This window comes from Blautia sp. An249 (assembly GCF_002159835.1).
Lineage (GTDB): Bacteria > Bacillota > Clostridia > Lachnospirales > Lachnospiraceae > Blautia_A > Blautia_A avistercoris.
The window spans coordinates 1-57671 of the sequence record NZ_NFJL01000020.1 but is presented as its reverse complement, the minus strand read 5'-3'; the positions used below and the strand labels follow the sequence as shown (position 1 = coordinate 57671).

General features: G+C 44.6%; 46 protein-coding genes and 1 pseudogene (1 of these 47 running past the window's edge). 41 read left to right on the top strand and 6 right to left on the bottom strand.

Going from position 1 to position 57671, the window contains the following annotated elements:
- The 3 genes and pseudogenes from B5F53_RS15835 to B5F53_RS15825 form a co-directional block, all read left to right on the top strand.
- A protein-coding gene (locus tag B5F53_RS15835) for a recombinase family protein (RefSeq protein ID WP_087225320.1) crosses the window boundary here: on the top strand, positions 1-783 show its end. 828 nt of this gene lie to the left of the window's left edge; 783 of the gene's 1611 nt are visible here — the last part of the coding sequence; its start codon lies off the left edge, out of view; it ends in the stop codon at positions 781-783.
- A gap of 126 nt (positions 784-909) precedes the next feature.
- Positions 910-1644 (top strand): annotated as a pseudogene (locus tag B5F53_RS20880) (N-acetylmuramoyl-L-alanine amidase); the annotation flags it as partial.
- A gap of 50 nt (positions 1645-1694) precedes the next feature.
- On the top strand, positions 1695-2291 hold the full coding sequence (locus B5F53_RS15825; protein ID WP_087225317.1) for a YdcF family protein: 597 nt from the start codon (positions 1695-1697) through the stop codon (positions 2289-2291).
- Between the two features lie 92 nt (positions 2292-2383).
- On the opposite strand, the gene B5F53_RS15820 is transcribed toward B5F53_RS15825, so the two are convergent.
- The gene (locus B5F53_RS15820; RefSeq protein WP_087225314.1) at positions 2384-3667 is read right to left on the bottom strand and encodes an HlyC/CorC family transporter; all 1284 of its coding nucleotides are present in this window, start codon (positions 3665-3667) and stop codon (positions 2384-2386) included.
- Between the two features lie 268 nt (positions 3668-3935).
- On the opposite strand from B5F53_RS15820, the gene B5F53_RS15815 reads away from it, so the two are divergent.
- From B5F53_RS15815 to aspS, 13 genes are all read left to right on the top strand, one after another.
- Positions 3936-5741, top strand: a complete 1806-nt coding sequence (locus B5F53_RS15815) for a hypothetical protein (protein ID WP_087225311.1) — start codon at positions 3936-3938, stop codon at positions 5739-5741.
- Positions 5742-5791: 50 nt separating this feature from the next.
- Positions 5792-6142, top strand: a complete 351-nt coding sequence (locus B5F53_RS15810; RefSeq protein WP_087225308.1) for a TIGR04086 family membrane protein — start codon at positions 5792-5794, stop codon at positions 6140-6142.
- A gap of 71 nt (positions 6143-6213) precedes the next feature.
- Positions 6214-6354 carry a six-cysteine ranthipeptide SCIFF gene (gene scfA, locus B5F53_RS15805; RefSeq protein WP_087225305.1) on the top strand — a complete coding sequence of 47 codons (141 nt, stop codon included), beginning with the start codon at positions 6214-6216 and terminating at the stop codon, positions 6352-6354.
- A 126-nt stretch (positions 6355-6480) separates the two neighbouring features.
- On the top strand, positions 6481-7836 hold the full coding sequence (gene scfB / locus B5F53_RS15800) for a thioether cross-link-forming SCIFF peptide maturase (protein WP_087225362.1): 1356 nt from the start codon (positions 6481-6483) through the stop codon (positions 7834-7836).
- 21 nt (positions 7837-7857) lie between these two features.
- Positions 7858-10155: a protein translocase subunit SecD gene (gene secD, locus B5F53_RS15795; protein ID WP_087225302.1), complete on the top strand. Its 2298-nt coding sequence runs from the start codon at positions 7858-7860 to the stop codon at positions 10153-10155.
- An 82-nt stretch (positions 10156-10237) separates the two neighbouring features.
- Positions 10238-11956, top strand: a complete 1719-nt coding sequence (gene recJ / locus B5F53_RS15790) for a single-stranded-DNA-specific exonuclease RecJ (protein WP_087225299.1) — start codon at positions 10238-10240, stop codon at positions 11954-11956.
- Positions 11957-12067: 111 nt separating this feature from the next.
- Entirely contained in the window at positions 12068-12592 is a 525-nt protein-coding gene (locus B5F53_RS15785) for an adenine phosphoribosyltransferase (protein WP_087225359.1), read from the top strand.
- A 29-nt stretch (positions 12593-12621) separates the two neighbouring features.
- Positions 12622-14931 carry a RelA/SpoT family protein gene (locus tag B5F53_RS15780; protein WP_242970349.1) on the top strand — a complete coding sequence of 770 codons (2310 nt, stop codon included), beginning with the start codon at positions 12622-12624 and terminating at the stop codon, positions 14929-14931.
- A 13-nt stretch (positions 14932-14944) separates the two neighbouring features.
- On the top strand, positions 14945-15577 hold the full coding sequence (locus B5F53_RS15775) for an MBL fold metallo-hydrolase (protein ID WP_087225293.1): 633 nt from the start codon (positions 14945-14947) through the stop codon (positions 15575-15577).
- A complete protein-coding gene (hemZ, locus tag B5F53_RS15770; RefSeq protein WP_242970348.1) occupies positions 15570-17069 on the top strand; it encodes a coproporphyrinogen dehydrogenase HemZ in 1500 nt (499 codons plus the stop codon). Before B5F53_RS15775 ends, hemZ begins: the two co-directional genes overlap by 8 nt.
- Positions 17060-17608: an HD-GYP domain-containing protein gene (locus tag B5F53_RS15765; RefSeq protein ID WP_087225290.1), complete on the top strand. Its 549-nt coding sequence runs from the start codon at positions 17060-17062 to the stop codon at positions 17606-17608. The genes hemZ and B5F53_RS15765 overlap by 10 nt, the downstream gene beginning before the upstream one ends.
- An 11-nt stretch (positions 17609-17619) precedes the next feature.
- Complete coding sequence (hisS, locus tag B5F53_RS15760) at positions 17620-18879, top strand: histidine--tRNA ligase (RefSeq protein WP_087225287.1); 1260 nt, start codon at positions 17620-17622, stop codon at positions 18877-18879.
- 25 nt (positions 18880-18904) lie between these two features.
- Positions 18905-20698, top strand: coding sequence for an aspartate--tRNA ligase (aspS, locus tag B5F53_RS15755; RefSeq protein WP_087225353.1), 1794 nt, complete (start codon positions 18905-18907; stop codon positions 20696-20698).
- 58 nt (positions 20699-20756) lie between these two features.
- On the opposite strand, the gene B5F53_RS15750 is transcribed toward aspS, so the two are convergent.
- Positions 20757-21881: a DUF5105 domain-containing protein gene (locus tag B5F53_RS15750; protein ID WP_087225284.1), complete on the bottom strand. Its 1125-nt coding sequence runs from the start codon at positions 21879-21881 to the stop codon at positions 20757-20759.
- Between the two features lie 231 nt (positions 21882-22112).
- Here B5F53_RS15750 and B5F53_RS15745 point away from each other — a divergent pair, with 231 nt between their 5' ends.
- The 4 genes from B5F53_RS15745 to B5F53_RS15730 are packed head-to-tail and all read left to right on the top strand — an operon-like array spanning position 22113 to position 27473.
- Positions 22113-23660, top strand: coding sequence for an efflux RND transporter periplasmic adaptor subunit (locus tag B5F53_RS15745; RefSeq protein ID WP_087225281.1), 1548 nt, complete (start codon positions 22113-22115; stop codon positions 23658-23660).
- Positions 23657-24340: an ABC transporter ATP-binding protein gene (locus tag B5F53_RS15740; protein WP_087225278.1), complete on the top strand. Its 684-nt coding sequence runs from the start codon at positions 23657-23659 to the stop codon at positions 24338-24340. Before B5F53_RS15745 ends, B5F53_RS15740 begins: the two co-directional genes overlap by 4 nt.
- Positions 24337-26208 carry a biotin/lipoyl-binding protein gene (locus tag B5F53_RS15735; RefSeq protein WP_087225275.1) on the top strand — a complete coding sequence of 624 codons (1872 nt, stop codon included), beginning with the start codon at positions 24337-24339 and terminating at the stop codon, positions 26206-26208. The genes B5F53_RS15740 and B5F53_RS15735 overlap by 4 nt, the downstream gene beginning before the upstream one ends.
- 11 nt (positions 26209-26219) lie before the next feature.
- Positions 26220-27473 carry an ABC transporter permease gene (locus B5F53_RS15730; protein WP_087225272.1) on the top strand — a complete coding sequence of 418 codons (1254 nt, stop codon included), beginning with the start codon at positions 26220-26222 and terminating at the stop codon, positions 27471-27473.
- A 60-nt stretch (positions 27474-27533) separates the two neighbouring features.
- Here the strand turns inward: B5F53_RS15730 and B5F53_RS15725 are convergent, their stop codons facing one another.
- On the bottom strand, positions 27534-28826 hold the full coding sequence (locus B5F53_RS15725) for a sensor histidine kinase (protein ID WP_087225269.1): 1293 nt from the start codon (positions 28824-28826) through the stop codon (positions 27534-27536).
- Positions 28827-28977: 151 nt separating this feature from the next.
- On the opposite strand from B5F53_RS15725, the gene B5F53_RS15720 reads away from it, so the two are divergent.
- Positions 28978-31275: an ABC transporter substrate-binding protein gene (locus B5F53_RS15720; protein WP_087225266.1), complete on the top strand. Its 2298-nt coding sequence runs from the start codon at positions 28978-28980 to the stop codon at positions 31273-31275.
- Between the two features lie 52 nt (positions 31276-31327).
- On the opposite strand, the gene B5F53_RS15715 is transcribed toward B5F53_RS15720, so the two are convergent.
- A complete protein-coding gene (locus B5F53_RS15715; RefSeq protein WP_087225262.1) occupies positions 31328-32008 on the bottom strand; it encodes a response regulator transcription factor in 681 nt (226 codons plus the stop codon).
- A gap of 144 nt (positions 32009-32152) precedes the next feature.
- On the opposite strand from B5F53_RS15715, the gene B5F53_RS15710 reads away from it, so the two are divergent.
- From B5F53_RS15710 to ptsP, 6 genes are all read left to right on the top strand, one after another.
- Positions 32153-32998 (top strand): carbohydrate ABC transporter permease, encoded by an 846-nt coding sequence (locus tag B5F53_RS15710; RefSeq protein ID WP_087225259.1) that lies wholly within the window; start codon positions 32153-32155, stop codon positions 32996-32998.
- Positions 32999-33004: 6 nt separating this feature from the next.
- The gene (locus B5F53_RS15705; protein WP_087225257.1) at positions 33005-33859 is read left to right on the top strand and encodes a carbohydrate ABC transporter permease; all 855 of its coding nucleotides are present in this window, start codon (positions 33005-33007) and stop codon (positions 33857-33859) included.
- 14 nt (positions 33860-33873) lie between these two features.
- Positions 33874-35232 (top strand): efflux RND transporter periplasmic adaptor subunit, encoded by a 1359-nt coding sequence (locus B5F53_RS15700; protein ID WP_140398259.1) that lies wholly within the window; start codon positions 33874-33876, stop codon positions 35230-35232.
- Positions 35225-36241, top strand: coding sequence for a hypothetical protein (locus tag B5F53_RS15695; protein ID WP_087225251.1), 1017 nt, complete (start codon positions 35225-35227; stop codon positions 36239-36241). Before B5F53_RS15700 ends, B5F53_RS15695 begins: the two co-directional genes overlap by 8 nt.
- Before the next feature lie 72 nt (positions 36242-36313).
- Entirely contained in the window at positions 36314-36571 is a 258-nt protein-coding gene (locus tag B5F53_RS15690) for an HPr family phosphocarrier protein (RefSeq protein ID WP_087225248.1), read from the top strand.
- Between the two features lie 14 nt (positions 36572-36585).
- Complete coding sequence (gene ptsP / locus B5F53_RS15685) at positions 36586-38202, top strand: phosphoenolpyruvate--protein phosphotransferase (protein WP_087225245.1); 1617 nt, start codon at positions 36586-36588, stop codon at positions 38200-38202.
- A 53-nt stretch (positions 38203-38255) separates the two neighbouring features.
- On the opposite strand, the gene B5F53_RS15680 is transcribed toward ptsP, so the two are convergent.
- The gene (locus B5F53_RS15680; protein WP_087225242.1) at positions 38256-38891 is read right to left on the bottom strand and encodes a lactate utilization protein; all 636 of its coding nucleotides are present in this window, start codon (positions 38889-38891) and stop codon (positions 38256-38258) included.
- Between the two features lie 147 nt (positions 38892-39038).
- Between B5F53_RS15680 and B5F53_RS15675 the strand changes: the two genes are divergently transcribed.
- A complete protein-coding gene (locus B5F53_RS15675) occupies positions 39039-39908 on the top strand; it encodes a DegV family protein (RefSeq protein WP_087225239.1) in 870 nt (289 codons plus the stop codon).
- Positions 39909-39971: 63 nt separating this feature from the next.
- On the top strand, positions 39972-41738 hold the full coding sequence (gene argS / locus B5F53_RS15670; protein ID WP_087225236.1) for an arginine--tRNA ligase: 1767 nt from the start codon (positions 39972-39974) through the stop codon (positions 41736-41738).
- A gap of 74 nt (positions 41739-41812) precedes the next feature.
- On the opposite strand, the gene B5F53_RS15665 is transcribed toward argS, so the two are convergent.
- The gene (locus B5F53_RS15665) at positions 41813-43216 is read right to left on the bottom strand and encodes an O-antigen ligase family protein (RefSeq protein WP_162610632.1); all 1404 of its coding nucleotides are present in this window, start codon (positions 43214-43216) and stop codon (positions 41813-41815) included.
- 537 nt (positions 43217-43753) lie between these two features.
- Here B5F53_RS15665 and B5F53_RS15660 point away from each other — a divergent pair.
- From B5F53_RS15660 to B5F53_RS15605, 12 genes are all read left to right on the top strand, one after another.
- Positions 43754-44992 (top strand): serine/threonine protein kinase, encoded by a 1239-nt coding sequence (locus B5F53_RS15660; RefSeq protein WP_087225228.1) that lies wholly within the window; start codon positions 43754-43756, stop codon positions 44990-44992.
- On the top strand, positions 44968-45675 hold the full coding sequence (locus tag B5F53_RS15655; RefSeq protein WP_087225225.1) for a hypothetical protein: 708 nt from the start codon (positions 44968-44970) through the stop codon (positions 45673-45675). The genes B5F53_RS15660 and B5F53_RS15655 overlap by 25 nt, the downstream gene beginning before the upstream one ends.
- A 47-nt stretch (positions 45676-45722) precedes the next feature.
- Positions 45723-46370, top strand: coding sequence for an HAD hydrolase-like protein (locus B5F53_RS15650; protein WP_087225222.1), 648 nt, complete (start codon positions 45723-45725; stop codon positions 46368-46370).
- A gap of 32 nt (positions 46371-46402) precedes the next feature.
- Positions 46403-47188: a CPBP family intramembrane glutamic endopeptidase gene (locus tag B5F53_RS15645; RefSeq protein ID WP_162610631.1), complete on the top strand. Its 786-nt coding sequence runs from the start codon at positions 46403-46405 to the stop codon at positions 47186-47188.
- A gap of 109 nt (positions 47189-47297) precedes the next feature.
- Positions 47298-47561: a metal-sensing transcriptional repressor gene (locus B5F53_RS15640; protein ID WP_087225217.1), complete on the top strand. Its 264-nt coding sequence runs from the start codon at positions 47298-47300 to the stop codon at positions 47559-47561.
- Between the two features lie 17 nt (positions 47562-47578).
- Positions 47579-50152 (top strand): heavy metal translocating P-type ATPase, encoded by a 2574-nt coding sequence (locus tag B5F53_RS15635; protein WP_087225215.1) that lies wholly within the window; start codon positions 47579-47581, stop codon positions 50150-50152.
- 163 nt (positions 50153-50315) lie between these two features.
- Positions 50316-50687: a GntR family transcriptional regulator gene (locus B5F53_RS15630; RefSeq protein ID WP_087225212.1), complete on the top strand. Its 372-nt coding sequence runs from the start codon at positions 50316-50318 to the stop codon at positions 50685-50687.
- Positions 50684-51586 (top strand): ABC transporter ATP-binding protein, encoded by a 903-nt coding sequence (locus B5F53_RS15625; protein ID WP_087225210.1) that lies wholly within the window; start codon positions 50684-50686, stop codon positions 51584-51586. Before B5F53_RS15630 ends, B5F53_RS15625 begins: the two co-directional genes overlap by 4 nt.
- Complete coding sequence (locus B5F53_RS15620; protein WP_087225207.1) at positions 51561-53645, top strand: DUF6449 domain-containing protein; 2085 nt, start codon at positions 51561-51563, stop codon at positions 53643-53645. The genes B5F53_RS15625 and B5F53_RS15620 overlap by 26 nt, the downstream gene beginning before the upstream one ends.
- 162 nt (positions 53646-53807) lie before the next feature.
- Positions 53808-54563 carry a 30S ribosomal protein S2 gene (gene rpsB / locus B5F53_RS15615; protein ID WP_087225204.1) on the top strand — a complete coding sequence of 252 codons (756 nt, stop codon included), beginning with the start codon at positions 53808-53810 and terminating at the stop codon, positions 54561-54563.
- A gap of 24 nt (positions 54564-54587) precedes the next feature.
- Positions 54588-55520 carry a translation elongation factor Ts gene (gene tsf, locus B5F53_RS15610; protein WP_087225201.1) on the top strand — a complete coding sequence of 311 codons (933 nt, stop codon included), beginning with the start codon at positions 54588-54590 and terminating at the stop codon, positions 55518-55520.
- Between the two features lie 210 nt (positions 55521-55730).
- A complete protein-coding gene (locus tag B5F53_RS15605) occupies positions 55731-57539 on the top strand; it encodes a Na/Pi cotransporter family protein (RefSeq protein ID WP_087225198.1) in 1809 nt (602 codons plus the stop codon).
- Positions 57540-57671 lie beyond the last annotated feature (132 nt).

Sequence of the window (57671 nt, the reverse complement as noted above, 5' to 3'; positions counted from 1 at the left end):
ATGCCGAAAGAGGATTGGATAATCGTAGAAAATACCCATGAACCAATCATAGATAAAGAAACATGGGAAAAAACGCAATCCCTCTTGTCAAAAAGAACAAGAAAGCTGGATTTGGAAACGAATAAAAATATCTTTGCCGGTTATGTAAAATGCGGTGATTGTGGCAAAGCAATGGCAAAAAATATGTGGCGTCGTGCAGATGGAAGTAAAACATATAGTTTTTATTGCGGAACATATAAAAGAAATGGCAAACAGTATTGTATGCCGCATACGTTACCGCTGGCTGTTTTGGAGGACATTGTATTAAATGATTTAAAAGCAATCGTCCACAGTGTAGATGATTTGAAAGAACTGGTACAGTCACAGAGTTTCACAAGTCCAAAGGTGAAAAAGATTACCGATACAGAACTTGGCAAAATCAAAGCAGAGCTGGAACGTGTAAAAAAGCTCAAAAAATCCATATATGAAGATTATAAAGATGGACTGATTTCCAAAGAAGAATTTCTTTCTTACCGAGAGGATTATCTAAAAAAAGAAGAACTTTACTCTAAACAGATTGAAACACTGGAACAGAAGAAAGAAAATGTGACAGAAGATGTTTTTGAAATACCGTGGTTGAAAAGGCTGTTGGAATTAAAAGACATTGAATCACTGGATAGAGATATTGTGGCAGAAATGATAAGTGAAATAACAGTCTACGAAAACTGCAAGATCAAAATCACCTATAATTTCGGCAATGAATCAGAGCTTTTATTTTCCAGTGTTTCCAGTGTAGAATCTTAGGAAAGGTTATCGAATCTCACATATTTCTATATCCCCTAATCAGTCTGAAAGGGATCGTAATTTAATGCTACGCGTGAACGCGTTCCGCGCGATAAGGCAAAAAATTTGCGCAATTAACACCCGGCACATGGCGGAGAAGATCCAGGTGCTGTTTTTCAGGGCCGTCAGGAAAAGGATGATAATCTGAAACTGACGCTGGCGGTTGGGGAAAAGCTCCAGGACAACGGCGTAGATGTGCTTTACACCAGAACAGAAGATGTGTATCAGACACCCTTTGAAAAAGCACAGATTGCCAATGAGGCAAAGCCGGATTACTTTATCTCCTTTCACAGAAATTCCAGCCCGGATGCAAACCAGTATGCAGGTGCGGAAGTACTGGTATATGATAAAAGCGGAATAAAGTACGAGATGGCTCAGAATATACTGGGAGCGCTGGGGGAGGCAGGTTTTGATGAACTGGGCGTGAAAGAGCGACCGGGCCTGGTCGTACTTCGGAGAACCAAGATGCCCGCAATTTTAGTGGAAGCCGGTTTTTTGAATACAGAAGGAGATAATGAGATTTTTGATAACAATTTTAATATGATAGTGGATGGCATTGCCAATGCAATATTAGGCACATTAGATATGGAGACGGTAGAGGAGGAGCCCATGTATTACCGGGTACAGGTGGGCGCTTTCCGTTCCAGAGAAAATGCGGATAAACTTTTGTATGAGCTGTTGGATCAGGATTATCCGGCCTTTTTGCTTCACGATAACGGACTTTATAGAGTACAGGTAGGAGCTTTTATGCAATTGGGAAATGCCATTGCCATGGAGCAGAAATTAAGAAACGCGGGTTATACCACACTGATTACCACTTAAAAAAAAGGGCCGCATCAGGAAACTGCGGCCCTCAATAGAAGGAGTAAGCCATGGAATACGAGAAATTTTTACAGCAGATTTCAGAATTTATTTTTGTAGAAGATCCCATTGAAAAAGCGGATATAATTTTTGTTCCCGGCAACCGTTATCCTCAGATGGCGGAGGAAGCGGCCAGATTGTATCAGCGGGGAGCTGCTCCGTACATATTGCCGAGCGGATGTCACAGTATTACCGAAGAAGCTTTCCGGGGACCGATAGATAAACGGGAACAGTATGACGGCGATTATCAGACAGAATGGGAGTTTCTGAAAGATGTGCTGGTGAAAAATCAGGTTCCCGAAGAAGCTATCTTAAGAGAAGACAAAGCTTCCTATACGATGGAAAACGCCTGTTTCTCCAGAAAGGTGACTGACGATAACAGACTGGTTATAAATAAAGCCATTCTATGCTGTAAAAGTTATCATACGAGAAGGGCGCTGATGTATTATCAGAAAGCGTATCCGGAGACAGAAATCATAGTGCGGCCTGTTTTTCCGGATGGAATAACTTCAGAAAACTGGATGGAAACAGAAGCGGGAGTCGGACAGGTAGCCGGGGAAATCAGGCGGTTAGTTCAGCAGTTTTCTATTTGGATGAAAGAGAAATGATTGGGAGGAGAACAAAAAGGACGGGCAAACCAGTTGAGGTTTTACTCGTCCTTTTATTATTTAAGGTAATAGAAATCGCTCCGCGAAGGATGTTATTCTTCTGTTTCCGTTTCTTCTGAAGGTTTCGGAAGATAGATATGAACCTTTGCTATCCGGTTTTTCTCCAACTGATCCACCACCAGGCGGATTCCGTTTTCCAGAGTTACAGACTGTCCCTGAATGGGAAGACTGTCTAACTGATCGATGATATATCCGCCGATAGAGTCGTAATCTTCCGATTCCAGATGGATATTTAGGGCTTCGTTTACATCGTCCAGTTTGGTGGAACCAAGGGAAATATATTCTTCATTTGGAATTACTTCATGAAGTTCTTCTTCTTCCTCTTCGTCGTACTCATCCCGGATTTCTCCGACAATCTCTTCCAGAAGATCTTCCAGGGTAATCAGTCCGGCCGTGGAGCCGTATTCATCCAGGACGATGGCCAGATTCACAGAGGCTTTCCGCATATCTACCATTAAAGTGGCAGTGTCTTTATGCTCATATGTGAAATAGGGCTCCCTCAGGATATTGCGGATAGAGAAGCTGGTGTCTTTCGGAAGCAAAAGCAGATCCTTCATATTAATAATACCAACTACGTTGTCGGTATCCCCCTCATAAACGGGAAAACGGGTGTGCATTTCTTCCTTAAAAACAGCCATTAACTGGTCGTAGGTACTGTCGATGTCGATAAAGCACATGTCAATCCGGGGAATCATAACATCTTTGGCTTCAGAATTCCCAAAATCAAATACATTGTAAATCATCTGTTTTTCTTCGTTTTCAATAACACCGTCTTCCTGGCTGACATTTACGATGGTACGCAGCTCATGTTCGGTCATAGCAGCAGGCTTGGCGTTGGAATCAATTCGCAGAAGCCGGAAAACGAGCTGAGAAAGTTTATTAATCACGAAAGCGACAGGAGTCAGAACAATCATGAGCGCATAAATGCTTCTGGCATAGGACAAAGCAATCTTTTCTGCCTGAACGGTCGCCATGGTCTTCGGGGTGATTTCACCGAAGATGAGAACCAGAATGGTAGCGATACCTGTAGCAATTCCAACATACATATTTCCAAACAGACGAATCGTCAGCGTAGTGGCCAGAGACGAGATGGTCATATTGACAATGTTATTACCAATTAATATGGTACTTAACATCCTTCCGGAATTGGAAGTTACCTTATCCAATATTACAGCGCGTTTGTCCCCCATTTCAATGAGCGCCTGAATGCGAATCTTACTTGTGGTGGTAAGAGCGGTTTCAGCCGATGAAAAATAGGCGGAACCAAGAATTAATAAAATTAATACAAACGTCTGAATCGCGACGCTAGAATCCAAAAAAATTCACTCCTTTAAAATTTTGTTCCTTTTCGTGTTATCAGAAAAAAATATACATGATTTTATGAAAAAAAGCAAGGGAAATAGGAGAAGAATACAAGAATGAAAAAAAATGGAATAGGGGGTGTCGAAAAAAAGAAATTTGTGCTATAATACATTATCGTAATATTAGTCAGATAATTAAACAAAAATTTTTTGAGTTGTTCTCAGAAACAAGAGACGAATAAAAGACAACAATTGATTTATTTTATATAGAGGTGCAGTCTAAATGATAAGAAAAAAGAAAAAATCATGTAAAAGAGCGGCGAAACTTTTAGCAGTTGTTTTAACCTTCTGCGTGATTGGTGGGATGGCGCCCAGGACGATACATGCAGATCAGACGGGTGTTATTACCAGAGAGACTCTGATTCCGTCAGGAGTGACCGTTAATTCTCCAACCGCTCTTTCTAATATACAGCTTCCCCAGAGCAGCTACGGAACTCTTTCCTGGGCGAGCCCCACGTATGTTCCGAGTAAATATCAGGAAGCCTGCAGCGTAGTATTTACAGCAGGCGCAAGTGCGGATTTCTCACAGGTAAGCGGTTGGGACAGCTCATCGGGTACGGTAACGGGGACCGTATTGGTGACAGTAAAAAGTCTGGCAGGAACCGTTCCCAGTCAGACACCGGTTCCTTCTGTAAGCGTAACGCCGGTACCAGTGTCTCCTGATCCTACGGCGGCGCCTACACAGCCTCCTCAGGAATCAGATAATCCCACAGACAGTGGAGACGAAAGCCAGAAAAATGAGCAGAACGATAGTACAGATGTAGATAAAGACAACGATTATAATAAGGAAGAAACTACAGACTCAGAAGAAAGTTCGGATTCTTCGAAAGATGAAAGCCAGTCAGAAGACGAGGATTCCGGTAAAACGGAGCAGGAGGACAGCGAAGAGAAGACAGAAGATTCGGATAAAGAAGAGTCAAAAGGAGAATCCCAGGATAAAGAGGACAGTTCTGATAATTACAAAGAGGATTCTTCCACTTCCGACAAGTCTGAAACAGGGGACAAACAGGAAGAGGACGCAGATAAAGATTCAGACAGCGAGGATAAAAATAACGAGGATAAAGACAGCCAGGATAAGGACAGTACTGAAAAAGAAGAAATAAAAGATACGGAAGAAGAAAAGAAAGAATCTTCCAAAGATGAGGATAAAACTTCTGACAAGAAAGAAGACTCTGAGAAAGAGCCGGAGGGAATCAATGAAATTCCTGCGGAGGCCTTTGAAAAAGACACCCGTTCCCAGGAGGCAGATCCGGAGGCAGAACTGCAGGATCAGGCGTCAGCTGCAGCAGAAAACCATACGTGCAACGGAATTACCGTTTCTGGTGATTTCCTGCCCTGGTATGTACAGTTTCGTGTTTCCAGCGGCTCCGGTTATAACTTTACCAATGCATCTAATGCATCTGTTTTCCAGTCTTATGAATTCCAGCTGTGGGATTTGTTAAATGACACAGAATACGAAATTCCGGAAGGACATTCTGTATGTATTACAGTTCCGGTAAAAGAAGGTTATAATTACACCATTGAACATATACTGGACGATGGAAGTATTGAGACGATTATTCCTACTGTTTACGGGAATACGATGATTTTTAATACCAGTTCCTTCAGTCCCTTTGGAATTGCAGGAAGCACATCTCTGGTAGGCGGTGAAATTGCAGAAGACGGATACTCTCCTACCCAGAAACCTTCTTCTTCTCAGACGGGACAGAGTTCTTCCGGTACAGGAAGCAGCTCATCCGGACAGAGCAGCCAGAGTTCCGGAAATAACTACAGCAGTTCAGGAGGAAACAGTTCTTCCTATACCAATACTTATTCTTCCGGAGGCGCTTCGGGATCTTCCGGAAACTCCTATTCCAGCGGAAGCGGAACCTACGCCTCCTCTTCCGGCTATGGGGGAAATAAAACAGCGGCAGTTAAAACGGGAGATAATACAGCAGTACTTCCGCTCATCCTGCTTTGTCTGATTCCGATTCCGGTGATTCTGTATTCCGGAATTCTGATTCAAAGAAGAAATAAGAGAATACGGTAAGCATACAACGTACAACCCTCCCATATATTGTGTATGGGAGGGATTTTTGTATGAAATTAAAAGCGACACTGAAGTCTTTACTATGTTCCTATGCTGTGACAGGGCTGGCATTGCTTTTACTGGCTTTTCTTCTGTATCAGTTTGATTTGGGAGAAAAGATAGTAACTGCGGGAATTGTAATTGTTTATGTGCTGTCCAGTTTTACAGGAGGATTTGTAATTGGAAAAAGCGTACAAAAGCAAAAATTCCTGTGGGGGCTTCTTCTGGGACTTTGTTATTTTCTCCTGCTTATCGGAGTTTCCTGGCTGGTGGAACACCGGTGGGATATGGGAATCAGGCATGCAGTTACCACGCTGTTTTTATGTATTGCGGGGGGAACTCTGGGCGGGATGCTGTCCTAAAAAAAACTTTGAAAAATACATACTGTTATGGTATAATGCACAATAGACAGATAATACAAGGAGGAACCATTATGGAACATATTAAAACATTAAATACAAAGAACCTGCAGAATACTATTAAAAAAGGCGGATGCGGAGAATGTCAGACATCCTGCCAGTCTGCGTGCAAGACATCTTGTACAGTAGGTAATCAGAGCTGCGAGAATAAGTAAAAGTAAGGGTAGCTGTAAAAATGCAAAGCAGCGGGGTCAAATCCGCTGCTTATTCTTGTGTAATAGGAAAATCCGTTGGATTTTAGGTTAAGAAATACAGAAAGGACTGTACATAGAATTATGAGTCTGATACATCAGTATAAGAACAACGGCTATAACATTGTCCTGGACATAAACAGCGGAAGCGTTCATGTAGTAGATGATCTGGTATACGATGCGGTAGCTCTTCTGGATAAAGGTATGTCAAAAGAAGAAGCGGCCGGGAAATTAAAGGAACACTATTCTTCGGAGGCGGTGGGAAGCGCTCTGGAAGAATGCCAGTGTCTCATCGATCAGGGAATGCTGTTCACAGAAGACATTTACGAAAATGCCATAGAGACATTTGCGAAACGTGAGACCGTTGTTAAAGCTCTGTGCCTGCACATTGCCCATGACTGTAATCTGGCATGCCGCTATTGCTTTGCGGAGGAGGGAGAATACCACGGAAAACGGGATCTGATGTCCTATGAGGTGGGACGTCAGGCTCTGGACTTTCTGATTGCCAATTCCGGAAACAGGAGAAATCTGGAGGTGGATTTCTTTGGCGGAGAGCCTTTAATGAACTGGGAAGTTGTGAAAAAACTGGTAGAATACGGAAGAGAGCAGGAAAAGATTCATGACAAAAAGTTCCGCTTTACCCTCACGACCAATGGGGTACAGCTAAATGATGAAATCATGGAATTTGCCAATAAAGAAATGGCCAATGTGGTCTTAAGCGTAGACGGAAGAAAAGAAATCCACGATTTGATGCGTCCATTCCCCAAAGGGGCGGGAAGTTACGATCTGGTAATCCCCAAATTTCAGAAATTTGCGGAACTTCGCAATCAGGACAAGTATTATGTCAGAGGCACTTTCACAAGACATAATCTGGATTTTTCAAAGGATGTCCTGCATCTGGCCGATTTGGGATTTAAACAGATTTCCGTGGAGCCGGTAGTTGCCGGTGAGAATGAGGAGTACGCTCTGCGGGAAGAAGATCTGCCGGTGATTTATGAGGAGTATGATCGTCTTGCGAAAGAGATGATTCGCCGGGAGAAGGCAGGAGAGGGCTTTAATTTCTTCCATTTTATGATTGACTTAACAGGAGGCCCCTGCGTTTATAAACGGCTTTCCGGATGCGGATCCGGTACGGAGTATCTGGCAGTGACTCCCTGGGGAGACTTATATCCCTGCCATCAGTTTGTAGGGGAAGAGAAGTATCTGATGGGAAATGTTTTTGAGGGGATAAAAAAACCTCAGATTCAGGAAGAATTCAAGGGCTGTAATGTTTACACGAAAGAAGCGTGCAAAGATTGCTTCGCCCGGTTCTACTGCAGCGGCGGCTGTGCGGCGAACTCTTATAAGTTCCATGGAACGATTCAGGATACTTATGAAATCGGCTGCAAACTGCAGAGAAAGCGCGTGGAATGCGCGATTATGATAAAAGCCGCATTGGCAGAATAAAGATATGGGAAGGAAAAGACAATGAAGAAAAACAGAGGAGTTGCCATCCTGGTTCTGACTGTGCTGATACTGGCATTTCTGGGATATACGGCAGCGGTAGGAATCGGCCCCACAGGAACCGGGGCGGCAAAAAATATTAAGACGGGATTGGATTTGTCCGGCGGTGTAAGTATTACTTACCAGGCCAAGGAAGAAAATCCAAGCAGCGAAGAGGTATCTGATACCATCTATAAACTGCAGAAACGTGTGGAACAGTACAGTACAGAAGCACAGGTTTACCAGGAAGGAGATAACCGCATTAACGTGGAAATTCCCGGGGTAACGGATGCAAACCAGATTCTGGAAGACCTGGGTAAACCCGGTTCTCTGGAATTCCAGGACAGTGCGGGAAATGTGGTTCTGGAAGGAAGCGATGTAGCCGACGCTGAGGGAGGAGCTGTTCAGAACCAGTCAGGAAATACAGAATACGTTGTAAATCTGACTTTAACAGACAGCGGAAAGACTAAATTTGCAGAAGCTACAAAAGAAAATATCGGCCAGTCTATTTCTATTATTTATGACGGGGAAGTAATCAGCTCTCCCGTTGTACAGGCGGAAATTACAGGCGGAAAAGCAGAGATCAACGGAATGGGTTCTGTGGAAGAAGCAAAGGAGCTGGCTTCCTATATCCGAATCGGCTCTCTGGGCCTGGAACTGGAAGAAATCCGTTCCAGCGTTGTGGCAGCACAGCTTGGAGAAGAAGCGATTTCCACCAGCCTTCTGGCAGCAGCCATCGGACTGGTAATTGTTATTGTATTCATGATTATTGTATACCGCGTTCCCGGTGTGGTAGCCGGCATTGCGCTGCTTTTGTATACCTGTATCATGCTGATTTCTCTGAATGCCTTTGATATTACCCTGACCCTTCCCGGAATTGCCGGTATCGTTCTGGGTATTGGTATGGCCGTAGATGCCAATGTAATTATCTATGCCCGTATTAAAGAAGAAATCGCAGCGGGTATCTCTGTCCGTTCTGCTATTAAAGCAGGATTCCAGAAAGCTTTCAGCGCGATTTTTGACGGAAATATTACGACTTTAATTGCATCTTTTGTACTGATGTGGATGGGATCCGGTACGGTAAAAGGTTTCGCTTATACCCTGGCAATGGGTATTGTGATTTCTATGTTTACCGCCTTGGTTGTTTCCAGATTAGTAGTCAATGCCCTTTACGCAGTAGGAGTAAGAGATGAGAAGTTTTACGGACGTGCGAAAACAGGTAAATGCATTGACTTTGTAGGAAAACGTAAAATTTTCTTTACAGTTTCTCTGATTCTGATTTTATGCGCTCCGGCAGCTATGCTGATTCATGCCAATACCGGAGATAATAAAGCATTAAATTACAGTCTGGAGTTTTCAGGGGGAACCACAACCAATGTAACCTTTAACAAGGATATGAGTATCAAGGAGATTGACTCCGAGGTAACCCCTGTAGTAGAAGAAGTAACCGGTGACAAGAATGTACAGCCTACAAAAGTGGTAGGCACCAACCAGGTGGCTATTAAGACAAAAACTCTGACGGTAGAGCAGAGAGACGCTTTAAACCAGGCGTTGGTGGAAAACTTTGATGTGGATGAAAGTCTGATTTCTTCAGAAAATATTTCCGCTACCGTAAGTTCAGAAATGAGACGGGATGCAGTGGTAGCCGTGATTGTGGCAACCATTTGTATGCTGTTATATATCTGGCTCCGGTTTAAGGACATTCGTTTTGCAAGCAGCGCAGTACTGGCCCTGCTTCACGACGTATTGGTTGTACTGGCCTTTTATGCCATTGCCCGGATTTCTGTGGGTAATACATTCATTGCGTGTATGCTGACCATCGTGGGATATTCTATCAATGCTACGATTGTTATCTTTGACCGAATCCGTGAAAATCTGCACGGACAGAGAAAAGTGGAAGATTTGGCAAATGTTGTAAACTTATCTATTACACAGACCCTTACACGGAGTATTTATACATCCTTTACTACCTTTGTAATGGTATTTGTTCTGTATTTCCTGGGTGTATCCTCCATTCAGGAATTTGCGCTTCCTCTGATGGTAGGTATCGTCTGCGGCGCTTACTCATCTGTATGTATTACAGGCGCTTTGTGGATGGTAATGAGAAATGGCCTTGGACGTAAAAAGAACGGAGCTCCTGCAGCAGTTACCGCAGGAAACGCTGCCGTAAAAACAGAAAAAGCTGCCGCACCGGCAAAAAGCGGACAGAAACAGCCTAAGAAGAAAAACAGAAAAAGAAATGCCATGAAGGCAGAAAATGCAGAAGTGAAAAAAGAGTCATAGAAAAGAAAAAGGGGCAATTGCGTGTCTGGCAGTTGCCCCTGTCTTCTTTTTGGATCTTAGAATAAGAGAAGAGGAGCAGATCATGACAGAAGAACGATGGGTCGTAGCGGCGAAAAGAGCAGATTTTCAGGGGATAGGAGAGAAATTTTCTATTGATCCGGTTATCGCAAGGCTGATACGGAACCGGGATGTAATCACAGAGGAGGACATTAACGGATATTTAAATGGAAATCTGGAACAACTGAACAATCCTTTTCTGATGAAAGATATGGAAAAGGCAGTAGAACTGATTTTGGCTAAGATAGAGCAAAATGCCAGAATAAGAATTATAGGAGATTACGACATTGACGGAGTTACCTCTGCGTACATATTGCGGAAAGGGCTGAGAGAATTAGGGGCGGATGTGGATACCTACCTTCCAGACAGAATTACAGACGGATACGGAATCCACGAAGGATTAATTCAAAATGCAATTGCAGACGGGGTAGATACCATAGTAACCTGCGATAATGGGATTGCAGCGGCAAAGGAAATTCAGATGGCAAAGGATGCAGGTCTGACTGTGATTGTTACCGATCATCACGAGGTTCCCTATGAAGAAGTAAACGGAGAAATCCGTGAGATACTTCCTCCGGCAGACGCAGTAATTAATCCGAAACAGAAGGCCTGCCCCTATCCCTGTAAACTGCTGTGCGGTGCAGGGGTGGCTTTTAAACTGATATGCGCTCTTTATGAAAAAAGAGGAATTGCCAGGGAGAAAACGTATGATTATCTGGATCTGGTGGCCGTAGCTACCGTAGGCGATGTAATGGATTTAAAAGAGGAAAACCGGATCCTGGTAAAAGAAGGTCTGAAATATTTAAGAAATACGAAAAACACAGGCCTGCAGGCTCTGATACGCGCCAACGGACTGGAAGATAAAAAAATAAGCGCATACCATATCGGCTTTGTCTTAGGTCCCTGCATCAATGCCAGCGGAAGGCTGGATACCGCCAGAAGATCCCTGGAACTTCTGCAGGAAGAAGACCCCCGAAAAGCGGCAAAGCTGGCCGGAGATTTAATGGCCATGAACCAGAGCCGCAAGGCTCTGACCCTGGAAGGGGTAGAAGAGGCAATTCGCCAGATTGATACTACTTCGCTGAGCAAGGACAGGGTACTGGTGGTTTATCTGCCTGAGTGCCATGAAAGTCTGGCAGGGATTATTGCAGGCAGAATCCGGGAGAAATATCATAAACCCACCATTGTTTTAACTAAAGGAGAACAGGGGGTAAAGGGAAGCGGCCGCTCCATAGAAACCTATTCGATGTTTGAGGCTTTAAATGAGTGCAAAGAGCTTCTGACCAAGTTCGGAGGACATCCAATGGCGGCGGGGCTTTCACTGGAGGAGAAAAATGTGGAGCCGTTCCGGGAGAAAATAAACCGTCTCTGCAGGCTTACAGAGGAAGATTTACAGCCCAAAGTGGTCATTGATGTACCTATGCCCATTTCTTATATTACACGGGAATTAATTGAACAACTGGAACTTCTGGAGCCGTTCGGAAAAGGAAATACCAAGCCTGTATTTGCCCAAAAAGGGATTTATGTACTAAACCCCAGAATTTTTGGGAAGAATCGAAATGTGGTGAAGATGCAGGTGGCGGATGAAAACGGGTTTTCCATAGAGGCGGTTTATTTCGGCGAAGGAGAAGCATTTTTAGAAAAGATAAAGGAAAAAAGGCAGCTTTCCATTGTCTATTATCCCGGAATAAACTCTTATAATGGCCGGGAAAACCTGCAGATTACCATTTTAAGCTATCAATAGCAGTGACCTTTTCATTGATCCGAAAATAAAAAAATGCTATACTATATCAATAATATACTATAATACGACAAATCTCTTTAAATTTGGGAAGGACAAATGGAGGATGAGAATATGAAAAAAATTGAAGAATATGTGAGAAGTATTCCGGATTTTCCGGAAGAGGGAGTTATTTTCCGGGATGTGACCAGTATTTTACAGGATGCAGACGGGTTGAAGCTGGCAATTGACTCTATGCAGGAATGTTTAAAAGAAAAAGACGTAGATGTTATTGTAGGGACAGAGTCCAGGGGATTTATTTTCGGAGTTCCCATCGCATATAATCTTCATAAACCATTTGTACCAGTCAGGAAGAAAGGCAAACTTCCCTGTGAAACCATTGAAAAGAGCTATGAACTGGAATACGGCCAGGCAACTGTTGAGATGCACAGAGATTCTATCCGTCCCGGACAGAAAGTGGCCGTTGTGGACGATCTGATTGCAACCGGGGGCACAATCAAAGCGGCCATTGAAATGATTGAAGATTTAGGCGGAGAAGTGGTAAAAGTTGTATTTTTAATGGAACTTGCAGGCTTAAAAGGCCGGGAAAAATTAAAAGGATACGATGTGGAATCCGTCATTTGCTATGAGGGTAAATAAGGGAAATTAGCGGATAGGTGGTGATGAGAGTGGATGAGAGAGAAAGAAATCTGGAAATTGATGAAAAAGATTTGGCAATTGTAAAAAAGGCAGATGCCAGTGTGAAAGCAATGAACGAATTTACAAGTCCGGAAGAACTGTATCAGGAATTGATACACTGCGTGAAAAAGTATCATCCGTCTACGGACCTCACCATGATTGAAAAAGCTTATCGCACTGCGAAAACAGCACATGAAGGTCAGAAACGAAAGTCCGGAGAGCCTTATATTATACATCCCCTGTGTGTGGCCATTATTCTGGCGGATCTGGAACTGGATAAAGAAACCATTGTGGCAGGACTTCTTCACGACGCCGTGGAAGATACCTGGATGACATATGAAGAAGTGGAAAAAGAATTCGGATCAGAAGTTGCACTTCTGGTGGACGGAGTCACGAAACTGGGGCAGTTGTCTTATTCCAAAGATAAGATAGAGGTACAGGCGGAAAATCTGCGAAAGATGTTTCTGGCAATGGCCAAGGATATAAGGGTTATTTTGATTAAGCTGGCGGACCGCCTCCATAATATGCGGACTCTTCAGTATATGAAGCCGGAAAAGCAGCAGGAAAAAGCAAGAGAAACCATGGATATATACGCACCCATCGCCATGCGTCTGGGTATTTCCAAAATCAAAGTGGAACTGGACGACCTGGCTCTGAAATACCTAAAACCGGATGTGTATTATGACCTGGTAGAGAAAGTGGCTCTGAGAAAAAGCGTCAGAGAACAGTTCGTCAATGAAATTGTGGCTCAGGTACAGCGTCATATGAAAGACGCAAATATAAAGGCTCAGGTAGACGGCCGTGTAAAGCACTTTTTCAGTATCTATAAAAAAATGGTCAATCAGGATAAAACCATTGATCAGATTTACGATTTGTTTGCAGTGAGGATACTGGTAGACTCAGTAAAAGACTGTTACGCAGCCCTGGGCGTCATCCATGAGATGTATAAACCTATCCCGGGAAGGTTCAAAGACTACATCGCAATGCCGAAGCCGAACATGTATCAGTCCCTTCACACAACCCTGATTGGTCCCAAAGGACAGCCCTTTGAAATACAGATTCGGACTTTTGAAATGCATAAAACGGCCGAATTCGGTATTGCGGCGCACTGGAAATACAAGGAATCTTCAGACGGCAAGAAGTCTGTAGGAAAGAGCGAAGAAGAAAAATTAAACTGGCTGCGCCAGATTCTGGAATGGCAGAGGGACATGTCCGATAATAAGGAATTCATGAGCCTTCTGAAAAATGACCTGGATTTATTTGCAGATAACGTGTATTGTTTTACTCCTCAGGGAGATGTAAAAACCCTGCCAAACGGTTCGACACCCATCGACTTTGCGTACAGTGTACATAGCGCGGTAGGCAATAAAATGGTAGGAGCAAGAGTAAACGGGAAGCTGGTTCCCATTGAGTACGAAATCAAAAACGGAGACAGAATTGAGATTATCACCTCTCAGAACTCTCAGGGTCCCAGCCGTGACTGGCTGAAACTGGTAAAAAGCACACAGGCAAAAAACAAGATTAACCAGTGGTTTAAGAAAGAATTAAAAGAAGACAATATTTTAAAAGGCAAGGAGATGCTGAACCAGTATGGAAAACTAAAAGGCATTAAATTGTCTCAGTATTTAAAATCCAAATATATGGAATCTGTCATGCACAAATACGGATTCCGGGACTGGGATTCTGTTCTGGCCGCAATCGGACACGGCGGCCTGAAAGAGGGCCAGGTCTTAAATAAGCTGATGGAGGCTTATGACAAAGAAAACAAGAAGAAGATTACAGACGAGCAGGTTCTGGAGGCCACCAACGATCAGAAAGAGAAGCTGCATATCGTTAAGAAAAAAGGCGGTATTGTGGTAAAAGGCATTCACGATGTGGCGGTTCGTTTCTCCAGATGCTGCAACCCCATACCGGGAGATGAAATTGTAGGATTTATTACAAGAGGAAGAGGCATCTCCATACACCGTACAGACTGCGTCAATGTACTGAGCATGTCGGAAATGGACCGAAGTCGGTTAATTGAAGCGGAATGGCAGCAGGGTTCCGGAAAAGAACAGGAAAAATACGAAGCAGAGATCAAGGTCTTTGTGAACAACCGGACCGGCCTGCTTGTGGATATTTCCAAAATTTTCACCGAGAGAAAGATCGATGTGAAATCCATCAACAGCAGAACTAACAAGCAGGACAAAGGAACCATTTCTCTGAGCTTTGAAATCGGAAGCAAAGAGGAGCTGCGGAGTCTGGTAGAGAAGATTCTGCAGGTGGAAAGTGTAATAGATGTGGAACGAACCACAGGCTGACAAGGAGGAGAGCATGAATAAACTGGAAATGCAGCAATGTGTGCTGGGACCGGTATATACAAACTGTTATTTTTTAATGAATAAAGAAACAAAGGAACTGCTCATCGCAGATCCTGCCGACCAGCCGGATAAGATTGAAGCAGTCATTCAGAAAATGGGAGGAAAACCGGTGGGAATTCTTCTGACTCATGGCCATTACGATCACATTGAGGCAGTTGTCCCACTGAAAGAAAAATATCAGGTTACCGTCTATGCCTGTCAGAAGGAGGAAGAGGTTCTGGCAGATCCCATGAAGAATCTCACCGGATTTCATCCGGGAGGCCGGCTTTCCCTGAAAGCTGACCGTTGGCTAGAGGACCTGGAAGTGTTTGAAGCGGCCGGTTTTTCTATCCAGATGCTTCATACCCCGGGGCACACCCAGGGGAGCTGCTGCTATTATTTAAAAGAGGAAAACATTTTAATCAGCGGGGACACCCTGTTTTGCGGCTCTGTGGGAAGAACAGATCTTCCTACGGGAAGTACGTCTCAGATTATTCGGAGTCTGCATCGTCTGCTGGAGTCCCTGCCTGAGGATACCCAGGTGTATCCGGGACATGAATCCATGACTACAATAGGATACGAAAAGAGGTATAATCCCTTTGTGTAAAATAGGAATTGTATTAAATAACCGGGATTTTGAACATGATATTTATGCACTGGTAAAAGCGTTTTATCCCCAGGCGGAAATACGGTGTATGGAGGAAAATCAGAACCCGGAAGGAGAAACATTACTTCTATACGTAATGCAGTCGGATACCGGATTTTCTCTCTGCCTGAAAGAGGCAGGAGAAGACGGATACCGAAAAAGTGCAGGGCAATCCAATCATGGAGAAGAGATTGCCCTTATTTCTTGCCAGGATATAAGAGAACAGAGAAAACAGAGAAAAGATCAGATCAAAACCCTTTTATATCAGATCCTGAAAGAGAAAGAAAACAGAGAGCTGCCCTGGGGAACTCTGACGGGCATCCGTCCTGCAAAGCTGGTTATGGGAATGCTGGAAAAAGGTATGAAAAACACAGAGATTGCAGCTCATATGAGGGAGCATTATCTGGTCAGCCCGAAGAAAACGGCTCTAAGCATTACCATTGCCAACCGGGAAAAAGAAATTTTAAAAGAGATTAATTATGAGAACGGCTACAGTCTCTATGTGGGAATTCCCTTCTGCCCCAGCATCTGCCTGTACTGTTCGTTCAGCTCTAATCCTTTAAGCAGATGGGAAAAGCGGGTGGACGAATATCTGGACGCTCTGACAAAAGAAATCAGAGAAGTTTCGAAGATGACAAAGAGAAAAACTCTGGATACCATTTATATTGGAGGGGGAACACCTACCACGTTAAATCCCCGCCAGATTCGCCGGCTGCTCTCCTGCATCGAAGAGAACTTCCCCACAGAGACGGTCAGGGAATATACGGTGGAGGCCGGAAGACCGGACAGTATCACGGAGGAAAAGTTAAAGGCGCTGAAAGAATTTCCGGTTACCCGGATTTCCGTAAATCCTCAGACTATGAACCAGAGTACTCTGGATCTGATCGGAAGAAAGCATACAGTAGAACAGACGAAAGAGGCGTACTGGTTAGCCAGAAAGTGTGGATTTGATAATATCAACATGGACTTGATTGTGGGACTGCCCGGAGAAGATAAAGAAATGGTAAAACATACTCTGGATGAAATCCGCTTACTGGGACCGGACAGCTTAACGGTTCATTCCCTGGCAGTTAAGAGGGCTGCCCGTTTAAACATGTTCCGGGAGCAGTATCAGGAACTGACCTTTGAGAATACCCAGGAAATCATGGATATGACTATGGAATATGCCTATGAAATGGGCATGGGCCCCTATTATCTGTACCGTCAGAAAAATATGAAGGGGAATTTTGAAAATGTAGGGTACGCGGCAGTTGACAAAGCCGGAATTTACAATATACTAATTATGGAAGAAAAACAGCCCATCATCGCTCTGGGAGCCGGCGGTTCCAGTAAACTGGTATACGACGGAGGGCAGAGGATTGAGCGGGTGGAAAATGTAAAAGATATAAAAAATTACATGGAACGCATTGATGAGATGATTGCGCGCAAGGAGGCAGGAATTCAATGGCAGTAAGGGACAGACAAGGGATGCGGATTCTGGAGTTTGATTTATCTACGGAACTGAACCATGGGATCTGTGTCAGTAATCTGGCCTATGATGTGGGACAGGAATTGAAGCTGTCGCAGGAAGAATGTTATCAGCTTGCTATCGCCGGAATGCTTCACGATATAGGAAAGCTAAGGCTGACCGGCTATATAAACGGAGATGAACAGGATCCCCTTTTAATTGAAGAATTAAAATATGTCCGTATGCATTCCACCCTGGGATATGAGGAATTAAAGGAACAGGGATATTCGCAGTTTGTTTTGGACAGTGTTTTGTATCATCATGAAAATTATGACGGCAGCGGTTATCCGACGAATCTGGCAGGAGAAGAGATTCCCATCGGTGCCAGAGTCCTTCGGGTATGTGATGTGTTTTGTGCATTGACTTCCGACCGGCCGTACCGAAAAGCATTTGAGACAGAAACAGCGATAGAATTAATGATAGAAGAAGTGAAAAACTTTGATATGAAAGTATTTATAGCCTTTCAAAGAGCAGTACATAAATAAAGGAGGTCACTATGGCATTAAAGAAAAAACCAACAACAGGCATGAAAGATATTTTACCGAAGGAAATGGAAATCCGTAATTATGTGATGAACATGATTCGGGAAACCTATGGAACCTTTGGCTTTTCATCCATTGAGACGCCATGTGTGGAACATATAGAGAATCTGTGCAGCAAACAGGGCGGCGAAAATGAGAAACTGATTTTTAAAATTTTAAAAAGGGGAGAAAAGCTGAAGCTGGAAACAGCCAGAGAAGAAATGGATCTGGTAGACGGAGGGCTTCGTTACGATTTAACAGTGCCTCTTTCCAGATATTACGCCAACCATGCCAATGAACTTCCGGTTCCCTTTAAAGCTCTGCAGATGGGCAATGTATGGAGAGCGGATCGTCCCCAGAGAGGCCGTTTCCGTCAGTTTATGCAGTGTGATATAGATATTCTGGGAGAACCTACCTATCTGGCCGAGATCGAACTGATTCTGGCGACTACTACATTATTGGGAAAACTGGATTTCCATGATTTTACTATCCGTGTCAATGACAGGAAAATTTTAAAGGCTATGGCCCAGTACAGCGGATTTGCACCGGAGACTTTTGATACTGTCTTTATTATTCTGGACAAGATGGATAAAATCGGAATGGACGGAGTGGCTCAGGAACTGGAAAAAGAAGGATTTGCCCAGGAATCCATTAAGAAATATCTGGATTTATTCCAGAAAATTACCCACGATGTGGAAGGCGTCAGAACCTGTAAAGAAATTTTACAGGAAGTCCTGGATGGAAATACAGCCGAGGATTTATGCACCATTATGGAATGTGTAAACACGGCCAAAACGGCAGATTTTAAGATTGAATTTGATCCTACGCTGGTTCGGGGAATGTCTTATTATACAGGTCCGATTTTTGAAATCTCTATGGATGAATTCGGAGGAAGCGTCGGCGGAGGCGGACGCTACGATGAAATGATCGGTAAATTCACAGGCAACGACACCTGCGCCTGCGGTTTTTCCATCGGATTTGAGAGAATTGTTATGCTGCTTCTGGAGAGAGGCTACACCGTACCTTCCCAGGCAGGAAAGAAGGCATATTTAATCGAGAAAAACATGCCGAAAGAGAAACTTCTCACCATCCTGAACCAGGCAGAAGAAGAGAGAAAACAGGGGATTCAGGTGAATCTTTCAATTATGAAAAAGAATAAAAAATTCCAGAAAGAACAGCTTGTGAAAGAGGGCTATGAAGAGATTACGGAATTTTTTAAAGACAGAATGGAATAAACAGAGAAAGCAGAGGGAAAATGATATGGCTGAAAGTATGCAGGGACTGCACCGCTCACACCGGTGTGCAGAAGTAACAACAGAGATGGCCGGCGCCCGGGTGACACTGATGGGCTGGGTACAGAAAGCGAGAAATAAAGGCGGAATTGTGTTCGTGGATTTAAGGGACCGTTCCGGTATCATTCAGTTGATTTTTGAAAACGGAACCATTGATCCGGAAGGATTTGAAAAGGCCGGGAAACTGAGAAGTGAATTTGTCATTGCAGTCACCGGAACTGTGGAGAAAAGACAGGGAGCCGTGAATAAAAATCTGGCAACAGGGGAAATCGAAATCCGTGCAGAGTCTCTGAGAATTTTATCTGAGGCGGATGTTCCTCCTTTCCCCATTGAGGAAAATTCCAAAACTAAAGATGAAGTACGTTTAAAATACCGGTACCTGGATTTGAGAAGACCGGATCTGCAGAGAAACTTAATGCTTCGAAGCAAGGTAGCGATGCTGACCCGTCAGTTCTTTGAGAAAGAGGGATTTCTGGAGATTGAAACACCGATCCTTACCAAGAGTACACCGGAGGGAGCAAGAGATTATCTGGTACCCAGCCGTGTACATCCCGGAGAATTCTACGGACTGCCCCAGTCTCCTCAGATTTTAAAGCAGTTACTGATGTGCTCCGGATACGATCGTTATATCCAGATCGCCAAATGTTTCCGTGACGAGGATTTAAGGGCAGACCGCCAGCCGGAATTTACCCAGATCGACATGGAGCTGTCATTTGTTGACGTGGATGATGTTATTGATGTAAATGAAAGGTATCTGGCCTTCTTATTTAAAGAAGTTATGGACATTGAAGTGCCCCTTCCTATCCAGAGAATGAGCTGGCAGGAAGCCATGGATCGCTTTGGTTCAGACAAGCCGGATCTTCGGTTTGGCATGGAACTGAAAAACGTCAGCGATCTTGTGAAAGACTGCGGCTTCGGCGTCTTCACCACGGCTTTGGAAAACGGAGGAAGTGTAAGGGGAATTAATGTTTCCGGACAGGGAAGCATGCCCCGAAAGAAAATCGATAAATTAGTGGAATTTGCCAAAGGATACGGCGCCAAAGGTCTTGCTTATATTGCTCTGTCCGAAGACGGAAAGGTGAAGTCCTCTTTTGCCAAATTTATGAGCGAAGAAGAAATGCAGTCTCTGATTCAGGGAATGGATGGAAAGCCGGGAGATCTCCTTTTATTTGCGGCAGATAAAAACAAAGTGGTTTATGATGTACTGGGCGCTCTGCGTGTGGAACTGGCTAAACAGCTGGAACTGTTTGATAAAGATGAATTTAAGTTTGTCTGGATAACAGAATTCCCTCTATTAGAGTGGAGCGAAGAAGAGAACAGATATACGGCCATGCACCATCCGTTTACTATGCTGATGGAAGAAGACTTACCGCTTCTGGATACAGAGCCGGGAAAAGTCCGTGCCAAAGCCTATGACATCGTTTTAAATGGAAACGAGATTGGCGGAGGAAGTGTGAGAATCCATCAGAATGACATTCAGGAGAAAATGTTTGAGGCTCTTGGCTTTACAAAAGAAGCTGCCTATGAACAGTTCGGATTCCTGCTGAATGCATTTAAATACGGAGTTCCGCCTCATGCAGGACTGGCCTATGGACTGGATCGTCTGGTAATGCTTATGGCAAAGGCGGACAGTATCCGTGAAGTGATTGCTTTCCCGAAAGTAAAAGACGCCTCCTGTCTGATGACAGAAACACCAGGACCTGTAAGTGAAGCACAGCTGGAAGAACTGGGACTTCAGATAAAACCGAAACAGGAAAACTAAAAAAGGACATAGAAAAGCGGCCAAATCTCACAATTTCTGAGAGCGGCCGCTTTCTCTTTTATTCTTCTGATTCTTCTTCCGAATCCGTTTCTGCAGAAGCAGCGGAAGAAGATAATTTTCCGAATAAAGCTTCTTCTAAATTTTTGCCCATTTCCATTTTCCAGGAAACGCCGTCATTGTTCATAGGGATCGTAATCGTTGAGGTGCTGGAGGCGGTATTCTCTTCGATGCAGGTCAGCAGCAGCTGGTGAGATTTATCCAGCCGGCCCTCTTCCCCGTCAATAACTGCGTCTGCTGTGGCCAGGTATTCCTCAAACTGCCGGTTATAGCTGTCCATGATAGAATCGCTGTCAAAAGTGGTAATTTCAACGGTGACAGAAGCCTGATAACCATCATCGGAAACATCCTTTATTTTATAATCGAAATGTTTGTGCAGTTGTTTCACTAAAGCAGAGGCAATCTGGTTTTTCTGCGTATCTTCCGTATTCAGCAGGTTCTGCATTTTAAAATAACGGCTCATTTCCTCTTCAGACATTCCTTTAATGGTATCGAAATAAACGGTGACTGTGTCCTTCGGGCTTAAAATATCAGGATCGGCCAGGCAGCTGATCAGATTCCCCACCAGATTATTTTCCAGGGCAGAATCCTTCCGGATGATCCAGGTTTTATCTTCTGTTTTGCTCAGATGCATGGAACAGGTAGTTTCCACCTTCTCATAAGAATTGGACGTTAAAAGATCACGCAGTAACTGATAACGGTTATCCAGAGAAGAAACGGAATCCGTATCTTCACCGTGGGCGGTACTCATCATCTCTTCTTTTAAATAAACTTTTGCAAAGTCCGCAGCAAGGGAACGGGCGTCAATGGTGGTAAGCCGGATAACCGCGTCAGCAGTACGCGCCTTTTTATCTACCGTTACCTCCATAATTTTGTAATTAAAATCTTTGAAAAATAGATCAAACACATCTTTCATTTCCGAGGAAAGTGCAGCGTCCTCTCCGGATTGAGAAAACAGTTCCTCATAAGAGATATATTCCTCAAATGCGCCGGAATCCAAATCTTTCAGAAGATCCAATTCGTTTATAATAACTTCTTTAATTGCTTTTTCTTCCGGGCTGCTGCATCCGGCAAGTAAAAGAGTGAAAGCCAGCATAACCGGCAGCATATGTTTTACGATCTGCATACTGTTCTTCCTTTCCGCAATCTTGCACTTATTTTATCAGATAAGATTACAAATGTCAAAAATTCCTAATAAAGTGGGAGATGAGCCCTATTTTTTGTCGAAAATTGTAGTTTTTATGTAAAAATAGAAAGGAAAAACCTACAAATGGACAGGGTTCCTTTTTCGGGGAAAATCTGATATGATATACAGAATAAGAACTTATAGATGTATTTTTACATACAGGAGGGCAGTATGAAAAAACGTAATGCAATCGCAGGGGGGATTGTGGCAGGCGTTTGTCTGCTGGCAGGCCTGGGGTGGTTCTTTTTGAGAGGAAGAGGAGACTCCCAGGAAGAAACTGTCTATGTGACACAGATAAGCACGTTAATGGGGGAAGATCTGTCAGGCACATCCAACCGTTTTGCAGGTGTTGTAGAGCCCCAGAAAACGGTAGAGATAAAACTGGAAAGCAACCGGACAGTGAAAGAAGTTAAGGTAAAAGAAGGCCAGGAAGTCAAGGCCGGAGACGTACTTTTTGAATATGACGCCAGTACCAGCCAGGATTCTTTGGATGAGGCAAAACTGGCCCTGGAAAGACTGGAAAATGAAGCTTTAAGTCTGCAGGAGCAGATGAATACCTATGAAAAAGAAAAAGAAGAGGCTTCAGAGGAGCAGCAGCTTTCCTATACCATTCAGATTCAGACAGCAAAGATGAACCTGAAGAAAAATGAATATGATCAGAAGAGTAAGAAAGCAGAAATCGAGAAACTGGAAAAAGCAGCGGTAAATACCACAGTAACCAGTGAAATTGACGGCGTGGTAAAAAGTATTGACAGCAGTAAACTCTCCGATAATACCGCAGTGGCTGTGGACGGAGAACCTGTGGTAGACGACACGGCATCGGGAAGCAGCTCCGGAGGCGCTTTTATGACCATACTAAGTACTGGCGCCTACCAGGTAAAAGGAATGGTAAATGAGCAGAATATCCGCTCCATTGTACAGGGAGAACCGGTGCTGATTCGTTCCAGAGTAGATGAAAGCCAGATCTGGAACGGAACCATGGGGACGGTAGATATGGAAAGCACCCAGGATGGCTCCGGGTCTGCTGCTTATGCAGGGTTTGATGCTTCTTCCTCAGAGGCACAGCAGACTTCTACCAGCTATCCCTTCTATGTAGAACTGAAAAATTCCGAAGGGCTGATGCTGGGACAGCATGTTTATATTGAGATGGACAATGGCCAGACTGCAGCCAGAGAAGGCGTATGGCTGGATGAATATTATATTGTAAATCCTCAGGAAGAGCCCTATGTCTGGGCGGCCGCTGAAGATGGCAGCCTGGAGAAAAGAGAGATTGCCGTAGGAGAATATGATGAACAATTAGGCAAATATCAGGTACAGGAAGGGCTGGATAAGAAAGACTGGATTGCCTTTCCCACACAGGATCTGAAAGAGGGAATGGAAGTTACAAAAAGTGATAAGGAAGTGATTCCGGAAGAAGATCCACAGGAAGATGCAGGAACCGTCTCAGAAGAGATTCAGGACGAGACTCAGGAAGAAACGGTTGCTCCGGATCCTGCAGAGGGAGAAACTGATGAAACACAGGATGCAGTTGTGGATGAGGAAATGGGTTCACCTGACAGCAGGAACAGCAGTACCGGCGGGGGAGATGTCAGTGACTCTTCCGGCGGCTCTGTGATTATGGATGACGAGATGCTGGAGGATATTCCACAGGATGTGATTGTGGATCCCCAGATGCAGGATATGGAGGCTCCGGACAGTAATGTGGAGGTGTCGCCGTGATATTGGAATTAAATGGAATCTGTAAAGAATACAATCAGGGAAAGATAACCGTTCCGGCTCTTCAGAATGTGAACTTTTCCATGGAAGAGGGAGAATATGTGGCAGTTATGGGGCCTTCCGGCTCAGGGAAAACTACGCTGATGAATCTTATCGGCTGTCTGGATAAACCCACCCGGGGCGAATTCTTCCTGGACGGTCAGGATATTTCCAAATGTACAGAAAATGAAATGTCAGACATTCGTTTAAAGAAGATAGGCTTTGTATTTCAGAGCTTTCATCTGCTTCCCCGGCAGACCGCGCTTCAGAATGTGGAAATGCCTTTAAACTATGCGAAAATTCCCAGAAGAGAGAGACGGGAGAGGGCGTTTCGTGCCTTAGAGCGGGTAGGGCTTGCGGAGCGTGTGGATTTCAGACCCAATCAGCTCTCCGGAGGACAGATGCAGAGAGTAGCGATTGCCAGAGCTATGGTCAATAATCCGAAGCTGCTTCTGGCAGACGAACCTACAGGGGCTTTGGATACGAAATCCGGACATCAGGTAATGGAACTGTTTCAGAAATTAAACGAAGAAGGAGTTTCCGTGCTGATGATTACCCACGATCCGGAAATTGCGTCCTTTGCAAAAAGAACCGTGACAATCCGGGACGGACGGCTAAGTGAGAAAGAGGTGAGCCGTGTATGACAAAAGGAAAGAAAATTCTGGCAGGGGGGATTGCGGCAGTACTTATCTGCGCAGGAAGCGCAGGAGCGCTTATATTTGCAAAAAAGGCAAATGTACAGGAAATTCTGGTGGTGCCTGTTGAGAGTATCTATTCGGAAAGTTATCAGGCCACATCTTCCCTGAGCGGAACAATTACCACCAGTGTATCCCAGAACGTAAAACTGGATGATGAGGCAATTATACAGGAAGTTTATGTAAAAAAAGGCGATCGGGTGAAAAAGGGAGACAAGCTTCTGACTTTGGATATGACCTTAAAAGAGCTGGAACTGGACATTGCAAAACTGACCAAAGAAAGTCAGGAGCTGCAGTTGAAAAAAGCAGAAGACAGACTGGAAAGCCTGAAAAACGGAGGATCCATTGAGGAGGAGACCAATATTCAGATTACGCCGGATCCCACGGAAAATACGTCTTCCGGAACCGATCAGGAGGAGAAGACAGACGGAGAAATGTCTGCGACGGCTCAGAGAACAAAAGCTCAGAGGGCAGTCTCTATGAGCTATCAGGGAACCAAAAGGAGTATGATCTTCCTTTCCGGACAGAATCTGGTGGAGGAAGACGGGGAAAGTATCGGCGAAGAGGAAACGGCTTTGGAACCAGAAGATGAGGATTCTTCCCAGATAGAAGAAATTCCGGAAGATATAGTTTTTTACTCTGCTCTGGATTATGACAGTCAGCCTTATTCGGGAGAAGGGACCAGAGAAGATCCCTTTGTGTTTTTATGCAGCCGGAAAGAAAAAGAAGTGATTATAAAAGGATCTTTTTTCAATAAAATGGCAGGATTTGACGCCCAGGGGCAGACCGTGGAAAACCAGGGAGGATACTGGTTCTGTCTCGGATTTTTTGACCGGGATCAGGTGGGAGAAGAAGAAGATATGCTTTTGTCAGAAACATTTAAAGGCAGTTCTTTCCCACTGCAGGATCCGGAAAAAGTAAACCGTTTCTCCATTGAAGGGATGCAGTTTGAGAAGCAGGAAGACGAGGAGGAAGATTCACAAGAGGACGATACATTAACCGTGGATCCCGATATAGACTCAGAAGATGGTTATGTAGATGAGGAAGAACCGCAGGAAGAGACGGATACAGGTTCCTCCGTCTCCAGGGAAGAAGCCATCGAGCAGCAGCAGACCACCATAGACGGACTAAAGCTGGATATAAAGGAAAGTGAAATTAAGATTTCCAAACTGGAAAAAGAAGTGGCGAAAAAAACAATTACCAGCACCATTGACGGCACAGTAAAAAACGTGGGCGATCCGGATACCGGAAGTTATTCCGGAAACGGATTCATTACCATTGACAGTGACGAAGGCTATTACGTGCAGGGAACCGTCAGCGAGCTGCAGCGGGATCTGCTGCAGCCGGGACAGACCATAAGCGGAATTGCATATGAAAGCGGAAACGTTTTTGCCGCAGTGATTGATGAAGTATCCGACTATCCGGTGGCATCTCAGTCATACTATAATACGGGAAATACCAATGTATCCTATTATTCCTTCCTGGCGGAAATTCCGGATACCAGCGTGCAGTTAAAAGTACAGGAATATGTAAATCTGACGGTGGACGCTGCTATGGAAAACGCAGACGGCAGCATTCAAATCGCTAAAGCGTTTGTGATAACAGAAGACGGACAGGATTATGTTTATAAAGACGCAGACGGAGTCCTGAAGAAAGTGCCGGTGACGGTGGGGACCAGTCAGGACGGGGGCTACAGCGTATCGGTCAGCGGAGATTTGACATTGGAAGATAAGCTGGCATTTCCTTATGGAAAAGGTGTAAAAGAGGGGGCAAAGACGAAAGAAGGAAGTATTGATGATCTGTATGGAATTTACTAGGAGGGAAAAACATGTTAGAAAATATTAGGCTTTCTTTTCAGGGGATTTGGTCCCATAAAATGCGCTCCTTTCTGACCATGCTGGGAATCATTATAGGAATCGCTTCCATTATCTCCATCGTTTCTACCATTAAAGGAACCAGCGAACAGATTAAAGAGAACCTGATCGGAGCCGGAAATAACACGATTACCGTCAGCCTGTACGACGGAGACTCGGCCTATGACGCAGAGTATTCAGGCAGCCAGTCTCAGGCACCGATTCTGACCACCCAACAAAAAGAAGAAATAAGAGAAATGGAACAGGTGGAAAACGCCTCGTTTTATTACAGCAGAACCTATGCGGAAAGTATTTACTACGGAGAAGCCGGTCTGGACGGCGGTCAGGTATACGGGATTGACGAGAATTATCTGGATACCTGCGGTTATCAGATGAAAGAGGGACGGGCCTTTGTAGACAAGGACTATGAAGAATACAGGAAGGTGGCCATTCTGGATGAAAGCGCCGGCGAAACTTTATTTAAAAAAGCCAGCCCTGTGGGGAAGACCATTGAAATAAAAGGAGAACCCTTTGTGGTTGTTGGGGTTATTACTCAGACGGAAACATTCGTGCCGACGATTAACACCATTGATGATTATTATACATATTTTCAGCAGTCTACGGGAAAGGTGTTAATACCAAGTGCAGACTGGCCGATCGTCTATAAATATGACGAGCCGCAAAATGCGGCCGTTAAAGCATCATCCACAGAGGCTATGAGCACGGTGGGCAAACAGACGGCCGATATTTTAAACGAAGCGATTACGGATTCGGATTCCAAGATGAAATACAAGGCAGAAGACATTCTGGAGAAAGCCAAAAACCTTCAGGAGCTCAGTGAAAGTACCAGCCGCCAGTTAATCTGGATTGCAAGCATCTCTCTGTTAGTTGGAGGTATTGGAGTAATGAACATTATGCTGGTATCTGTAACAGAAAGAACCAGTGAAATCGGTCTGAAAAAAGCGATTGGAGCCAGAAAGAAATCGATTCTGATTCAATTTCTTACTGAGGCGGCAGTATTAACCAGCATTGGCGGTATCCTGGGCGTGGTATCCGGAATCGTATTATCCCAGATCGTATCCCGGGTTTCGGAGACACCCACGGCCATCAGCATTCCGGCTATTGTGGCGGCAGTGTTATTTTCTATGGGGATCGGAATTGTCTTCGGACTGCTTCCTTCCATTAAAGCAGCAAACCTAAACCCCATAGACGCACTGCGAAGCGAATAAAGAAACTTAGGTAAAAGGAAACGCTGCATAGTTTTCCCTTTGGAAAACAGCAGCGTTTTTTTATTCATAACGGGAGTTTAATTTCAGCAGGAAACAGGCGCCGCCTTCGGGAGAGTCAGTAAGTGTAATTTCACCTTTGTGAAGTTTCATAATCTCACTGGCAATACTAAGTCCCAGACCGAAATGAGATTTTTCATGGCGGGAGGAATCTCCCCGGTAAAAACGCCGGAAGACGTGTTCCCTGTGTTCGGCAGAAATGCCGGGTCCATCGTCAGAGACGGAAATAAGATAAGCAGGAGCCTGATAAATAAGGCCTATCTGCACATGACCGCCTGCAGGCACATAGGAGAGGGCATTATCCAGAAGAATGGATAAAACCTGCAGAATCCGTACAGAATCCATACTGCAGGGCGGTAGAATCTCGTCGGGCAGACGGATGGAAAAATGAAGTTTCTTTTCCCTCATTAAAGGTTCATACTTTTCGTAAGTGTCTAAAAGAAGAGTGTCTACTTCCGTTTCTTCCAGGTGGATGCTCCAGGAATGGCTGTCGGCATTGGCCAGCGCCAGCATGTCCTCAATCAGCCGGGACATCCTGAGCCCTTCCTGTTCTATGGAAGAGAGAAAGGCCTGCTGTTTTTCCTTATTATCCGCCTTTTTCAGCGCAGAAAGATCCGAGAGGATAACTGTCAGAGGAGAGCGCAGCTCATGGGAAGCGGAGGAAATGAATGCCGCCTGCTGCCTCCGGTTTTTCTCAATGGGAGAAAGCAGCTTTTTGGTAAAGAACCAGGAAAAAACAGTCAGCAGAAAAATCCCCAGAAGATCAGCGCCCACAAATCCGATTCTCTGAACGAGGATTTGCTGCTTTAAGCCGGTCATGGGTTCCAGGGCAACAACGCTTAAAAAACCATGGTCTTTGGGAATCCGGGCAGCACATGCGTAATAGGATGTTCCTTCGTCATCTTTGATTTGAAAGTCGGTTTTCTGCATAATCGAAGAAGTTCCTTCACTGTCAATATCCAGACCGTAAGTATCCCTGGCTGTCTGCGCTGTTTTTTCAAAGAGGTCCTGCAGAGAAGTATTTTGTCTCTGGTAAAAGAGCTCCCGGTTATTGTCTTTAATCCGTATGAAAAGGCGGGCGTTTTGTTCTGTTTCCAGAAACCACTGGTAAGTAAGGACATTCTGACTTTCGATGTGTGTAATAGCCGCATTCATATTATTCAAAAAGGCGATGTAGTGATTCTGCTTCATGCCCTTTTCGGAAATCAGCAGACAGATGATACTCATAAATATAAGAATCAGACTTGCAATAGAAGCAAAAAAGAATGTGAACCGTATATGTAATTTATGAAACATAAGAATACCTCTGTAAATGTAATATCGCTTTATTATAACATTGATTTCTCTAAAAAATCTCTAAAAAATCTCTGGAAATTTTAGAGGCAAATTAGAGAAAACCGTGATAAGGTCTTTTTTATCGAAACTGATATAAAAGGAGGACTACAAATTGCTGAAAAAAGGCAGAGGAAGTAAAATCACAGCAGTGTTTCTGTGTGTATTTCTGATTGCATCCTGCTTCAATGGATGTAAAAAGGAAGAAGAAAGCAAAAATCAGGACAGTCAGACGGTTATGGGCCGGTATTTAGAGGAAGAAACAGCCATGCCGGAGGGATATACTGATTTTGTGACTATGGCGGTCCAGGAAGACGGCAGTCTGCTGGCCTGTTTCTCAGACAGCAGTTACCAGATGGCGCTGTTTCGTTCCGCAGACGGGGGAGAAAGCTGGGAAAAAGAGGAGGAATTAAGCGATGCTTTTTCGTTGACGGAAAACATGACGGTATCCATGTTAAAAATATCATCCAGGGGAGAATTCTACGCACAGGTGATGGACTATTCCAAGGTGGATGCTCAGGGAAACGGTGAAGTCCTGATGAAAAATTATTATAAGGATCCGGGAGGGAACATCAGGGAAATAGATTTAAGTAAAATGGGAATTGCAGAAGATACCCAGGGACAATTGACCGGAGCGCAGTTTGCAGACGAAGGAAAAATTATATTAAGCGATATAGAGAGTCTGTATCTGTGGGATTTACAAAAAGAAGAGGTTCTGCAGACTTTTGAGTCTCTGAAGGCTGTTACATTCGCCGTTGCGGGCAGGACTTTGATTATTACTACAGCGGAGGACGTGCTGTTTTATAACTGGGAGACCGGAAAACCGGAAACGTCAGATGAGACATTAAAAAATAAAATCAGAGAAAAGGAAAGCAATTATCAGATGACCAGTTTCACCGGAAAGCCGACTCTGATGCTTCCCGGAGAACAGGAAGAAGAAATTTTCTACCTGGATGACGGCGGAATTTATTATCATAGCATGGGCGGAAATATGATGGAGCAGATTGTGGATGGAAAACTGAATTCCATCAGTTCACCGTCCGTTACGTTTTTGTGTATGGACAGAACCCCGGATGGGGAATTTTACCTGGGAGTGGGAGATGAAAGCAGCGGAACGGGTAAACTGTTAAAATATGTGTGGTCGGAAGATACCCCTTCAGTTCCGGAAACCCAGTTAAAAGCCTACGCTCTTTATGAAAATCCGGAAATTCAGCAGGTTATCGCCCTTTTCCAGAAAGCACACCCGGATATTTATGTAGAGTTAGAGGTGGGAATTGAGGAAAATTCTTCCGTTACAGTGACAGATGCTCTGAAGAATTTAAATACAGAAATTATGGCAGAAAAGGGACCGGATATTCTCTTTATGGACGGGATTTCCAGCGAATCCTATATTAGTAAAGGGATGTTAGAGGATCTGGGAGATATTATGAAAGAAGTGGATGAATCGGAAGGATTGCTGCCGAATATCAAAGATGCTTACACCCGGGAGGATGGAAGTATTTATACCATGCCGGCCCGGTTTGGAATTGGGCTGGTACAGGGAGCAGAAGAAGATGTAAAGGCGGCTGCCGATCTGAAAAGTCTGGCAGATTTACTGGAAAAACTGAAAAGCGAAAGCCCCGGTCAGAAAGTTATCGGCTATCTGCCTATGGAGACACTGGTGGATAAAATGGCAGATGTATGTGAACCTGCCTGGAAGAAAGAGGACGGGACTGTGAAAGAAGAAGCCATTACAGAATTTCTTACCCAGATTACCCGGATTTACCAGGTGATGGAAGAAGAGGAGCAGGAGGTTTCCGGATTCGGCGGGTCGATGGATCGGTATCTGATGGGAATCGGCGGAGACATTCTTCTGGTTTATGGAGGAGAGACCCTCTTTAATATGGGAACCTTATATTCTGCAGATGTATTCCGGGAACTGGTATCTGCGATCGATCAAAAAGAAGGGCAGGCATACGGACAGTGGAAGGGGCAGACTCAGGATTCCTTTGTTCCCTGTATGCTCACAGCCGTAAACAGCAAATCAAAGGAAAAGGACGCCTGCGTAAGCTTTGTAAAATATCTGTTTTCTGACGAAGCCCAGAGGATCAGCCAGGGAGGAGGACTTCCGGTGAACAGGGAAGTCTATGAAGATACCGCCTACTGGCAGCCGGAAGGAGAGGAAGGCTTAACTATCGGAACCAGCAGCTCAGATGGAAGCATGAACATTTACTTAGATGTAAACAATCTGTCTCAGGATGACATCCGTAAGATTCAGGAACTGGGAGAGTCTCTGAAACAGCCGTCAGAACTGGATCCGGTAATTACTGAAGCAGTATCGGATGAGGCGCAAAAATGTGCAGAAGGAAAACAGACGCCGGAAGAAGGCGCGAAGGCAGTTCTGCAGAAAGTGAACTTATACCTGGCAGAGTAATCTGCCGCAGAAGAAAAAGAGGCAATGATCTTTTCCGGATCATTGCCCCTTTTTAATTCTGATAAACTTCCAGTACATATCCTACCCCGCGGACGGTTTTCAGGGAGAGGGTGCTCTCCGTGTAAAGCAGCCGCTTTCTTAAAAAATGAATATAATTATCCAGGTTTCCGTCTTCCACGTCGGTATCAGGACCCCACACTCTTAAAAGAAGAGTGGAGCGGGGGAGGGTCTGACCGGGATTGTGAAGAAAGAATTCCAGCAGAGCCCCTTCTCGCTTAGAGAGAGTGCATTGCTTTTTAGGACCCTGCAGTTTTTTCTGAAGGGGATCGTAAGCTACGTTTCCAAGGCGCAGTATCCTGCTTGTGGTAATAGAAGGGGGACGGCGGAAAATACAGCGGATTCTTGCCAACAGCTCTTCAAAGGCAAAGGGCTTAACAATATAATCATCGGCTCCGCAGTCCAGACCCTGTACCCTGTCCTGAAGTTCTCCAAGGGCCGTCAGAAGAATGACCGGAATGGCATTCCCGGACTTTCTGAGTTTTTCCAGAACGGTCATCCCATCCATATGGGGCAGCATCCGATCCAGTAAAATCAGATCGCAAAGCTGCTGGGATGCCAGATACAGCCCTTCTTCTCCGTCATGGCACACTTCCACTGAAAAGTCTTCCGCTTCCAGCTGAAACTTTAAAGAAGCACATAAATTCACGTCATCTTCAATAATTAATATTTTCATTGTCTGTTCGCTCCTCAAAATAATATCTATTATAGCATATCCTGTCTATCTCTAAAAAACCTCTAAAAGAACGAGGGAATACTTAGAGAAAATTTAGAGGTTCCCGTGCTATGCTGAAAAGCAAAAGAGGAGGATAACAGGAATATGAATATGCGAAAACAGGCGCCGGGAATTCTCTTTATACTTCCAAGTTTTCTGGGGGTCTTTATTTTTGTACTGCTTCCTTTTCTGGATGTAGTACGGCGCTCTTTTACAGAAACATTCAGCGGAAAATTTATCGGACTGAAGAATTATGCAGATATATTTCACAATACGGCATTCCGGCTTGCGGCATTCAATACCCTGCGCTTTCTGGGGCTGTGTATCCCTCTGCTCCTTCTGTTATCTCTCTTTCTGGCGCTGCTTTTACACCGGAAAGGAACCCGGGGACAAGGGATAAAAAGCATCTTTTTGCTTCCGATGGCCATACCGGTTGCATCGGTGGTACTGCTGTGGAAAATTTTCTTTCAGTCCCAGGGACTGATAAATGGTATGCTGCATCTGCTGGGAATCTCCCAGGTAAACTGGATGAATACGAAAGCTGCTTTCTGGGTTCTGGTTATCAGCTATATCTGGAGAAACTTAGGTTATGATGTGGTTTTGTGGACTGCCGGACTGGCTTCAATTCCTGAAACCCTGTATGAGGCGGCTAAGGTTGACGGAGCCGGCAGCTGGCAGTGCTTCTGGAAAATAACAGTACCTAATCTGCTGCCTTCGGTGTTTACCATTGTAGTGCTGTCCGTTTTAAATGCTTTTAAAGTATTCCGGGAAGCCTATCTGGTGGCAGGGGACTATCCCCATGAAAGCATGTATCTGCTGCAGCATTTATTTAATAACTGGTACCGGGATTTATCCGTGGACAAGATGGCCGCTGCGGCCGTGGTAAATTCCGTAATTATCTTCATTTTAATTCTGTTTTTAAAACGGATCTGGGATACAAAGGAGGAATAAGGACAGATGAAGAAAAAAAGAGTTTCCGCAGTTACAGGAAGCATTCTGGGATTTTTAGCGTTTTTGACTGTTTTACCGGCAGCATTACTGTTTATCGGCTCCTTTACCGGCGATGGGGAATTAGGGGAAATGCTGCGGCCGGTTCTGCAGGAGGGGCAGGAAGGGTTTGTGCAGTGGCGGCTGGTACCCCTTTATCCCACACTGAAACAATATGTTGAGCTTCTGGTAGATTCTCCGTCTTTTTTTACTATGTTCTGGAACTCTGTAAAATTAACAGGTGCAATTATCATCGGTCAGCTTCTGGTGGGTGTGCCGGCCGCCTGGGGATTTTCCCAATACCGTTTTTGGGGAAAAAGGGTTTTGTTCCTGATGTATGTGGCGCTGATGATGATGCCTTTTCAGGTTCTGATGCTTTCCGATTATCTTTTACTGGATTATCTGAACCTTCTGGATACCCATCTGGGGCTGATTTTGCCTGCAGTGTTTTCCACATTTCCGGTTTTTATCATGTACCGCTTTTTCACCGGCATACCAAAAGCACTGATAGAGGCTGCCAGACTGGACGGGGCAGGGCATCTGGAGATATTTTTTAAAATTGCGCTTCCCCTTGGTTCCCCGGGGATTTTATCCGCTGTGGTACTGGGGTTTCTGGAATACTGGAATTTCATTGAGCAGCCCATGGCTTTCCTGAAAACCAAATCTCTGTGGCCGTTTTCCCTGTTTCTTCCTCAGATCGGATTTGATAATGCGGGGCTGGCCTTTGCGGCCTCCGTGGTTGTTATGATACCGGCTCTTTTCGTTTTTGCAGCCGGACAGAATTATCTGGAGCAGGGGATCGTTTCTATGGGAATTAAGGAATAGATATGGAGGAACTTATGGAGCGGAAAAAAATGACTGGATTATTAGGAATCTTTTTTCTTTTTATGGCAGGATTTACTGTTCTGTCCCATGCTGCCGATTCCTTCGGTATTGCCCGGGTATCGGTAAAGACTATGGAAAATCAGGTGATTACCCACCAGGTAAAGGGAACCGGAAAAACGGAAGGACTAAAAGAAGAAGCGATTTTCGTGGAGGAAGAACAGAAGGTGGAAAAGGTATGGGTCCGGGAAGGGCAGAAGGTGACGAAGGGAGAACTGCTGATCCAATTGGATTTGAATACCTTAGAGGAGACCATTTCCAGGCAGGAAAGAGAAAAAAAGAAACTGCAGGCAGCCATAGAGGCGGCCGCAGAAAATGCGGAAACCGAGAAAAAAAAGCAGGAACTGGCCTACGAAAGAGCGCAGGAAGACTACCAACAGGCGGTGGAAAACGGAGAAATCGATCTGGCAAATGCACAGCAGGAAGTGGATCTTGCCTATGAAAAACTGAATAACTTTTATGCAGAGGAAGAGGCGGCACTGGAAGAACAGGAGGGACAGGATCCCCAGACCCAGGAGGATGCTCTGCTGGAAGAGATAAGAACGAAAGAAGAGGCCTATAATCAGGCAGTGGAAAAAAGAAATCAGGAGGTACAGGAGGCCCAGAGAGCCATGGAAGACGCCCAGCTTCCCATAACCCGGGACAGTACCATAGAAACCAGCCGGCAGGACTTGCAGCAGGTGGAAGAGAAACTGGAAAAGCTGCAGGTTCTCAAACAGAAAAAAGGAAAGATCACTTCTCCGGCAGAGGGAGTAATCTGTGGGCTGAATGTAAAGACAGGAGGCGTCACTGCTTTGGAAGCGGCAGTGTCTCTGGCTGTTTCAGAAGGAGGCGTTCAGTTTATAATGCAGATAAAGGAAGAGGACAGAAAATATGTGGAGCCGGGTCAGGAGGCGGTGATTGAGGCGGATAACGGTGAGCGGGAAGTGGCAGGATGTAAAGTGAAACAGATCCGGGAAAATAAAGAGGATCCTGCTTTATTTGACGTTTATCTGGAGGTCCCGGCAAAAGAAATGGAGATTTCCGAGACAGGAGAGGCAGTGATACAAAAAGAATCCCAGGCGTACCAGACCTGTATTCCTCTTTCAGCCTTAAATGAAGAACAGGGAAGGTATTTTGTCTATGTGGCAGAAGAGGAAGAATCTGTAATGGGAAAAGAGATGGTGGTTAGAAAAGTGAATGTAACTGTAATTGAAAAAAACGAGTCCTATGCAGCCCTCACAGAGGGCGCGCTGACTTCGGATCAGAAGATAATTGTGAATTCCAATAAAGAGATACAGGAAGGAAGCAGGGTGAGGATACAGGAAAATGAATAAAAAAAGATATGGAATTTCTTTCCTGTGGCTTCTGGCATCTCTGTTGTTTTACTTTTTTGCTGTTCTTTTGTATCCTCTGGCAGATGAGGGGAATGCTATTTACCGGGGGACGCTGACTTCCCGTTTTCCCCTCCGAAAAGAGGCTGCCTCTGTCTGGGAAACGGAAAAAGAGGAGGAAGAACCAAGAGATTTCTGCTTTTGGAGCAGTGTGGGAATAGAAAGTTATCAGAATGAAAATAATGGTAGAAGCACAGAAGCGAAAACCATTGCCTGCTTTGGAAATATGACCTGTTATTACTGGCAGGCTTCCGGACTGGATATAACAGACAGAAAAGGCTGTCTCATTGACGCGCAGACGGCTCTTGCTCTGTTTGGAACCAGAGAGGCGGCCGGTCAGGAGATTACCAGGGAATTCACAAAGGAAGGAAAATCAGAGACAAAAACATATATAATCCGTAAAGTACTGGATATAGAGGAACAGACAGTACTTTTTCAGGAGGAAGAGGAGACGTTTCCCTTTACCATGATCAATCTGCGGATTCCCGAATCAGAATCGGCGGATACCTATGCACAGCAGTTTTTTATCACTTACGGATTTTCTGTAAGATCCATAAACAACGGGTGGAAGCAATTGGCAGGAGCTCTCGGCCTTTTACTCTTCCCTGCTTTCCTGATCATTCAGGCAGCAGCGTATGCCAAAGGAAAGAAGGAAATTTTGGTATACTGGAAATGGGGATATACGGCGGCTTTGGCTGTAATGGCCGCAATTTGTATCTGGGTTCTTACCGACACGCTGTCTTTGCCCGCTGACTGGATTCCCACCAGGTGGTCGGATTTCTCATTTTTTGAAGAAAAAATCGCCCAGTGGAGGAGAAGTTTTGAACTGTCTTTGGGCATTTCTTCAGAACCCGGGGCGCTTCAGAGAGGAATTTGCAGCATTCAGATGATAATTTACAGCGGATTGGCCCTGTTTTCTTTAAAAAAGTCCGTGATTTTATCAAAAAAATAAATAATTTTTTGGAAATCCATTGTGGATTATGATATAATAGGAACACGCAAAATATTTTAGGAGGGATTTAAAATGGTAACATTCAAATACGTGATTAAGGATGAACTTGGAATTCATGCAAGACCGGCAGGTTTGCTGGTGAAAGAAGCAGGAAAACTGGGCAGCAAGATTACAATTGAAAAAGGCGGAAAGAAAGGCGACGCTAAAAAAATCTTCGGTCTGATGGGACTTGGAGTAAAACAGAACGATGAAATCACCGTTACCGTAGAAGGTGATACAGAAGAGGCTGACGCCGACGTTATCAAAACATTCCTTGAGAACAATCTGTAAAAGGCGGGAGAGAAATGGAAGTATTACAGGGTAAAGCAGTTTTTTCAGGAATCGCCATTGGTAAAATTTCTATCCTGAAAAAAGAAGAATCTGATATTAAAAGAAAGCATGTAGAAAATACGGCGACAGAGATTGCCAGATTGGAAAATGCGAAAACAAAAGGAATCGCTCAGCTTCAGAAACTGTATGATAAAGCGGTACAGGAAGTCGGAGAATCAGGAGCGGCAATTTTTGAAGTTCATCAGATGATGATGGATGACGATGATTATATGGATTCCATAAAAAATATCATTGAGACAGAGGCAGTCAATGCAGAATATGCAGTTGCTACCACAGGAGATAACTTTGCTGCTATGTTTTCCAGCATGGATGACGATTATATGAAAGCAAGGGCAGCCGATGTAAAAGACATTTCCGATCGGCTGGTACGTATACTTTCCGGAACAGATAATGAGGATATGGACTCTGATGATCCGGTAATTGTGGTTGCAGAAGACCTGGCACCAAGTGAAACGGTGCAGATGGATAAGAGTAAAGTCCTTGCTTTTGTAACACGTCTGGGTTCTTCCAATTCCCATACTGCCATTTTGGCAAGAACTATGAACATTCCGGCGCTGATTAATATTGAATTTACCAACAGCATGAACGGAAAGACAGCCATTGTAGACGGAAAAAACGGCACATTCCTTGTGGAACCGGATGAAGAAACTCTGGAAAAATATAAAAAACTCAAAGAGGAAGAGCTTCATCAGGCTGAAATGTTAAGAAGCATGAAAGGAAAGGAAACCGTCACAAAAGGCGGCCGTCCTATTAAGCTTTATGCGAACATTGGCGGTATGTCGGACGTAGCGTCAGTTCTTCAGAATGATGCAGGAGGAATCGGTCTTTTCCGAAGTGAATTTATTTATCTGGAAAAGGACAATTATCCTACAGAAGAAGAGCAGTTCCAGATTTATAAGACCGTAGCTCAGAATATGGCGGGCAAGAAGGTGATTATCCGTACTCTGGACATCGGCGCAGATAAACAGATTGATTATTTCAATATGGATCACGAAGAAAATCCGGCGATGGGTTATCGTGCAATCCGTATCTGTCTGGACAGGCCGGAAATATTTAAAACTCAGCTTCGCGCACTCTTCCGTGCAAGTATGTATGGCAATATTGCCATTATGTATCCGATGATTATTTCTGTAAAAGAAGTACTTCAGATCAAAGAAATTGTTAAGGAAGTACAGGCAGAGCTGACCGAGCAGGGAATTCCTTTCAAGGCAGACATTGAGCAGGGAGTTATGATTGAGACTCCGGCATCTGTAATTATCAGTGATCTCCTGGCGAAAGAAGTGGATTTCTTCAGTATCGGAACCAATGATCTGACTCAGTATACACTGGCAATTGACCGTCAGAATGCGAAACTGGATAATATTTATGATTCTCATCATGAAGCTATCCTGCGTATGATTCAGATGGTAGTTGATAACGCACATAAAGAAGGAATCTGGGCAGGTATCTGCGGAGAATTGGGAGCAGACACAAGTCTGACAGAGAAATTCGTACAAATGGGTGTTGACGAATTATCTGTATCCCCGACCTTCATCCTTCCAATCCGAAAGATCATTCGTGACATGGATTAATTATTAATAAAAGGAATGGGAAAGTCCAAACGACTTCCCCATTCCTTTTATTGTTAGAAACCTAATTCTTCATCGGTCAGAATGACAGTAATGCGTCCCTTGATTCTGGAAAAACGGGTAATCATAATCTGACAGCAGATGCAGTCGTCGCTGGTGCAGTCCGCGCAGAAACCGGTCCTGGCGCAGGGAGTATCGGCATGAACTCGCAGCGCGTTAGGAGGACAGGCGTGAAGCCGGATTCGGCGGATGGCATCGTCTGTGTTCTGACAGAGCTTGTTCATACTTGCCAGAACAATCACATGCTGCGGGCCATGAGCCAGACAGGCAACGCGGTTGCTGGCTCCGTCAATGTTTACCAATTCTCCGTCTGCGGTAAAGGCATTTGTACTCATGAGAAAATAATCGGAACAGACAATCTTCCCGTATAAGGCGCGTTTTTCTTCCGGAGAGGAGAAATTGCCGCGATCGATAAATTCATAATTTCCATTTATAATGGCCTCGGTCACGCCGGCTTCTTCCATGGAAACGGAACCTCCCCAGGTAACGGAAGAACCTTCCGGAATCAAAGAGAGAATCTTCTCTTTCGCTTCTTCTTTTGTCTGTACATGATAGAAATTCATTCCTCTTTTTTGAAACTTTTTCGCCAGAACCTCTGCAGAAGAGGCGCAGGCGTCTGTTTTCCACGACATATTCATATCCTCCTTTAATTTTCAGATTTTTTTCAGTATAGCATTTTAACGGCATATTTTCAATTGAGGTATCCTGCAATCTGTGATAGAATATAGAAATGCAAATATTAGTCTGCTTGGTCAGTTAAAGGAGAAAGGGAGAACCATATGGGAAAAACTGCAGTCGTGACAGACAGTAACAGCGGAATTACTCAAAAAGAGGCAGATAAGTTGGGAATTACTGTACTTCCGATGCCTTTTTATTTAAATGAAAATCTTTATCTGGAAGGGATTACACTTACACAGGAAGAGTTTTATGAAAGTCTTAAGAGAGATGAGCCTATTTCCACTTCACAGCCTGCCCCGGCAGATCTTCAGAAGCTTTGGGATGGGTTGTTAAAAGACTGGGAAGAGATTGTGCATATCCCCATGTCCAGCGGGTTAAGCGCTTCCTGTGGGACGGCTACAATGCTGGCAAAAGAGTATAAAGGAAAAGTTCAGGTGGTGGACAACCAGAGAATTTCGGTAACGCAGAGACAGTCTGTGCTGGATGCCTTATACCTGGCAGAACAGGGAAAAAGCGCGGCAGAAATAAAAGAGATTTTAGAGAAAGAAAAGAGAGAATCCAGCATTTATATTACGCTGGAAACTCTGAAATATCTGAAGAAAGGCGGAAGGATCACTCCGGCGGCAGCCGCCATCGGAACGGTTCTGAATCTAAAGCCGGTGCTTCAGATACAGGGGGATAAGCTGGATGCTTATGCAAAAGTCAGAGGAAAGAAACAGGCGAAACGAGTGATGATAAAAGCCATGAAAGAGGACTTTGAGAATCGTTTCAAAGAGTATGCAGACCGGGGAGAGATGTGTCTGGAGGCGGCGTACGCAGGAAATCCAGAAGAGGCACAAGAGTGGAAAAAAGAACTGGAGCAGGCTTTTCCGGGATATGAAATACACATGGATCCCCTCTCATTAAGCGTGGCCTGTCATATTGGTCATGGGGCTCTGGCAGTGGCCTGTGCGAAAAAAGTTGTATTATAAAATTATGAAATCCAGACGGCTGTGCTTCGCATTCCCGTCTGTAAAAGAGGAGTTGGAAAATTTATGGAAAAATGGATGAAACAGTTGGAAAAGGAGATGCATGCGGCGTTTGAAAAAGCCGGATACGATCCTTCCTATGGAAAGGTGACCCTGTCAAACCGTCCGGATCTGTGTGAATTTCAGTGCAACGGAGCAATGGCAGGAGCTAAGACATACAGAAAAGCGCCGATTATGATTGCCGGCGATGTGACAGAACAGTTGAAAGATTCCCCGGTTTTTGAAAGTGTGGAAGCCGTGAATCCGGGCTTTATTAACCTGAAACTGTCCAAAGAGTTTCTGAAATCTTATCTTCAGGAAATGTATCAGGACGAGAATCTGTCCCTTCAGAAAACTTCCAGTCCCAAAACGATTATCATTGATTACGGCGGCCCCAATGTGGCGAAACCACTTCATGTGGGACATCTGCGCTCGGCGATCATCGGAGAGAGTATCAAGAGAATCGGAAGGAAACTGGGCCATAAGATGATTGGAGATGTGCATCTGGGAGACTGGGGACTTCAGATGGGTCTGATTATCACAGAAGTGCGTCATCGCCAGCCGGATCTGGTTTATTTCCAGGAAGATTACCAGGGAGAATATCCCAAAGAAGCTCCCTTTACCATTTCCGAACTGGAAGAGATTTATCCCTCTGCCAGTGCCAGATCAAAGGAAGACGAGCAGTATCGTCAGGAGGCCCTGGAGGCGACGCATCTGCTTCAGCAGGGACACAGGGGATATATGGCCTTATGGGAACATATTATGAATGTTTCTATTCGGGATCTGAAGAGAAACTATGAAAAGCTGAATGTGGAATTTGATCTCTGGAAAAAAGAATCTGATGCCCAGCCTTATATCCCGGATATGGTAGAGAAGATGAAACAGGAAGGCTATGCGTACGAAGATCAGGGAGCTTTGGTGGTGGATGTAAAGGAAGAACAGGATACGAAAGAAGTTCCTCCGTGTATTCTCCTGAAATCGGACGGCGCTTCCTTATATACCACTACAGACCTGGCGACCATTGTGGAACGTATGAAATTATTCCATCCGGATGAAATCCTCTATGTGGTGGATAAGCGTCAGGAGCTTCACTTTATCCAGGTATTCCGCTGTGCAAGGAAAACGAAAATTGTAGAGCCGGATACAGCTTTGTCTTTCCTGGGATTCGGAACCATGAACGGAAAAGACGGAAAACCTTTTAAAACCCGGGAGGGCGGGGTGATGCGTCTGGAAAACCTGATTTCAGAGATTGATGAAGAAATGTTCAAAAAGATTGTGGAAAACCGCAGTGTAAGGGATAAAGAGGCGGAGAAGACAGCAGAAATCGTGGGATTATCCGCTATAAAATACGGAGATCTTTCCAATCAGGCAACCAAAGACTATATCTTCGATGTGGATCGGTTTACTTCCTTTGAGGGAAATACGGGCCCTTATATTTTGTATACCATTGTGCGGATTAAGTCTATTCTGTCCCGTTACCAGGAAGAAGGCGGAACTTTGGGAGGCAAAGAGCTGCTGGCAGCCGCCAACGACAGTGAGAAAGCTCTGATGTTGGAATTGACCCGTTACCGGGAAGTGATTGAAAACGCTTTTGAGGAAAAAGCGCCTCATAAAATCTGCGCTTACATTTATGAGATTTCCAATGCATTTAATCGTTTTTATCATGAAACAAAGATTTTAAGTGAAGAAAATGAGAGCCAGAAAAGCTCCTGGCTGATTCTTCTGGATTTAACCAGACAGGTGCTGGAATCCTGTATCGATATGCTGGGATTCTCCGCGCCGGAGCGTATGTAAAAAACAGGAAATAAGGAATGAAAAAGCAGTGGGGAACCTCCTGGGGTTATTTTCCACTGCTTTTTTAGTGTAAATTAAGTTTTCCACTGCGCGGTTTTTGGCTGTATGGCCGAAGGAGCCAGGATTCGGCAGGCAGACAGAGAAAGTCCTAAAGTTCCCCAGAAGAGAGGGGCCACACAGAGGGAGGAATCATTGATGATGCCTGTAATCAAATACCCCAGGATCCCCAGAAAGAGGCCTCCCAGAAAGAGGGAAGAAGGACCGTCTGTCTGTGGTCTTACAAAGGAGCGATACAGGCGTGCAAGGCAGCTTTTCCAGAAAACGAGAAGACAGAGAAGGGAGAGCACGCCGGTCTGGAGAGCCGTCTGCAGGTACAGGCTGTGAGGCTTTGTAAGAATCTGGCTGAAAAATTTCTTACCCAGCCAGGAGCGGGCCAGATAATCATCCTGGGGAAATACCATAGGGAAGGAATCTGGTCCGGTACCGAGAAGCAGGGTGTTTTTCAGAAGGGGAATGGTTCTTCCCCAGATATAGCCCCGGTTGGTAAAGGCCTTATCCAGGCGGGAAGGGAATACACTTTCTGCGTTTTCCATCTGATCCGGTTTTCCGTAAATCGTATAATAGATATATCCGTCTTCTGTCTTTAGAAAATCCCATGGAATATTCTCACAGGTAAATACCAGATGACAGGCCTGCCCCTCTTTATAAGTCTGAAATTCCAGTCCTTCTATGGAGTCCAGTCTTTTCCCACCGGAGGTCTCAATGTGCAGAGTTTCTTCTTCGGTCAGGGACAGGGAGTAGTCTTCTCCACGATACGTGATTGCAATCTGGTCTTTTTTAGGAGACACTCTGGTAAGGGACGCTTCTGTCTCCTGGGAGAAAACAGAAGTAACGCCTTTTACCAGTCTCTGATCATTGGCAAAGTTATAAACGGCCAAAAGAACCAGAAGGCAGAAAAATCCGCTGAAAACCCAGAACCGGATTTGCGGGTACCGCCGGAAACTCCAGAGAAGAACCAATACGGCCATAAGAAAAAGGGTAATCAGCCCGGCTTTGGAGCCGGAGAAAAACAGGCATAAAAGTAATAAACAGGATAACATCCCGGAGGAAATTTTCCATTTCCGGGAGGAAAACAGAAAAACTCCGCAGATACTTAATGGAAGAAATAAAGCGGCATAAGAACCTACATAATTGGGATTATATAAGGCCATATAGACGCTTCGCAGAGGATCCTCCCCAAAAGTGAAACGCAGGGTGTCCCGGTATTGGGAGAGACTGTCAGGGACCAGCAGCAGTTTCCCCAGGGAAGTATTGAAAAAATCTTTTCCCGCCAGTTGGGAAAGTCCCAGAAGGCACTGGAGAAAAACACCAATTCCCATGGCGGTTCCTATAAGCTTTAAATCCTGTCTGGTTTGGGGAAGCAGGGCGCAGGAAAAAACGCAGACGGCGTACCCCAGAAGAACCCAGATGGATTCCATCTGTTCCGCCATCCCGTACATACCGGCCGACGGATAATCGGAACAGAGAAAGGAGAAAAAGGAAAGAATGCAGTAGAGGATGAGGGGGAGCCAGAATTTTACCGAAAACCGGGGACGTGCCCGGAAACGGAAGAATAACAGAATCAGCATCCATGCGCATAAAAAGAGAAAGAAAAAGCTCCGGTAATAAAGAAAGAAATCGGCAGTCTCAGAAGAAGAGGGATACCAGGGATAAGAGGACAGCCTGGCAGGAACAAATTTCATTCTCGCAGTGAGGGGAAGTAAGGTAAATAAAAGAAAAATGGGCGTTAATGTTGCAGCTTTCCGAAAAATTTGTCTCATGGGGGAAATCCTTTCCTTAAATCTTAGCGTTGTTTTTTATTGTAATCAGAATATTAAAAAAAAGCAAGATTTGAGTGAGAGGGTAGATTTTTTTTATCAAAAAGAGTATAATAATGCCTATCGAAACAACAATTCTGAAACGGCAGATCGCTGAATTTTCCAATTAGAAGAAAACAGAATACGAGAGGAATTTGTATGCTTGGCGAAATAGTAAAAAACAGGTATGTCCTTTTAGAGAAGCTGGGCGGCGGAGGAGAGGGCGTGGTTTACCTGGCCCGGGATCTGCAGCTGGGAAAATACTGGGCAGTGAAGCAGATTTCGGTTCCCAGAGCAAAAGATCTTTCTGTTATAAAGAATCTGCAGCATCCCATGCTTCCTCAGATCGCAGACAGTCACAGGGATGGAACAGGATATTATCTGATTATGGAGTATATTTCCGGAACCACACTGGAAAAATACAGAAAAAAGAATAAAATTACATATCTTCAGCTATTGGAATGGGGAATGGAGCTGTGTGATGTTCTGGAGTATTTTCACAGTCAGAGTCCTCCCATTATTTACGGAGATTTAAAGCCGTCAAATCTGATGATCGACAAACAGGGAAAACTGCGCCTGGTTGATTTCGGAAGTCTGACCGTGCCCCTGAAACAGATGGTTACTTTCCGGGGGACTCTTGGTTATGCGGCTCCGGAAATACAAAAAGGTACGCCCTTCCTTCAGTCCGATATTTACAGTCTGGGAGTTTTACTGAAAGAATTATCCAAAGGGAGAAAGGGAAGGAACTGGGGGCTGAATAGAATTATAAGACGGTGTACCAGAAAAAATCCCCAGAAACGGTATTCCTCCTGCAAGATCGTGAAACAAAAATTAGAGTGTCTGAAAAGGAGAAAAACGAAAAAAGAAGGAAGACTTCTGCTTCTTTTTGCGGCGTGTCTTTTGTGTGCCTTTGGAGCAGGAGTAAAAAACAGACAGGATCCGGTGGTTATCCGGGAGGAAGAAAAGAAAGGAAATCCCAGAAAGCGGGATCTCAGTCTGGAGTACTTAAAAACGGGAAACCTTCAGATAGACGATGAAATCCGGGAAAATGCGGGATGGGAGGAACTGCAGAGGGAAAGGGACAGACTGAAGCCCTGTCTCTATATCTGCCAGGACAGCAGCAGTCAAATCTGGATGCTGGAACGGCTGCTGTGGCTGGAATATGCATTGGGAGAGGAAACCCAGGCGGAGCATTATGCCAGAATCCTTTTAAAAAAGTTTCCCCAAAGAGAAGAGGCATACAGTGATTTGGGAAATCTGTTATTTCTGACAGGGAAAAAGGAAGAATCGAAACGGCTTCTGGATAGAATGGAGCTGCGGCTCCCACAGGCGAAAGCACATAATACCCGGATATGGAAAGAGAGGGTGAGAGAATGGGAAAAAGAGAAAAAGGGATAAAAACCGGTTTCGCAGTTTTAGCTGGGTTACTGTTTTTCCTTTCTGCAGAAGAAGGGAATAAAGAGATCATACAGGCTTCAGATATGGAGCTGGGCGGCTTTCACATTGAGATTGAGGAAGGAGAACCGGAATCGGTAAAAGAGGAGCCGGTAAATGAAGAGCCAGAAGCGCCGGAAGCTGAGGAGGAAGTTTCTGAGGAAAAAACAGAGCTTCCGGCAGAAGAACTTCAGTCTCCGGAAATCGAAGAACCGGAAACGGGGGAGGAAGAACAACTCCAGCCGGAAACGGTTTTTCAGGAAACCCGGGAAATTCCTCAGGAAGAACCGAAAGTGAAAAAAACAAAAGAGGCAGTCCCTTCTTTGTCTCCCCGGCCGGAAACGAAGAACCAGAGTCCTTCCCTGAAGGAAGAAGAGACGGTCTGTTTTTTCCACAGTCTTCGCCCGGTTCTGGCAATGGATAGGATTCCGGTTATCCGTGTATCTGCAAAAGAAAGCCTCTATATCTATTCCTATGAAGTCAATGGGAATCCGGTATCTGCAAAATGGGATCAGGATACCATTTTGCCGGAACAGCCGAAATTAAAAGAAGGGAAAAATAAAATTGAACTGTTTCTGCTTACAGAGAAAGGGGAGATAATCGCCATGACTCCCTGGGAGTTTATTGCGGTAAAAGACAGGGTATGATATACTGGTAAAACCAGATACAGAGGAAAATAAGGAGAGAAGGACTTATGTATAAAGCAATTTTATTTGATTTAGACGGAACATTAACCGCATCTGGAGAGGGAATTACCAAATCTGTCCAATATGCCCTGTCAAAAATGGGGATTGAAGAACCAGATTTGCAGAAATTAGAAGGATTTGTAGGTCCTCCTCTTATGGAGCAGTTTCAGCGCTATGCCGGTTTTTCAGAAGCGGATGCCAGAAGAGCGGTGGAGTATTACAGAGAACGGTATGCCACAGTCGGAATCTATGAAAACTACCCCTATGAGGGAATTGAACAGCTTCTGGGAACTCTGAAAGAACGGGGATATTTGCTGGCGGTAGCTTCTTCCAAACCGGAGTATTTTGTAAATCAGGTCCTGGATTATTTCCGGCTGACTTCGTATTTTGATGTGATTGTAGGAAGTGAAATGAACGGCTGCAGGACCAGAAAAGCCGAAGTGATTGCGGAAGCCCTCAGACGTCTTGGATTCTCCAATAAGAGAAAACAGGTGATTATGGTAGGGGATAAGGAACACGATGTATATGGCGCAAGGGAAGAAGGACTGGACTGTGTGGCAGTCTCCTATGGATACGGAACCCAGGAAGAACTGGCCCAGGCAGAGCCTCTGAAAATCGTTTCCAGCGTCCGGGAGCTTGAGGATTTTTTCTTGTAAACCCGTTTCGTATGCAGCATCCGGTAAAAAGGGTGGGAAGAATTCTGCTTCCTGTAATAAGTGCGTACCTTTTTACTTTTATTTTGGCGCAGGTTTTCTATCTGGTATTGCTGCTGGGAGCGGGTGTCTCTGTAGAAGCTTTGGATCAGTGGGTTCTGGCGATTACGGCCGGGGTGGAACTTCTCTTTTTCCCTTTGGGAATCCGGATGTACAGAAGGGATCAGAAACGGAGAAGCCCCTGGAATAAAAAAATCAAAAATCAAAAACCGGAATTTCTGCTGTTATTTTTCATGGGAATGGGACTGAGCCAGCTGACAAACATTTTTGTAAGTCTTCTGGGACTGGCGCAGTATTCCAAAGAGTATGAAGAACTGCTGGAAAATTCCATTTCCAGTCAGAGTATCTTTTTGCAGATCTTTACCGTCTGTCTGGTTGCGCCGGCCTTTGAGGAACTGATTTTCCGCGGTCTGTTGTTTCAGAGAATCCGGGATTATCTTTCTCCCATCTGGGCGATAATCATTTCCTCGGTGATTTTCGGAATATACCATGGGAACTTACTTCAGGCTGTGTATGCCTTTATTTTCGGGATGTTTCTTGCGTTGGCTGTGGAGTATACGGGTACTCTCCGGGCCGGAATCCTCATGCATATGAGTGGAAATCTTTACAGTATTTTACTGCAGAATTTCGGTATGGATTTGCTGGAAATAGGAAATGGAATATTTTATCTGGAAATCCTGTTTGGACTGACGATCATCGTGGTCGCAGGCTGTATTTATTACAGAAAGAAAGCGAAAAAACAGCAGATTCGCTTAAAATAAGATTCAGGCGGTTGTCATTTGGCAGCCGCCTTTAAAAATTCTGTTGACAAAAAAACTTTTTGAAGTATAATAATACTATACCCCGGTGGGGTGTAGAAAGGAGGGGCTTATGCAGGCAGATGAGAAAAAAATCAGGAGACTTTTAAAAACCGCCAGGGGACAGATTGACGGAATTTTAAAGATGGTAGATGAGAATCGGTACTGTATTGACATTTCCCAGCAGTTAATGGCGACAGAAGCGATTTTAAATAAAGTCAACAAAGAAATATTAACGGCACATTTGAAAAATTGTGTTTCTCAGGCAGAAACCCAGGAGGAAAAAGAAGAGAAAATTGATGAACTGGTTTCTATGCTTGGGAAAATTTTAAAATAACAGGAGGAATTCGGACAATGAAGGAAAAATTTGACGTTACGGGAATGACCTGTTCGGCCTGCTCTTCCAGAGTGGAAAAGTGTGTGGCCAAGCTGCCGGGAATTCAGGAAGTGACGGTAAATCTTCTGACCAACAGTATGCAGGTGCAGTATGATGAAAGCCAGTTGTCCCAAAGACAGATTATTGATGCAGTTGTAAAAGCGGGATACGGAGCCGCAGCCAAGGAGGCAGGCGGAGATAAAACTGCGGTGAATCAGAAATCAGCGGCAGAGCCAAAAGAGAATCTGATAGAGAAACAGATTCAGAATATGAAAATGAGATTGATTGTTTCCTTTGTTTTTCTGGTTCCATTGATGTATGTGTCCATGGGACATATGATCGGCCTTCCCCTTTTTGATTTTCTTACAGGGGAGCAAAATGCAGTGAGTTTCGCATTTACTCAGTTACTGCTGTGTCTTCCGATTCTTTATGTGAACAGAAAATATTATACAAAAGGGTACAGTACGCTGTTTCACGGGGCTCCAAATATGGATAGTCTGATAGCTATCGGTTCTACTGCGTCCTTAGTTTACGGTATTTTTGCCATTTACCGGATGAGTTACGGACTGGGCAGCCAGAATATGGAACTGGTTCACCGGTATTATCATGATCTGTATTTTGAATCGGCAGCTATGATACTGGCTTTAATTACCGTTGGAAAATATCTGGAAACTCGATCCAAAGGAAAAACCAGCGAGGCCATTACCAAACTGATGAATCTTGCTCCGAAACGCGCCATTGTGGAGAGGAACGGAAAAGAGCTGGAAGTGGAAGTAGAACAGGTACAGGTGGGGGATACGGTGATTGTAAAACCGGGTCAGAGTATTCCGGTAGACGGATTTATTCTGGAGGGAACCACCAGTGTCGACGAGGCAGCCATTACCGGAGAAAGTATCCCGGTACAGAAGCATCCTTCCGATACTGTAATTGCCGCGACGATGAATAAGACGGGATTTATTAAATTTAAGGCCACCAGAGTGGGAGGAGATACCACCTTTTCTCAGATTGTGCGCCTGGTGGAAGAAGCCAGCGCCAGCAAAGCCCCCATCGCGAAAATTGCGGATCGGATTGCAGGAGTATTCGTTCCGGCAGTTATGGGAATTGCCCTGGTGACGGCAATTGTGTGGCTGGCAGTGGGTGCGGAATTTGAGTTTGTCTTATCCTGTGCCATCAGCGTTCTGGTGATTTCCTGCCCCTGTGCCTTAGGCCTTGCCACCCCGGTGGCCATTATGGTGGGAACCGGAAAGGGCGCTGAAAACGGAATTCTGATTAAATCAGGAGACGCTCTGGAGACTGCCCATAACATTCAGTGTGTGATTATGGATAAGACCGGAACCATTACTCAGGGAAAGCCAGTGGTAACCAATATAGAAACTTCCATGGAATCTCAGCGTGAATTTCTGGCGGCAGCGGCAGGACTGGAAGCGAAAAGTGAACATCCTCTGGCAGATGCCATTTTAGAATATGCCAGAGAAAAGGGAATAAAACCGGCGCAAGTGGAAGAGTTTCAGTCGATTCCCGGAAGAGGCGTAAAAGGGAGCATAGATGGAATTACTTACTATGCCGGAAACCGGAAACTGATGGAGGAAAATCAGATTGATACAGGAAATTTCGGGCAGCGAATGGAGGCTCTGGCAGATGAGGGGAAAACACCTATGCTATTTGCAAAGGGCAGGGAGATAATCGGCATTATTTCTGTGGCCGATGTGGTAAAACCCTCAAGCCGGGAAGCGGTTCGCCAGTTTAAAGAACTGGGCATCCAGGTAGTTATGCTTACCGGGGACAATAAGAGAACGGCAGAAGCCATCCGCAGACAGATGGACATTGATACGGTCGTTGCTGAAGTACTTCCTCAGGATAAAGAAAGAGAGATTGCCAGACTTCAGAAGAAAGGCAGGCAAGTTGCCATGATCGGAGACGGAATTAACGATGCCCCGGCTCTGGCCAGAGCCGATGTGGGGATGGCAATCGGAGCAGGAACAGACGTGGCCTTGGAAAGTGCAGATATTGTTCTTATGAAAAGTGATTTAATGGATGCGGTCACAGCCGTAAGACTCAGCAAGGCCGTTATCCGGAACATTAAGGAGAATCTGTTCTGGGCCTTTTTCTATAATACTCTGGGAATTCCGGTGGCGGCGGGGATTTTCTACAGCGCTTTCGGATTAAAATTAAATCCCATGATCGGAGCCGCAGCCATGAGTTTAAGCAGTATTTTTGTAGTTTCTAACGCCCTGCGTCTGAAACGGTTTAAAGTTTCCCAAAGTCCGGCAGCAGAAACAGAGGCACAGATTCAGGAAGCAGCGCTTCAAAGCGAAAAAATAGAAGAAAACAAGGAGGAGAAAAAGATGCTGACAATGAAAATCAACGGGATGATGTGTCCCCACTGCCAGGCAGCAGTTACAAAAGCTTTAAATGCCATTGACGGGGTAAAAGCAGAAGTAAACCTGGAAGAGAAAGCAGCCTACATTACTTTAGAGAAGGAAGTAGGGAAAGAAGAGCTGGCCAAAGCGGTAACAGATGCCGGTTATGAAGTGGTCAGAATAGAAGAATAAAAAGCCAGGCAAAGAGGAGGATGTTCCAATAAGGACATCCTTCCTTTTTATATTTTTTTAAGAATTTTAAAGAGTTCTTTTATTGACAGGAAACCTGTTTCTATGTATCATGAGTGTACTAAGACGAATAGTACACTAAATGGAAAAGAAAGGGGACCTGTTTATGATAATTCTCGATTATCAGGATCGACGGCCCTTGTATGAACAGATTGCTGAGAAAATGCGGCTTCTCATCATACAGGGCGTGCTGAAACCTGAAGAACAAATGCCTTCGGTCCGGAAACTGGCGGTCGAGCTGGCGATTAATCCAAATACTATCCAGAGAGCTTACACAGAATTAGAACAGCAGGGTTTCATCTATCCAGTGAAAGGACGGGGAAACTTTATCTCGCCCAATCTCGAAATCGTAGCGAAGAGGAAAGAGCTGTTTTATGGGGACTTAAAGAAACTGGTCCGCAAAGCGAAGGGAATCGGAATTGAAAAAGACGAATTCCTGAATAAGACGGAAGAGTATTTTAAGGAGGAACAGGCATGATTCAGACAAAAAATGTATGTAAAAAGTTTGAAGACGTAATGGCGGTCAGAGACCTGACGCTGACCATTCATGAAGGAGAAGTCTTCGGACTGGTGGGGACCAACGGCGCCGGAAAAAGTACGCTGCTTCGCATGCTTTGCGGAATCCTGAAGCCGGATCAGGGATGCATTCAGATTGATGAAAAAGAGGTCTATGAGAATGAAAAAGTAAAGGGAAAGATTTTCTATATTTCTGATGAAGCTTATTTTTTCGCCAATGCCACGCCCAGGGAAATGGGAAATTACTATAAAAAATATTATCCGAAGTTTGATATGCAGCGTTTCAGTGATTTTCTGGAACAGTTTGGCCTGAACAAAAACAGCAAAATCGGGAACTTTTCCAAAGGAATGCGCAAACAGTTAAGCGTTATTCTGGGAATGAGCGCCAATACAGAATATCTTCTCTGTGACGAGACCTTTGACGGTCTGGATCCGGTTATGCGCCAGGCGGTAAAGAGCCTTTTTGCAGCAGAAATTATGAACCGGAAGTTTACACCGGTAATCGCTTCCCACAATTTAAGGGAACTGGAAGACATTTGTGATCATGTGGGACTGCTTCACAAAGGCGGAATCCTCTTGTCCAGAGATCTGGAGGATATGAAATTCCATATTCACAAAGTGCAGTGCGTATTAAGAGAGAAAGAAGATGAAAAACAACTGCTGAAAGAGCTGGAGGTACTAAAACATGAGAAGCAGGGGTCTCTGCTTATTATAACAGCCAGAGGGACACGGACGGAAATTATGGAGAGGGTAGAATGCAGAAATCCACTGTTCGCGGAAATTATTCCCCTGTCTCTGGAAGAGATCTTTATCAGCGAAACGGAGGTGGCAGGATATGAAATCAAAAATCTTCTCAGTTAAAATTTTTAAAGACAATATGAAACGCCAGATCTGGATTCTGGCAATCTTAGGTCTGGTTTATTTTTTCTGTTATCCCTTAGGCATTCTTATGAGCTTTTCTCAGTGGAAACAGATGAAGATGGGCTATAATGATATAGAAGAAGCGCTGATACGCTATTTCTCCCAGGACATGTCATATGTTCAGCTTATTGTAATCGTCCTCGGAGCAGTTATGGCAGGTGTGGCAGCCTTTTCTTACCTGCATTCCAGACAGAAGGTGGATTTTTACCACAGCCTTCCGGTAAAACGGGAATGCATGATGGGAAGTCAGATTGCCGCAAGTTTTCTGCTGTGGTTTATTCCCTATGTAGTATCCGTCTTTCTGGCTGTCTGCATCGGAGCGAGCAACGGCCATTTTTCCATGGATATTTTAAAAGCTGCGGCCGCATTTGCAGGAATCAATATCCTGCTCTTTTTCCTGGTTTATTTCTGCACAGTGCTCGCTGTTTTACTGACGGGAAATCTGTTGGTGGGAATTCTGGGAACCATTGTGATTCTCGGATATGCGCCCTTTTTTATCCTGCTTCTTTACGGACAGTTTATGAGCTTCTTTCCGGCTTTTAACGGAGATTCCTTTTCTCAGGGAATCTGTGACTTTGTGAAAAACTATCTCTCTCCTGTGACCTGGTATCTAAATACCTGTTCCGGAGGCAGAGGTTATACAGCAATCGCCGTACTGGGAGCCGTAATTGCGATTCTTCTGCTTTTGGTTCTTTGCATGTGGATTTATAAAATGCGTTCCTCCGAAAGCGCCGGAAAGGCAATGGCTTTTCGAAAGGCTGCTGTTGCAATTCAGTTTTTACTGGTGCTCCCTGTCAGTATGGGCTGCGGTCTGTTCTTTGAGGGATTCTTTTCCAACGGCTCAAAGCAGAGCATTCTCTGGTGGATTTTCGGTCTGGTATTCGGACTGGTTCTCAGCCATGGTGTGATTGAGACTATTTATCGTTCCAATTACAGAAAGTTTTTCAGCGACAGGAAAATTCTGCTGATGGCAGGAGGGGCAGTGGCCGTCATCAGCTTCTTCTTCGGCGTGGATCCTCTTCATTACAGCAGCTATCTGCCGGAAGAGACCCAGATAGAACGGATTGGAATTGAGGCGCATTCCCTGAATTACAATCTCAGTGCGTCAGGTTTTGCAGAAAAGAGTTCCAATGGAGAGACCTCCCTTGTTACCACAGACGGAGATAGTTATATTTCTATGAAAGCTACCCGGGAAACCTATAACTGGGTGAAACAGATTGTGGAGGAAAACAAGAAGGATAAGTGGTATGACAGCAGCGCCATGGATAAAGAGAACGCCTCCTTTCTGTCTCTGAAGTATGAACTGGAAAACGGAAGGAAACTTTACCGCAGCTACTATGTGGGCCAGGCGGAATTAGAAGAAAAAATTCTCCAGGCGACAGAGGAAGAACAGTTCCGGCAGGAAATGTACATGAACGAAGAAATACTGGCCCCCTATACGAAGAGAATTTATTTTAGCAGTGGGGAAAACTACGAAGAAGTTACAGATGCAACCAACGGTTCAGAACAAAAACAGGAAGAAATTCAGGAAGTATTCTCAGCGCTGGAAAAAGACATTGCATCGGCCGGCCGTTTTACCTTTGAAGAAGAACCTGTGGGAATCTTACAACTGGAAGGGAATCTGAGCACGTCCGGAACCCGGGGCTATTCAACAGAATGGAGTACCGGATATTATATTTACCCGGGATTTAAAAATATAATGGCTATTCTGGAAGAAAAAGAAGTCCATATTCCAAAATCGGTTACGGTAAGCGAGATTTCTTCCATAACGGTCTATGATTATGATGAGGAAGGACTGGCGGAAGAAACGGTTTATACCGATCCGGACGAATTGGAAGAGATTCTGCCCAGTCTGATAGAGCAGTATAGAGTTGTTCCCTGGAAAAACATGGATGTATCAAAAACTGCACTGATTAAACTTAAAGACACAAACCATGGAAGCGATGGCATCTATTGTTCCATTGACAGGGGAAAGGCGCCGGATTTTCTTGAAAAATAAGGAAAAATTCCCTTGCGCCTGCAGGAAGGATATGATATAATCTGAACGTTGCAAATAAACACGCATAAGGATTCCGGCAGACGGTGCCTGTTTTCACAGGAAATGACAGGTCCTAACGGAAAATGACTTGTGCGGAAGAGAATAACCAAAGGAGAGAAAAACATGAGCGTTATTTCAATGAAACAGCTTTTAGAAGCAGGTGTTCATTTCGGACATCAGACAAGAAGATGGAACCCTAAAATGGCTCCTTACATCTACACAGAAAGAAATGGTATCTATATTATCGACCTTCAGCAGTCTGTAGGTATGGTAGACGATGCTTACAACGCAATTGCTGATATTGTGGCAAACGGCGGAAACATTCTGTTTGTAGGAACCAAAAAACAGGCGCAGGATGCAATTAAGACAGAAGCAGAGCGCTGCGGACAGTTCTATGTAAATGAAAGATGGCTGGGTGGTATGCTGACCAACTTCAAAACCATTCAGAGCAGAATCGGCAGATTAAAAGAGATTGAAGCTATGGAAGCAGACGGAACTTTCGATGTTCTGCCTAAGAAAGAAGTTATTGAATTAAGAAAAGAAATGACAAAACTTCAGAAAAACCTGGGCGGTATCAAAGAAATGAAGAGACTTCCGGATGCAATCTTTGTTGTAGATCCCAAGAAAGAAAGAATCTGTGTTCAGGAGGCTCATACTCTGGGAATCCCGCTGATCGGTATCTGCGATACCAACTGTGATCCGGAAGAACTGGATTACGTAATTCCTGGAAATGACGATGCAATCCGTGCTGTAAAACTGATTGTTTCTAAAATGGCAGACGCTGTTATCGAAGCAAACCAGGGCGAAGCAGATGCAGACGGAGAAATTCAGGCAGAATCTGAAGAGTTTGCAGAAGAAGCACAGGCAACAGAAGAATAATTCAATCTCAGGAGGAATTTGGAAATGGCCATTACAGCTAAACAGGTAAAAGAATTAAGAGAAATGACCGGCGCTGGTATGATGGACTGTAAGAAAGCTCTTACAGCTACAGAAGGCGATATGGATAAAGCAGTAGAATTTTTACGTGAAAAAGGTCTTGCTACCGCTCAGAAAAAAGCAAGCCGTGTGGCAGCAGAAGGTCTTTGTAAAACGGTTGTATCTGAAGACGGAAAGAATGCAGTTGTTGTAGAAGTAAATGCAGAAACCGACTTCGTTGCTAAAAACGAAAAATTCCAGACTTATGTAGCACAGGTAGCAGAACAGGCAATGGAAACCTCTGCGGCAGACATTGACGCTTTTCTGGCAGAGCCATGGAAATTCGAAGAAGGCAAAACTGTAAAAGAAGCTCTTGCAGCACAGGTAGCCGTAATCGGTGAGAACATGAACATCAGAAGATTCTCCCAGGTAAAAGAAGACAATGGTTTCATTGCTTCCTATACACATATGGGCGGAAAAATCGGCGTTTTAGTAGATGTGGAATCTGATGTTGTAAACGATGCTGTAAAAGAGATGGCAAAAAATGTTGCTATGCAGTGTGCAGCTCTGAAACCTCAGTATACAAGCCGTGAGGAAGTAGATCAGGCTTACATCGAGCATGAGAAAGAAATCCTGATGGTTCAGGCTAAGAACGAAAAACCTGATGCCAACGAAAAGATCTTAAACGGTATGGTAATGGGACGTATCAACAAAGAGCTGAAAGAAATCTGTCTGTTGGATCAGGTATATGTAAAAGCAGAAGACGGAAAACAGACCGTTGGTAAGTATGTAGAGCAGGTAGCAAAAGAAAACTCTGCAAATATTAAAGTTAAGAGCTTTGTTCGTTACGAAACCGGCGAAGGAATCGAAAAACGTGAAGAAAACTTCGCAGAAGAAGTAGCAAAACAGATGGGAATGTAATTGTCGGGACGGATCCGAAGAGTGAAGTCAAAGTTTACGAAAATACCCATACAGCGTTGCCTGATGAGGCAAAAGCTGAAGGCCAAGGTTAGTAACAGTCATATGAATGGAACTAAGCATTTTGGAAGAACCTTATCTGCAGCTTTTTGTGGATAAGGTTCTTTTGGTATGCACCCCGGTTAAGGGAACATAGAACGGAAGAAAAACATTATGGAAATATTTTCAATGATTCTGTCGCTGCTTAGCGGCGTAGCAATGTTTCTTTACGGCATGCTTATGATGGGCGACGGATTAAAAATGGTGGCCGGCAACAAGCTGGAAAAATTTTTGTATAAGATGACCAATACACCCTTAAAGGGTGTTGCGCTGGGGGCGGGAGTGACCTGTGTGATTCAGTCCTCCTCCGCCACAACGGTCATGGTAATTGGTTTCGTTAATTCTATGATGATGAAACTGCGGCAGGCAATCAGTATCATCATGGGAGCAAACATAGGAACAAGTATTACGGGATGGATCCTGTGTCTTTCTTATATTGAAGGATCAGGAGGTCTGGCAACTATCCTGTCTACAACGACTATATCAGCGATTGTAGCAATTGTGGGCATTGTGTTCCGGATGTTCAGCAAGCGCTCTGTGTATAGAAACATCGGTAATATCATGCTGGGATTTGCAATTCTGATGATGGGAATGCAGACCATGAGCGGGGCGGTGGAACCGCTGCGGGAAAATGAGTTTTTCATCAGCATGCTTACCATGTTTTCAAATCCTCTTATGGGGATTTTGGTGGGCATTGCCTTTACAGCTATTTTACAGAGTGCGTCAGCAGCGGTCGGTGTGCTGCAGGCCCTTTCCGTGACGGGGCTTCTGACCTTTGCCAGCGCATTTCCCATCGTGCTGGGGATTGGAGTAGGCGCAGCCTGCCCGGTTTTGATTTCTGCTATCGGCGCAAATAAAAACGGAAAACGAACGGCGCTGATCTACCTTCTGAATGATCTGTTCGGTATGATCTTTTGGGGGACTGTATTTTATGCAGCGAATGCGGTTGTGCATTTTGGCTTTATGGATCAGATTATGTCACCGGTGTCGATAGCCTTTATAAATACTGTTTTCCGTGCGGCTACGGTGTGCGTGCTGTTCCCCTTTATTCCCAAGCTGGAGAAGCTGGTCTGTCTGTTGGTGAAGGATACAAAAGAAGAACTGGAAGAAGAAGCGGATCTTGAACTGCTGGAGGATCGTCTGGTTGCTTATCCGGCGCTTGCCATGGGGCAGTGTCAGAGGGTAATATCCGGAATGGCGAAAAAAGTACGGAAGAATGTAAACCGTGCTATGAATCTTTTAAATGAGTACCAGCAGGAACGCTTCGAAAAGGTAAAGCGCAAAGAAGATCTGATCGACAAGTATGAGACCCGGCTCGGCTCTTATCTGATGCGCCTGACGAAAAAGGAGATTACCACCGCGCAGTCCAGGCAGATGTCCCTTTATCTGAGCACTATCAGTGACTTTGAAAGGATTGGAGACCATGCGGCAGATATTGCTTATATGTCCAATGAGATGCAGGAGAGAAAGATAAGGTTTTCTGAGGAGGCGCTGGACGAATTAAATGTGGTGATGGAAGCGGTGCGTGAAATCATAAATATTACCGCCAGGGCGTTCATGAACGGGAATCAGGAAGAGGCCGATAAAGTGGCGCCTTTGGGCGTTGTGATTACCAACCTGTGTGATGAACTGAAGCACAACCATGTAACACGTCTTGGCAGCGGCGACTGCGGACTCGAGCAGGGAACTATTTTCAATGATATTCTGAACAGTTTTACCCGTATTGCCGCTCACTGTGCCAGTATCACATCGGCTATGCGAAAGGCTGAGGAGGGGGATGAAGATATACATATCCATGACTCAAAAGTCTACGCAGAGGATGGCATGACATATTATTCTTATTTTACAAAGTACGCTCAGAAATATGATCTTGGAAACGAAAGCAGTCATGTAAAAAGCATGGAGGCAGAAGAGGTCATGTAGTTTAAGAGGGTATTGCAGAATCATCGAATCAGATGATGAAGCGATACCCTCGTTTTAGTGCGCCTGGCGGCGCACGTTTCTTAAGGGTGCAAGTCCCAAATCCGCCCGGTAGTGGGAAGGACATAGCCGAAG

What these genes read in the sequence shown, in the direction of transcription:
- B5F53_RS15775 (WP_087225293.1), top strand. Translation starts at nt 14,945, where the DNA reads ATGAATAAACTGGAAATGCAGCAATGTGTGCTGGGACCGGTATATACA.
- B5F53_RS15750 (WP_087225284.1), bottom strand. Translation starts at nt 21,881, where the DNA reads ATGCAGATCGTAAAACATATGCTGCCGGTTATGCTGGCTTTCACTCTT.
- B5F53_RS15665 (WP_162610632.1), bottom strand. Translation starts at nt 43,216, where the DNA reads ATGGAATCCATCTGGGTTCTTCTGGGGTACGCCGTCTGCGTTTTTTCC.
- scfA (WP_087225305.1), top strand. Translation starts at nt 6,214, where the DNA reads ATGGAACATATTAAAACATTAAATACAAAGAACCTGCAGAATACTATT.
- B5F53_RS15700 (WP_140398259.1), top strand. Translation starts at nt 33,874, where the DNA reads ATGGAGCGGAAAAAAATGACTGGATTATTAGGAATCTTTTTTCTTTTT.
- B5F53_RS15785 (WP_087225359.1), top strand. Translation starts at nt 12,068, where the DNA reads ATGAAAAAAATTGAAGAATATGTGAGAAGTATTCCGGATTTTCCGGAA.
- ptsP (WP_087225245.1), top strand. Translation starts at nt 36,586, where the DNA reads ATGGAAGTATTACAGGGTAAAGCAGTTTTTTCAGGAATCGCCATTGGT.
- B5F53_RS15825 (WP_087225317.1), top strand. Translation starts at nt 1,695, where the DNA reads ATGGAATACGAGAAATTTTTACAGCAGATTTCAGAATTTATTTTTGTA.
- B5F53_RS15630 (WP_087225212.1), top strand. Translation starts at nt 50,316, where the DNA reads ATGATAATTCTCGATTATCAGGATCGACGGCCCTTGTATGAACAGATT.
- B5F53_RS15725 (WP_087225269.1), bottom strand. Translation starts at nt 28,826, where the DNA reads ATGTTTCATAAATTACATATACGGTTCACATTCTTTTTTGCTTCTATT.
- B5F53_RS15730 (WP_087225272.1), top strand. Translation starts at nt 26,220, where the DNA reads ATGTTAGAAAATATTAGGCTTTCTTTTCAGGGGATTTGGTCCCATAAA.
- secD (WP_087225302.1), top strand. Translation starts at nt 7,858, where the DNA reads ATGAAGAAAAACAGAGGAGTTGCCATCCTGGTTCTGACTGTGCTGATA.
- B5F53_RS15705 (WP_087225257.1), top strand. Translation starts at nt 33,005, where the DNA reads ATGAAGAAAAAAAGAGTTTCCGCAGTTACAGGAAGCATTCTGGGATTT.
- B5F53_RS15660 (WP_087225228.1), top strand. Translation starts at nt 43,754, where the DNA reads ATGCTTGGCGAAATAGTAAAAAACAGGTATGTCCTTTTAGAGAAGCTG.
- B5F53_RS15745 (WP_087225281.1), top strand. Translation starts at nt 22,113, where the DNA reads ATGAAAAAACGTAATGCAATCGCAGGGGGGATTGTGGCAGGCGTTTGT.
- B5F53_RS15810 (WP_087225308.1), top strand. Translation starts at nt 5,792, where the DNA reads ATGAAATTAAAAGCGACACTGAAGTCTTTACTATGTTCCTATGCTGTG.
- B5F53_RS15715 (WP_087225262.1), bottom strand. Translation starts at nt 32,008, where the DNA reads ATGAAAATATTAATTATTGAAGATGACGTGAATTTATGTGCTTCTTTA.
- rpsB (WP_087225204.1), top strand. Translation starts at nt 53,808, where the DNA reads ATGAGCGTTATTTCAATGAAACAGCTTTTAGAAGCAGGTGTTCATTTC.
- B5F53_RS15735 (WP_087225275.1), top strand. Translation starts at nt 24,337, where the DNA reads ATGACAAAAGGAAAGAAAATTCTGGCAGGGGGGATTGCGGCAGTACTT.
- B5F53_RS15640 (WP_087225217.1), top strand. Translation starts at nt 47,298, where the DNA reads ATGCAGGCAGATGAGAAAAAAATCAGGAGACTTTTAAAAACCGCCAGG.
- B5F53_RS15650 (WP_087225222.1), top strand. Translation starts at nt 45,723, where the DNA reads ATGTATAAAGCAATTTTATTTGATTTAGACGGAACATTAACCGCATCT.
- argS (WP_087225236.1), top strand. Translation starts at nt 39,972, where the DNA reads ATGGAAAAATGGATGAAACAGTTGGAAAAGGAGATGCATGCGGCGTTT.
- hisS (WP_087225287.1), top strand. Translation starts at nt 17,620, where the DNA reads ATGGCATTAAAGAAAAAACCAACAACAGGCATGAAAGATATTTTACCG.
- B5F53_RS15605 (WP_087225198.1), top strand. Translation starts at nt 55,731, where the DNA reads ATGGAAATATTTTCAATGATTCTGTCGCTGCTTAGCGGCGTAGCAATG.
- aspS (WP_087225353.1), top strand. Translation starts at nt 18,905, where the DNA reads ATGGCTGAAAGTATGCAGGGACTGCACCGCTCACACCGGTGTGCAGAA.
- B5F53_RS15695 (WP_087225251.1), top strand. Translation starts at nt 35,225, where the DNA reads ATGAATAAAAAAAGATATGGAATTTCTTTCCTGTGGCTTCTGGCATCT.
- B5F53_RS15765 (WP_087225290.1), top strand. Translation starts at nt 17,060, where the DNA reads ATGGCAGTAAGGGACAGACAAGGGATGCGGATTCTGGAGTTTGATTTA.
- B5F53_RS15625 (WP_087225210.1), top strand. Translation starts at nt 50,684, where the DNA reads ATGATTCAGACAAAAAATGTATGTAAAAAGTTTGAAGACGTAATGGCG.
- B5F53_RS15655 (WP_087225225.1), top strand. Translation starts at nt 44,968, where the DNA reads ATGGGAAAAAGAGAAAAAGGGATAAAAACCGGTTTCGCAGTTTTAGCT.
- tsf (WP_087225201.1), top strand. Translation starts at nt 54,588, where the DNA reads ATGGCCATTACAGCTAAACAGGTAAAAGAATTAAGAGAAATGACCGGC.
- B5F53_RS15680 (WP_087225242.1), bottom strand. Translation starts at nt 38,891, where the DNA reads ATGTCGTGGAAAACAGACGCCTGCGCCTCTTCTGCAGAGGTTCTGGCG.
- B5F53_RS15635 (WP_087225215.1), top strand. Translation starts at nt 47,579, where the DNA reads ATGAAGGAAAAATTTGACGTTACGGGAATGACCTGTTCGGCCTGCTCT.
- B5F53_RS15690 (WP_087225248.1), top strand. Translation starts at nt 36,314, where the DNA reads ATGGTAACATTCAAATACGTGATTAAGGATGAACTTGGAATTCATGCA.
- B5F53_RS15710 (WP_087225259.1), top strand. Translation starts at nt 32,153, where the DNA reads ATGAATATGCGAAAACAGGCGCCGGGAATTCTCTTTATACTTCCAAGT.
- B5F53_RS15620 (WP_087225207.1), top strand. Translation starts at nt 51,561, where the DNA reads ATGAAATCAAAAATCTTCTCAGTTAAAATTTTTAAAGACAATATGAAA.
- B5F53_RS15675 (WP_087225239.1), top strand. Translation starts at nt 39,039, where the DNA reads ATGGGAAAAACTGCAGTCGTGACAGACAGTAACAGCGGAATTACTCAA.
- B5F53_RS15815 (WP_087225311.1), top strand. Translation starts at nt 3,936, where the DNA reads ATGATAAGAAAAAAGAAAAAATCATGTAAAAGAGCGGCGAAACTTTTA.
- recJ (WP_087225299.1), top strand. Translation starts at nt 10,238, where the DNA reads ATGACAGAAGAACGATGGGTCGTAGCGGCGAAAAGAGCAGATTTTCAG.